We start from the raw sequence: 53,877 nt of genomic DNA on the forward strand, positions 1-53,877 counted from the left end.
GAGACGGGGGAGCGCACGCCGGCGTACCCGTACGGTGTCCTTCCGCGGCAGGCGATGAACTGGATGGCCACGGAAGCCGTGCTGACGCAGAGCAAGCAGCTCGAGCTCGGCCGTTCCATGAAGGCGTTCATGGCGAAGATCGGGCTCGCGCATGGGGGCCGCGACGCGAAGCGAGTTGCGGATGGGCTGCGTCGACTGTTCGGTGCAAACCTCAGCGTTGAGGGCCTGGAAATCCGCCCAGACGGTCACGGCGAGGCAATCGAGTACTTCCGCATCGCGGACAGCGTTCGTCTCTGGTTTGGTAAGGACGACGTCGAGGACAACGAAGGCCTGTGGCAGTCCACGGTCACGCTCTCCGAGCGGTTCTACGACTCCATCGTCTCCTCGCCCGTCCCCATCGACCTCAACGCGATGAAGGCGCTGGGCAAGTCGGCCATGCGCATGGACATCTACCTGTGGCTGACGTACCGCATGTTCTACCTGCGCAAGCCCACCCGCATCAAGTGGAACGACCTGAACCTGCAGTTCGGTGCTCAGTACACGCAGCCGCACAAGTTCAAGGCGGCTTTCGAGGGCCACCTTCGCGCCATCAAGATCATCTACCCGGAAGCCCGCGTCGAGCCGACTCCGGAGTACCTCATCCTGCGGCCGTCCCCGCCTCATGTGGAGCCGACGAAGCCTCGACGTGAGGTCGAAGCCTAAGCCGCTTCTAAAACAGCGGGAGAGGGGCGCCTACGGGCGCCTCTTTCTTGTGGGTACTGAGGACCAGATACCCACACGGTGAACTTCCCGCCCCGGGGGAGCGAGCCGGCGTGGGTATCTGGTCCTTCCTGTGGCTGGCCATTCGTCGCGCCTTCTAGGCCCCGGGGCAACGCGCCGTGGGTATCTGGTCCTTCAGTGCCCGAGACGAGCAGCCAGGTGTGGGTATCCGGTCCCCTCTCGAGCGTGGGTATCTGGTCCGCACAGGCCGCAGCGTGCGCCGCCAGCGCTGTGGGTATCTGGTCCCCTCGGGCTACCGATTTCCCGACCACGCGCGTGGGTAATTGGTCCTTGAACGTGGGTATCTGGTCCCAAAACAAACCCGCAGCCCCGGTTACACCGCGCTGCGAGCGGCCAGTCGATGGGAGGGCGTGGGTATCTGGTCCTCCGCGTGTGGCCGCCTGCATGATCCCGGGCCCATCGCCGACGGGTGAGCTCCCCGGCCCATCGGCGTGGGTATCTAGTCCCTGACCGTGGGTATCTAGTCCCTGCGTCCCGAACGACCGAGCGCAGGCTTGGTGGGTATCTGGTCCGCTCCACGCTCTGTCCCCCGAGGCTATGGGTATCTGGTCCGCACGCAAACTGCCCCCGCGGATCGGCTTCACCCTGAGCGGCTCCGCTCCCCGCTGGAACGTGGGTATCTGGTCCCCTCAGAGCTCGCAGCTGGTCCGCGACCGGGGACCCGGAGGCCCGCACTAGGCAAACCCAGTGTTCATCGCGTGGGTATCCAGTCCTCAGCTGCACCAAAACCTCGAACAGCGAGGGGGCTCGTGCGTGGGTATCTGGTCCTCTGGCGCTCGGCGATGACCCAGTCTCACCTCAATGGAGCGGTTTTGAAACCGGCCACCTGTGGAAAACTCAGCGTTCCTCTCTGGTTGCGTTTGCCCAGTTCGTAGATCAGCTACAGGAGAGAGCTACAGGAAGCACTACAGGGGGCGGCGCCAGACGGGTCGCGGATCCGCGTACCTGCGCCGATCGGCGGGGGAGTGGGCTAGTTGGCTCCGGACCGCATACCCACGCTGTCCGGACCGGATACCCACGCGGTGCGGACCAGAGACCCACGGATCTGGACCAGACACCCACGAAAACAGCGTGGGTATCCAGTCCGGGGTTGATCCTGCCTGTGGAGAACTCTTCGGAGGGTACGACGGACCTCGGCGGATCGCTACTTGCGGGCCGTCTTCCGCTTCGCGCGCGGGGGAGTGGGTCGGCTCTGCTGAGGTCGAGCGGGCAGGTCGGTGATGACGGGCACGTCGAATCGCACGGTGTACCTGCGGTCGAGGCGCCCGAGGCCGGCCTCGTCCACGGAGACGAACCGCTGGCGACTGAGCTCCCGAGTGATGGAGACGTCGGCGGGCGTAGCCGCTCGAAGGTCCCGGTCGGTGTAGGTGAACGGCGCCGAGCCGACAACGCCACGCAGCGGGAGATGCCGGCTGCGCCCTGGTTCGCTCAGGACGATGGTCTCCACGGTTGCCTCTGCCATGCCGGTCCTATGCGCGGCGGTGACGTGACGACGGGGATCAGCTGACGACCGACCTGCGCGCACCATCGAACGCGCCGTCAGGGGGTGGGGGAGGGAGCAGAAGGGGATGTCTGTGAGACAAAGGCAGTCCAGGACCGCTCAGGGCGCCTCTCACGCGCCCTGAGCGCTCAGACGCGCGTCGCCGGTGTCGCGCTGCGGAGCGCGTCGCGCTGACGGCGACACGGGCGTGCGGGTCAGATCTCGCCGCGGACTTCCCGCCAGCGCTTCGCCTGCTCTTCGGTCATGCCGAAGTACACCTGGGGGTCCTGGTGGAGGTTACGACCCGAGGCTGTTGCGAGAGGCCAGATGTCATCGCCGAGGTAGGGCTCACGGTTCCACTTCGGGAGCCCGTTGTAGTTGGCGCGCAGGTGCGCGGTGAGCTTCCTGCACGCGTCGCGCCACTCGTTGAGCGCAAGGTCGGTCTTCTCGACGATGTCCGAGGTGGCGAAGCGTTCACCCGGGTACTTGGCACAGAAGTCCATCGCGACGGTCCAGCGCTGCGCGGTGAGGGAGCGGCCATCTGCGAGCTGCGCGAGCGCGGCTGCAGGCCACGGCAGCGTCTCCTCGAGGACGCCCTGCCAGACGATGTCTCCGATGACGTTCCCGGTGGTGATCTCTCCCGGTGCCGGCCAGCTCCGTTCACCGCGGGCCTTCTGGTTCTTTGACACCATCTCGACCACTGCTTCACGGTCGTCCGTCGGCACGGGGACCAACACCCACTCAGTCATCTTGTAACCCTTCAGATCCGTTCCACACAGCGCGGAATCCGTGTTGCCCACTATGGCACAAACGGAACAGTGGGTAGCTGCGAGATGCAAGCAGTGATCCCGGTCGGCTGCGCGCCCGTGGTGGGTGCTGGTGGACATGAGGATCGGCACTAGACATACTGGGGGAGTGCAGCGGGTACCCCCTGCTGTCCAGGATGGTCTTTGGGTCCGCGTTCGTGAGAGCGTGGACCTTCTTTTGTTTGTCGTGGAGCGGTCGCTTCAGTGGCAATACAAACCTTTGGTCACACTGGCCTTTTTCAACACAGGTCGCGATGTTGCCTTGGACAACGTGCCGTCCGATCCGCAGCAGCATGCGGAAGTGGGACCTGCACCCGTCGTACGCCACACCGGAAGTTCTGCCAGGGATGTCGGTGGACTGTGGCACGATGCCTGCATGAGCAGCAACGTGGTGGCGTTCGAACCCGAGGACGGCGCCGACGACGTCTCGGAAGGGTTCGAACTCGCTCCGGCAGCGGTCCTGCCGGCAGGACTGACACCGACACAGCTCGCCCGCATCCGCCAGGTGCAGTCCCAGGCCATCTCCGACGGCACCCGGAAGATGTACAAGCGCGAATGGGCCCGGTTCGTCAAGTTCTGCAAGGACGCCGGCGCGGACTTCCTCCCCGCCCACCCGCTGACGGTCGCTGCGTACTTCGAAGCCGCAGCCTCGGACGGGAAGGACGAACACGGCACCCCGTACGCATCGAACACGTTCGCCGGCTGGCTTTCGGCCATCGACAAGATGCACCAGCTCGCAGGCTTCCAGCGGCCATCGGAGAGCGCCGAGGTTGAAGCGACGATGGCTGGGCTCCGACGCACCAACGGTGGTGAGCTACGGAGGATGCCGGCGCTGCTGTTGGAAGAGATGCGCCACCTCGTTGAAGCGATCGACGTGAAGAGCTACCCACGCGGCGTGCACGGCGTCCGCGACTACGCGCTCATCGTCATGGGGTTCGCCGGTGCCTTTCGCCGCAGCGAGCTCGCATCGCTGAACATCGGAGACGTCACGCTCAGCGAGACCGAGGGCATCCGCGTTCGCATCCGCAAGTCAAAGACCGACCAGGAAGCCCGCGGTCGAACCAAGGTGCTCCCGTACGGTGAGAACCCGTCTACGTGCCCGGTGTGCGCGTTCACCCGATGGATACTGCTCACCGAAGCCATCTCCTCTGCCCGCCCCCGGATGGCGGCGATGAAGCTGATGGCGACCTTCGATGTGCACTCCCACATCTGCGCACGCGGCCGTGCCGACGACGACCCGGTGGACTGGTCGGATCCGCTGCCTGCATGGCGTCGCCTCCCCAAACGTATGCCGCTGTTCCGCCCCATCTCCACGGGCGGACGCATCACCAGAGACACGCACATCAGCGGGCAGGTCGTCCTCGCCGCAGTAGTCCGGCACTCTCTTGCGGCGGGACTGGACGCGAAGCACTACGGCGGCCACTCCCTGCGCGCTGGGTTCGTCACATCCGCCCTGAAGAAGGGCCTGAACCCGCACCAGATCATGCGCCAGTCCTGGCACACCAGCGAGCGCATGATCGAGGTGTACAGCCGCGAGGACACCCCGTTGGACAACAACGCCGTCACCGAGATCGGCCTCTGATGGTAGCCGCGTCCCTCGAGCGGTACTGGTCCCTGTTCGAGGATTGGTGCGACGCGTTCAATGAGCCGAAGACGCCCACCACACCAGACGCACTCGTCCGATTCCTGCGGGCATTCCCGGCCGGTGTGCCGACGAACACGCTGCGCGTCCGCGCAGTCAGGCTGCATCACCAGGAGGCCGGCGCGCCTCTTGACCTTGACGCGCTCCGCGCCGCGGTCGGCGGCTTCGAGGTACTTGTCCCTGAGACTAGAACTCTCGTTCGTGGCGGAAAACAGTACGTCACGCCGGCGGAAGCGATCGCGCAGCAGCCGAAGGTGCACCGCGGGAAGAACGTCGCCTCAGTCGTCCGCGGCCGCCGGAACGCGTTCCTCATCGTCCTGTTCGCACACCTCGGCCTGAACCGGACGCAGATCCGGGAGGTAGTCAGTTCGGACATCGCCCCGGCGCCGCTGAGCATTCAGGGCGTCGGCATCCCCCGCGGTGAGGACCCTGCGTCCTGCTACGCGTGCGCGGTCACTCGGTGGCTCCGTATCGTCTGGGCGACAGAACGCGCTGACCATGCCAGCATCCGGCAAACCTGCAGCGTGCAGACGTACTACGACGACGTCCACGACTGTGACGAAGGGCTCGAGCGGGACTGGCGATACGCAACGACACTGCTGCCGGCGGTTGACCAGCACGGATGGGTGGACTCGCACCGGTCAATCTCCACCAGGACACTGTCGGCCGTCGTGGGCAACGTGCTGCTGCCGACCGGATACCGGGAGCAGGAGTGGAAGCCGGCGGAGCCTAAACCCACCCGCTTCGACGACATGCGCAAGGACGAGTTCGACCTCGCGATGGAGGACTTCGACCGGCGGATGGCACAAGCGCTCGCCCGGTCGGCAGAGGTCCTCGCCGATGCGCAGGACACCGCAGACGAGTTGTACGGGCTGATCAACCCGAAGGCCGGTTAAGCACGAGACCCGCCATCGAAGAAGACATGCCGGAGTTTCGCCGACAGTACCTGTCGGGCTCTGTCAGGCGCGACTGCTTCTGCTACTCGGCTTGGTCTTGACCTGAACGGTCTTCGCGCGCCTTCGCCCGCTCCTGGACATAGGTTTCGGCGAGGGCGGTCGCCAGAGGCAGCCCGATCTTCAGCCCGACCTCGAGGGCGATGAAGCCGACCGCCGCCGTCGCCTTGCGGGAGCGGACCGACGCGATGCGGTCAAGTCCGCCAGCAATGCCGCTGCCGCCGGTGGAGAGCGACCCTCGGCCGATGTTCGACAAGAGCGCACGGTCGAATGCCGCACCGCTGATGGCGCTCATCGGGGTGCCGGTGCTGGCTGCGCCCACGCTGTGCTGAGCGCGGAGACCGGCTTCGGCGATGTTCGCCGCAGTTGACGGCAGCCGGGACAACCACCCTTGCGACCAAGCGGCTTGCGTCACCGCGGTCGTGAGCGGGTGCTGCGAGAGAGGCTGAGGCTCCTGCTGGTCCATCGGTTCGCCTTCGGGTCGGCTGCGGACAGCCGCGGGTCGAGGCTGTGCTCGAACTGTACTGCGGGGACAAGCCCGTCGGCGAGATCCGCTCGGGCCCGCTCCGCGGAGCCACCGCGGGAGAGTGGTTGTGTGACTGGGGTGGCGTCACTCGCCGTACAGGCGCTCCCACTGTTCGTCGTCGGCGGTCTTCAGCCGTTGGTCGGTGACATCGAAGCGCGCGACTGGTCGGATGCGGTGCGAACCCTCGTTGCGTCCGTCGACAGGGTAAAAGTTGCCGCAGTTCCGACAGATGAGGCCGGTGCACGTCATCTGGTCGTCGTGCGTCTGCCCGCGCTGGTCGGTGGTGATGAAGCCATCGCCGCTGGAGCTGTTGCCGCACGGGCACTGCGTCCAGCTGCCGTAGTCGATGGTCGCTGGTGTGGTGTCGGAGAGTTCGACGACGTTCCACTCGTACCGGTCATCGCGGCCGCCGGCGAGTGCTGCGCCAGAGGTGAGGCTGACGGCGGGGTCGTCGGAGGGTGTGCGGCCTGCGAACTGGCCGCCGTTGTCGGGCTGGCCTTCGACGTCCTTGCGGCGGACTGACATGGGGTCTCCTTCGTGTCGCTGTCACCAGGGGTGTGCGCGGCGGTTCCCTCCGATCAGAGCAGATGGAGGTTCTGCGCGCCGGCAGCCGCCCAGCCGGCGAGGACGGCACCGCCGGTGAGGAACAGGAACCCGATGAACCCGCCGGCGACGTTCGTGCGCCGCTCACGCGTGGAGCGCGGCAGACGCGCGGCCTGTCGGAACGGGTCGAAGTTCGGTTCCCAGGAGCGGTAGTACGACGCGAGGGCTCGCTTGTCGTCGAGAAGGTCACGGACCTGCAGCGCCGTGAGGGGGATGCCGAGTGACGCGCGGTCCTCGGTGTAGAACAGCGCGTCGTGGAACTGCTGGAAGGATGGCTTGCTCACAGCGGGTGCCTCTCCGGGGTGGTGTCAGTGGTGGCGGTACCCCTACACAGATGCGTCGAAGCAGCCCTGCGGGGTGTTACTTCCGACGCTTGGGACGGGTCTTGGTGGCCTTCCGGACCACGTTCTTCGTCGTCGCGGCGGGCTTGCGGGGCAGCTTCTTCGCCGCGGCGCCGGTGGCCGCCGTCGGCGTCCGTTTCGGCAGGACCGTTCCCCACGCGGGGTCTGCCTTCCCAGCCTTGAACTCGAGCGGTTCCGACAGCGCGGCGATGCGAGCGAACTCGTCGAGGTACGCCTGGGCGATGACCTTGTCGTGGATCTCGACGACGTTCTCGACGTTCGACGCCGCGTTGACGGTGAAGTTGAACGACCCGGTCCAGACGGCGACTGGCTTCCCGCGTTGCAGGCGGACGATGAACTTCGAGTGCATCAGCGGGGTGTTGCCCGCGGTTCCGCGGGTGATGTGACCGACGCAGCGGACCGGTTCGATGCTGTCCGGGCCGGTGGGGATGTCGCGCAGCGGTGCGGGGAAGTCTTGTCTGCGGAGACCGCCGCGCAGCTCGCTGAGGTTCTGCCGCTGCCGTTGCGAGTGCACCTTCCGGTCCGTGGAGCGGAGCGCGTACTCCTTGTTGACGATGAGGGCGACTGGTCGTTCCGCGAGCGCTCCGATGACGTCTCTGTTCGTCACCCATGCGACGCATCCGACGATGGCGTCGGAGCCGCGGATGAAGTCGAGGAGCTTGTCGGTGATGCCGGTGAAGTGCACCGTGACGGGACCGGAGGTGGTGGAGCGTTCGGAAGCCGCCCAGTCGTAACCGGTGCGCGCGGTCTTCGATGCCCACTTCGGCCGGACGCTGTTCAGGTCGTTCGTCCGCTGGGGGCGGCGCGATGGTGCGGGCGTCAGAGTGCAGCCGAGACGACGATGAGCGCCAGACCGGATAGCAGTGCCGCTCGTTCCGGCGTTGTGAGCCCGGTGTGGTCGATGTGGCGGCGTCGGCGGTGTTGCCGGACACCGCTCTCGACGGCGAGGTATGTCAGGGCGGCGAGGCCGAGGGTGGTGAGGACGTGTCCGAACCCGGGGTACCCGTTGCCGGTGAAGTCGATGCCCACGGCGATGCTGAACAGGCTGACGATGACGTAGCCGGTCAGCCACATCTGCTGGCCGAGTTCGTCGCGGCTGATGCCTGGGTGCGGCTTCGCGGCGGCGAGGAGTTCATCCATCGGCGCGAACCCCCTGAAAGATGAGCTCGCGGAGGCGGTCGTCACCGAGAGCCTCCGCCGGCTGGTGGTCTTCAAGCTGCTCGGCGATGCGCCGGAACGCGCCCGCGAGGTCGCTGAGGTCCGGGTGGTGCTTCTCGTCGGCGATGATCGCGGCGAGGCGGAGCTGCTGGGAGGTGGCCTTCCGCAGTGGGACGACCTCGCGGCCTCCGACGTTCAACGGCCAGTCGAGGGTGCTCGCGGGTTCGGTCATGAGCGGTGGTTCTTTCGGTCGGGCGGAACGCAGACGACGCGTCTGCTCGTCGAGGGACATGCGGCGGATCCCGCAGCGTCAGCAGGCGTCGGCGGTGAGCGCGGTGCTTCCAGTGCGGAACCGGAAGTCGTCGAGGTCGAGCGTGTCTCCGAGCGCCCAGTTGCCGTCGTTCGTGTACGCGAGGACGGTCGCCGTGGCGGCACCGGGCGGTGCTTGCAGCGTGACCTGTGATGTGCACCACCGGCCGTTCTCGGTGACAGTGGTGCCGGACCGGGTGTAGCCGACAACGCCGGTGTGATCGGCGTTCCAGAACTCGATACCCACCGATGCAGTGCCGCTACCCGTCCCGGTACCGCGGAACGCTCCGCTGGCGACGTACGTCGCCCCGGGTGTGACAGGGGTGCCGGACTGGAACAACCCGTTGCCGTTGCCACGGCCGGCACCCATGGTGATGCGGAGTGCTGCTGCGCCGGTGCGGGCGTCACCAGTGATGGTGGTGGTGAACCTGGTGCTGTCACCATTCGGACCCCAGGGGCTTCTGTCGCCGGTCTCGAAGCTGGCGTTGCTGAGGAGGTTCCGACCCGGTGACGTGCGGAGCTGGGCGACCATGTCGGTCACGTCGCCGGCGCTGGCGCAGGAGGGCAGGGGTGGAGTTGCGGGAGCCTTGGTTGTGGTCGATGAGGCGCTGCTGCGGAGGAAGACGGCACCGGTCTGCGACCGGGATCCCGCCACCCAGCCAGGTCCGGAGGTGTCTCTGCACGGCAGGGCGACGGCGTAGCCACCGTCGGACAGTTGCGCCTTGATGCTGCTGTTGCCAAGTGGTTCATCGTCGGACACTGCGTCGACGGGGAAGTATGCCGGCGCTGCCTGCTCAGCGGACGCGATGCGGTCGAGGTCCTGCCGTGCGTTGGTGTCCTTCGCTGACGACACTGCCGCTGCGACAGCGAAGGATCCGCCGACGAGGAGCACCAGCGACACCGCGATTGCCGCGATGACGAGGATGGGGTCCGTCGCACCAGCGTCGGACCGCGCGGGGCGCCTGCGGGACCGCATCACAACCCGCGCGCATTCGTCAGCGCCTGGTTCAGGTCGGCTGCGGTCATCCCCGAGGGCAGGCGAACGCCAGCGGGCAGGGTCCGAGCGCCGGCCGCGCCTGCGAGCTCACCCACAGCGGACCCGGCGGACGTCCTGATGAACAGCCGGCCGGTGGCGGACTTCGCGACCGCAGCCCATCCACTGCCGTCCAGAGTCGTCGTCACGACCGTCCGTACGCCGTCGGCGGGTGTGAACCCAGTGGTTCCTCGCTCCAGTGCGGTGGCGGCGTCGGTGCCGTCCGCGGTGCTGAGTGCGCGGCTGACAAGTGACGACCCGCCCGCCGAGTCGTAGGGCTTCGCGCCAGGTGTCGTCGGCGGAGTCCACCCGTCGAAAATACTGCCGACCTGCGGCGCACGTTCCGCCATGAGAGCTGTGCCGTCGAGGGTGGCGCCGGCTGGCCACCCCTCGTCCCCGTCCACGTCGGCGTACAGGGCGATGCTGGTGGCGCCGGTGGGAATGGTGACGGTGACTGATTCGCGGACCCACGCTCCTGCGGGAAGGACGGTGATGTCGCCACGGTCGAGTGATTCGCCGGACGCTGCAGGGATGTTCGCGCCGGAGCCGTCGAAGTACTGCACCTTTATCTGCCCGCGCGCGTGCGTGGTGCTGGCTCGGAGGGACGCAGCGAACGACCACGTCTGCCCGGCGGTCACAGGGAAGCCGTTCAGTCCGCCACTGGAAAGACTGAGGCCGGTGTTCCCGGTCTGGTTCGATGCGGCGGCGCTCGTCCAGGTCTTCCTGATGTACGTGGTGATGTCGGTGCCGGGCGGGCCGTCGAGGGCTCCGCTGACGTTGCTGTAGGTGCCGGTGGGGACTGTGGAGCCGAACCAGCGGGAGTTCATCCACACAAGCTGGTTCATCCCGTTCTGACGAAGCGCACGTGGGTCGGCTGCATAGTTCGTGCGGACGCCTGCACTGTCGGACCAGGTGGATGCCGAAGCTCCGGCGGCGCCCTTCCAAGCTGCTGACCCGGTGGAGTCGGCAATCGCTGCGGCTTCCGCGACGGCGACGTGCTCGAGCTCGTTCTTCGCGTTGAGGTCCCGAGCGTTGTTGAGGACGCCGGCGACTGCGAATGATCCGCCGACGAGAAGCACCAGCGACACGGCGATGGCCGCGATGACCAGGAGCGGGTCTGTGGCGGCGCGGTCGTGTCGGAGGAAGCGGGGCACAGCGTCTGCAGATGCGGCGGGCTCAGGGCGCTCCGACGACACGGATGCTGTTGTTGGCGGAGTCGGTGGCCCAAAGGTTGCCGGCGGGGTCAAGGGCGAGCCCGCGGAGCTGCCGGAACCGCGCGGTGCTCGCGGGTCCGTCGGTGGTGCCGCTGATGTTCGGGGTGCCAGCGATAGTCGTGACGTCTCCGCTTGGAGTGATTCGTCGGATGGTGCAGCCGTACGTGTCGGAGACGTAGATGGTGCCGTCGGAGGCGACGGCGAGTCCGGTAGGGGTGTTGAACGATGCCGCTGTGCCTCTGCCGTCCGTTTCATTGGGCTGTCCGTCTCCGGCAACCGTGCTGAGGGCACCGTCGGGTGTGAGGCGCCGGATTCGGTTCGACTTGTCGACGATGATGAGGTTGCCTTGCGGGTCGAAGGCGAGTTCACGGGGTGCGGAGAGTGTGCCGGTGCCGACCGGGCCGTCGGTGCTGCCGGAGAAGCCGGGCTTCCCGGCGATGGTGGTGACGGTTCCATCGGTGGTGATCTTGCGGATGACGCGGTTATCGCCGTCGGCCACGTAGAGGTTGCCGTTGAGGTCGGTTGTGAGGCCGTAGGCGCCGGCGAACTGTGCCTGCGCTGCGGGGCCGTCTCGGTAGCCGGCCGTGCCCGGAACGCCGGCGTAGGTGCTGACAAGTCCTGCTGGCGTGATCTTCCGGATGGTGTAGCTGCCGTAGTCGGTGACGTAGATGTTCCCGAGGCCGTCGACGGCGACGTCGGACGGGTCGTTGAACTGGGCGGTGGCGGCTGGGCCGTCCGCGGTGCCCCGGCTGCCGGTACCGGCGATGGTGGTGACGGCGCCGTTCTGTGCGACGCGGCGGATGGTCTGCCCGGCTTGGTCGGCGACGATCATCGATCCGTCAGCGGCGGGGGTGAGGCTGAAAGGGAGGTTGAACCGTGCTGCGCTGCCGACGCCGTCTGCTGCTCCGGCGGTGGTGCTCCCAGCGATGGTGCTGACTTGGTTCGCTGCACGCTTCTGGACCTTCGCTGCCGCGAGCACATCTTGCACCGCGGTTGATGGCATGCAGCTCGGGATGGCCGCTGCTGCCGGGTCAGTCGTTGTCCGTGCAGTCGCACTCGAGCGGAGGAACACGTTGCCGGTGGTGGATGTCGCCGCGCCGACCCAGCCGCAGGGGGCGCCGGTGACGGTAAGCCGACCTGACGGTGTGAATCCGACAGGTGTGGAGCTCAGGGTTGCGTCTGAGGCGGACGAGTAGGACGCGTAGGTCTGGTTGGCGTTGGCGTAGGCGGATTCGGTAACTGCGACGCGGTTGAGGTCCTGTTTCGCGTTCGCGTCCGCTGCCGATGCGATGACGCCGGCGACGGTGAACCCACCTCCGATGAGGAGGGTGAGTGACACGGCGATGGCTGCGATGACGAGGATGGGGTCGGTCGCTGCTCTGTCGGTTCGGAGGTAGCGGCGCACTCCCTGTCAGATGCGGCGGCTACTGGGAGGTGCGGCGGATGACGTAGTTGAGTTTGTCCGCGGTGTAGACGTTGCCGAGCCAGTCGGATGCGATGCCGACGGGGCTGTTGAGTTTGGCGGAGCTGTTCGGGCCGTCTGCGTAGCCTGCGCCGGTGCCTCCTGCGACCAGGCTCATCGTGCCGGTGGGTGTGATCTTGGTGATGTAGCCGGCGTTCTGGCTGAGCACGTAGACGTTCCCTGCGCCGTCAGCTGCGACGCCGACCGGTTGGGCGAGGCCGGAGGACAGTGCTGGTCCGGCGACGAACGCTCCGGTGCCGTTGCCTGCGATGGTGGTGACGTCTCCGGCTGGTGTGATTTTGCGGATGCGGGCGTTGTCCTGGTCGACGACGTAGAGGTTCCCGTCGCGGTCTGAGGTGATGTCTCGGAGGTGGTTGAACAGTGCTGTGCGCGCTGGTCCGTCCTGGTAGCCGACGACTCCGGGCTGTCCGGCGAAGGTGCTGACGGTGCCGTCGGGGCTGATCTTCCGGATGTCGGAGTTGTTGAACTCAGCGACGTAGATGCTGCCGTCGGGTGTGATGGTGAGTCCTCGAGCGCCGTTGAGGAGTGCTGTCGTTCCGGGGCCGTCCTCGTAGCCGGCGGTTGCGCCTCCGGCGAGGGTGGTGACGGTGCCGTCGGGAGTGACTTTCCGTACCGCTTGCGCGCGGCCGAAGCAGTCCTCTGAGACGTAGACGTTGCCGTACGGGTCGGTGGTCAGCGCGTACGGGCATTCGAAGGTGGCGACGGTCTTCGCGCCGTCGGTGAGGCCGACGGAACCGCGGATGCCTGCGAGGGTGGTGACGGAGCCGTCTGGTGCGACTTCGCGGATGAGCTTGTTGGACTGGTCAGCGAGGAATGCGTGACCTGCTTGGTCGGCTGCGACTCCGTAGATGGTGCCCAGCGTCGCGGTGTTCTTGTCGCCGTCGAGGGAGCCGGTGACTTGTGGTTGGCCGGCGAAGGTCGTGGTGGTGCCGGCTGGTTGTACGAGGCCGGCGCTGGCCTGCTGGATGAGTTTGCTGACTGCGGCGGGGTCCGCCATGCAGGTTGGGGTCTTCGCCGACGCGGCGGGTGCTTCGAGTGTGGTGTTGCGTTCGCTGGTGCGCACGTAGGTGCGTCCGGAGGCGGAGCGGGCCGCTGCCGCCCATCCGTTGGAGCAGGTCGCGACGACGACGCGGGTGTCGCCGCTGGGGGTGAACGTCAGGGAGCCTGCGTCGAGGCGGGGTGAGGCTGCGCTGTCGTACGCGGCGTACGTGCCCTGCTGTGCTTGGAGGGTGGTCTGCATGGTGGCGACCTTGTCGAGGTCGCCGCGGGCGTTCGTGTCACGGCCGTTGTTGATGATGCTCGTCGCCGTAAAGGAGCCGCCGACGAGGAGCACCAGCGAGACAGCGATGGCGGCGATGACAAGGATGGGGTCGGTCGCCGCTCTGTCGGATCGGAGGAGGCTGCGCACTCCCCCGTAGATGCGGCGGGTCAGTGCCTGGTGATGCGTTGCCCGTGCACCCAGAACTCCTCCGTGCCGTCTGCGTGAATGCGGGCAGGTCCGGAGGAAGGGTCGCGGTGGCGGGTTCCGTTGACCCAGTACTCGGTACGTCCCGTTGGCGATACGACTGCCGGCTGCCCGCCGTCGCGGTGGAGTTGCCCGTCGTGCATGTAGAACATGCTGCCGTCGGCGAGGATCTTCGCCGGCTGGTCGCCGTCGCGGTGTGGGACACCGTCGCGGCGCCACTCCCGCTCGCCAGTTGAGGACACCACGGCGGGCTGGTCGTCGTAGGAGTGGAGGAGGCCGCTCCGGTAGTGCTCCTCGGTGCCGTCTACGAGGATCCGTGCCGGCCCGTCCTCGCGGTGGAGGGCGCCGCGGCGGAGGTACGACATGTTGCCGATGAGGTCGGCGTCCACGGTGTCGTAGCCACCTGGGTGAGTCAGCGGAGATTCGTCGGCTGTGTGGCTGGCGTGAGCGAAGTGGCCGGGGTTCCGGGTGGGCTCACCGGTGTGCATCTTCCGGAGGGCGGTCATGACACTGATGTGTGCGGGCGCCGCTATCTCGCTTCGGCGAACGTGACAGTGTCTCCGTCCTCAGGTGTCGGCGGACACGGTCCGGCGAGATGCGGCGAGCGCCCCACCCTCAGTCGAAGGTGGGGCGCTCGTGTGCTGCGGTGCCTACTTGGTGAGGCTCGGCTTCGCGGCGTCGGCGACGAGGTTGCCCTGGGCGACGGCCTCGCTGATGCTGGCCGGGCTGTTCGGGACGAACAGCGTCGTGGCGCCGTGCTTGCTGGCCGCGGTGACCATGTCCGTGTACAGCGTGAAGGACAGGATGTCTGCCGCCTGGCGTGCGTCCTCGATGCCGCCGGCCTGCACTGCGCTGATCGACTCTGCGAGACCGTCGGCGATGGCCTTGCGCTGCTGCGCAACACCGACGCCGGACAGTCGCTTCGCTTCGGCGTCAGCCTCAGCGGCCTTGACGATCTTGATCTTGTCGGCGTCACCCTGTGCGGAGGCTGCTTCGGCGTTGCGGCGGGCGGCGTTGATGGCGTTCATCGACTCCTTGACCTTCTCGTCCGGCTCGACGTCGGTGACGAGGGTCTTGACGATGCGGTAGCCGTACTCGCTCATCGTGTGCTCGAGGCTCTCGTTGACGGAGAGGGCGATCTCGTCCTTGCTGGCGAAGACGTCGTCGAGCTGCTGCGACGGGACCTTGCCGCGGACGGCGTCGAAGACGTATGACTCGATCTGGCCGACGGCGTTGTTCAGGGAGTACACGGCGTCGCGGACCGCGTTGGGCAGGACCTTGTACTGCACCGAGAGCCGCAGCTTCGCGAAGACGTTGTCCTCGGTCTTGGTCTCGACGATGACGTTCAGCTGCTGGACGCGGAGGTCGACGCGGTGGGCGACGCGGTCGATGAGGGGCACCTTGATGTGCAGGCCGGCGCCGACTTCGCGGTGGAACTTGCCGAACCGCTCGATGATGACGGAGTTCTGCTGCTGCACGGTGAAGAGGGTGCCGAAGAGCACGATCAGCAGGACGATGGCACCGATGGCGATGCCGAGGACGGGGAGCACGTAGCCCATGGGGTTTTCCTCCTGCCCCGGATTGCGGGGGCGGTAAGGGTGGTGCCGCTTCCGCGGCCTGACACTCCCCCTATGCCGGAGGTCGGAGGTGAGCCGAGTCGCCGCATCAAGCGGGATCATGCTTGTGTCGCATCATCGTGGTTCCTCTGACCGTGCTGCGACAGATCCTTTGCTGGTGATCGCGGCGATTGCGGTGTCGTTGGTGCTCCTCGTCGGAGGGTCTTTCGCAGTTGCCGGTGTCCTTGATCGTGGCCACGACTTGAACGCAAAGGACATGCTGTCCAAAGTCGCCGCGGCGGAGGCAGCCGTGGCCGGTGGAGGCGGGCCGCAGGCGTCATGGGAGGCGGCTCCGCACAGCAGTGCTTCGACGCTCGGTGGCCGGCGCAACGAAATGCCAAACCCGGACCTCGCGGCGGGGCTCGACGGATGGGCGACGTCGACGAGCTGGGAGGGCAAGCTCGAGTACGACGGGGTCAAACATCGCGGCCGCTACACCTGGATGAACTCCTCGCAAGCGACGTCCGGGACGCAGTTTCTCGGTTTCGGCTTCCAGTCCCAGTTCCGGATTCCCGTTGATTCTGCGAAGCGGTCCGCACAGATGACGGTTTGGAACCGAGCCGCGTCTGTGCGGACGTTCCGGGTGCAGCTGTCCTTTTACGACGCTGCAGGTACTTTCATCGACAGGAACCCTGCAACGACTGGGATCAGCATCGCTGGCGGGTCATCTGCTGCGGTCTGGCGCAATGGCATCATTCCGCCAGCCGGCGCGGTGTCCTACAGTTTCGGACTGGTGTCGACCGTGGACACGTTGCAACCGGGCGATGTCGTCGAGTTCACGGACACCATTGTCGAGAAAGCGGACCAGGTTGGCTCCTACTTCGATGGGGGTTCCGGCGGCGCATCGGGCTTCCTGCCGTACCTCACAGAGAGCGCATCAGGGCATCTCGGGTACGGGCTCACGGACTTCGGTGGGGTATCGCCGGCAGATGCGCTCGCGCAGGGCCCGCTCGGGTTCACTCCTGCGGACGGGGTTCGTGTCGGAGTACTCACCGACAGTGGCGGCAGCGGTTGGGTCGCAGCGGCGAAGTCGGCGACGGGCAAGCTGTTCCTCCGGAGCTCAGCGTCGTCTGCGGTCGCGGAGGCCACCAGAAGCGGAGGCTCCTGGGTGGTCCCGGCCGGTTTGCGGCTGCCGACGGCGATCAGCGCAGCAGATGTGACTACTGCGCTGACCGCCGCGGGTGGATTCTGACCTACCGGTACTCGGCAAACGGGTCCGGCGCGACGGTCACGCCGTAGTCGTCGGCGTGCTTGCGGACCCAGTCGCGTGCGCCGTTGCCGTTGTTGAACGCGCCGTCGTCCTGCGCTTCGAGTGCGTCGCCGAGGATCCGCTTGAACAGCGGTGATGGGGTGAGGCCCAGGTCGATGAGGTCCCGTCCGGTGAGCAGCGGCTTGTACATCGACGCGGCCGGCTGGCCGACCATCTTCCCTGCCCAGAGGTACGCAGTGGTCGCCTTCGATGCGGGGCCGCGGCCCTGACTGTCCGCTTCGCAGACCCGCAGCCAGGCGTCCACCATCTCCATCGTGCCGCCGAGCCGACGGTAGAGCCGGCGAGCGGCGGGCAGTGTCGGTGCTTCTTCCCCGCTGGTGTGGACGACCATGTGCTCGCGGATGATTGCGGCGATGCTGTCGATGATGTGACGGGGTGCGCCGATGTGATGCAGGAGCGAGCGGGCTGCGTCGGCGCCGAGGTTGTCGTGTCCGAGGCTGCGAATGCGGGTGGAGCCGTCGGCCTCGACGATGTGCTGCGTGCCGTCGCCGGCCTTCCCGAGGTCGTGGAACAGCGCGGCGAGGACGACGATGACACGCTGGTCGCCGGTCACCTTGTCTCGGGCGCATTCCTTCGCAGCGACGTCACCGGCGAGCCCCAGGTGCACGTGCACAGCACCTTCGGGGTGCCAGTGCGGGTCCTGGGGGACGTTGTAGACCGCTTCGAGCTCCGGGTAGTCCCGGTCGATGTTGAGCGTGTAGAACGCCTCGAGCGCCGCGGCGATGTGGGTGCCTTGTGCGAGCTTCTTCCACTCCGGCCACAGACGTTCCTGCGCGATGTCGCTCAGCTGCACTGTGCGGCCCCAGTTCCGCAGGCGCCGGCCGAGGGTGAAGCCGTACCGGCTGACGAACTGCACCGCTCGAAGCGCTCGCAGCGGGTCGTCTCGGAACCGGCCCGTGGTCGCCTCGAGGACGAGGTCGTGGACGTCGTTGATGCCGCCGTAGACGTCGATGAAGTCGCCGTTGAACGGGTCGTAGCCGATGGCGTTCGCGGTGAAGTCGCGGCGGCCGAACGCGTCGATGAGGACGTCGTCGTCGCTGAACGGTTCGTCGACGACGCTGATGTCGAACTGCTCACCGTCACGACTAGCTTTGTAGACCGGGAAACGGCTTCCTGCTTCGACGACGGTGAACCCGGCCTCTCGGAGCACCCGGATCATCTCCCGCGCGTCGGGGAGGTTGTGCACCTCGACGTCAACGTCCTGCGGCATGGGGCCGCCGGGTACGACGCCGCCTTCCGGGTGCTTCACGAGCGTGTCGATGAACTGCCGGTCGAGTGACTTCGGCACCGGCGGGGCGTCCTCGTGGAAGTAGGAGAAGAGGACGTCGCGAACGGTCCCACCGACGATGACGGGTGTTCCGCCGGCGCGTGCGATGAGTTCGGTGATGCTGCGTGCGTTGCGGCTCAGGGAGACGATGTCCCAGGTCCCGGTCCGCTCCTCACGGTCAGACCGCTCCTGCTCGGACAGCATGCAGCGGTGCACGGCGGGCACGTCGCGGTCGGCCCCACATAGGGCACAGGTGATGGTGGTCAACGTGCTGGGCTCCTCAAGCTCGGCGGCGGTGTTCGTACCGGGCGACTGCGTCAGCAACGGCCTTGGTCGGCAGCGGGCGGGGGTACCGGTTCGCATCCTGTTCGTAGCCGGTGCGCGGACGGAACTGGCTCCATCCTTCCCCGCTGTCGTGCTCGGGCCCGTACTGGGAGCGGAAGGAGTACCAGGCCCACGGCAACGGGTCGAGTGCCAACGGGGCGCTCTGCGCGGTGATTGCTTCCTCTTCGAGGATCTGCCTCGTCTGACACGGCCAGGCGCCCTGGTCGTACGAGCATTGCGTCCACGTTCGGCCGTCCCGGTGAACGTCGACCGGCTTGTGCAGCAGCTCGATGCGTCGAAGCGCCTGTTCAGGCCGCGGTGCCGCGGCGACAGTCGGAAGTGGCACGTCAGGAACCGCCGCGTCCCACTCGGTTGAAGCTGCGTAGACGCATGCCCGGGCGATGACGGCCAGGTAGCCGTCTCTGAAAGACGGGCCGGCTGCACGGGACGCCGCGACGACGTCTCCGCCATCGATGACCGCATCAACGAGGTGCTCGAGGGCTGACCGTGCATGCACGCTGAGCAGCGGGAACTCGTGGGTGAGCAGGGCTTTCGCGTACGCGCGTTGCTCCGGTGTCATGTCGGGCATGTGTCCTCCTTCGTCGTCTGCTGGCTCTATGCGCGGACCATGTCTGCAGACGACGAACGCCCGCTCTCCGACTGGAGAGCGGGCGATTGACGTCAGTCGTCGTCGGTTGGTGCGGGCGGGTCCTGTCGGATGCCGTGCAGCCACTTCTCGGTGGTGCCGTCCGGGTGGATGACGGCTGGGCCGTCCGCGCGGTGTTTCTTGCCTTCGAAGTACCACCTCTGCTTCCCCGAGGGGTGTTCGACGGCGGGGCCGTCGTCGCGGTGCATCTTCCCGTGGATGTACCAGACGGCGGTTCCGTCCAGCCAGTGGACGGCGGGTTCGGTTTCGTGGTGGAGGTTGCCGCGGTCGTCGCGGTGCATGGTGTTGGTGCGTTCGGTGCTGCGGCGTGCAGGCATGGTTCTTCCTCGAAGGGGTGGTGCCGCTCCGCCTGCCGGGTCGGGTGCGGAGCGGCACCGAGCAGGGGGTCAGTCCTTCTGGCAGGAGGCGAGGACGCCGGAGAAGAGGTCAGAGACCTCACGCTCGGACTTCCCGAGGGGCTGTCCGTCCATGGCGACGGCGGCGGCGACGAGCTCGGGCCAGGCGAGAGCTGCGGTAAGACGCTTGGCAATGTCTTCGTTCGACGGCGCCTTCGAGGAGAACTCACTGACGGCCTCGACCTCGATGGCCACCCAGGACTCGAAGAGGCGCTTGGTGAACGCCATCCAGCCCTTCGCGTCGTGACGGTGCCGGACGACCCAGAGCGCGGTGGCGAGGTGGTCGCGGGACGGGCGGGGCTTGAGGGCGACGGCGGCGAGGACGAGAGCCTGTGCTGCGTCGGGGAGCATCAACGAAAGGCGGTGGAGTTCGTCCACGGAGTAGTCGTCCCAGAGGGCGAGCATGCGCGGGTCGATGTTGCGCTGTTCCTCGGTCTGGACACTGGTGATGAGGGCGTGCATGGCGAGGACGGACTCGACGGCTGCGTTCTCGTCCTCGGAGACGGTGTTGCGGACGAACTCACGGTCGAACGGGTCGAGCGGGCGGATGGGCGCAGACAGCTTGAACGCCTTCCGCATCGTCTCTGCGGCGAGCATGAGGCGGGCGCCGGAGCGCTTCCCGGCGGCGGCGGAGAGGAACTCCTCCTGGAGGTCGTCCATCTCGTCGTTGGCCTCGGCCTGGCCGGTGATGGCGCCGTCGAAGTCCGGGGTGACGCTGTCGGTGTGGAACGCCATGTCGGCGTAGGAGACGCCGCCTTCGGAGCCGGAGAGGTCGAGGGTCGGGTCGATGGTGGCGTTGCGGTTGGTGATGCGGCGCATGTCGCGCAGCTCGGACTGCATGCCGCCGTTGCGGAGCAGGTTGCGGGCCCAGCCGCAGGCGCTGGTGCCCTTGGCGATGCGGACGAGGTCCATGCCGCCTTCGGTCTCCTGGAGGGCCTTGCGCTGGACGAGCTCGTTGAACTCGGGGATGAGGTCCTCGCGCTCCTGCGCGGTGGCCTCGAAGCGGCGCCAGCGGGCGACGGTGAAGACGACGTCGGTGGAGAGGATGTCGGTGACGATCATCCAACGGCCGTCACGTTCGGAGATGGCGCCGGTGAGGACCTGGTTGGCGATGGCGGTCGCGCGGGTGTCGACGACGTCGGTGCTGGCAAGGGCAGAGGTGGTGTTGATGCTCATGCCGCGTACGTCCGCGGGATGAGCACCGATTTCAGGGGTGCGGGGTGAAGTTGCCCCCGAAGTGGGGACTGAAGGGGTCAGAGAGCGAGTGAGGGTCCGGTTCCGCAAGCGAGTCACGGAGGGCCCTATGCGGCGACCTCTGGATCGGCTGTTGAGTTAGGACTGCTCCCCCGGAACTGCAGGGATGTACCGGCGTGTCGACCGGGTTCGACCGCCGGTACTGCTGGCGGTGGCGCGGGCGGTGGTTCGCCGACGCAGGGTGGCTATACCCGGACTGCCACCGGTTCCCGCCCGGGCGCCGTTACAAGCCCCTCGAAGTGGGGAGGAGGCGTAGCTGCTCTTCCGTGGCGGCATCGCTGGACGCGGCGACCACGTTCGCGTCTTCGACGGCTCGGAGGACCTCGTCTCGGAGGATGCGGATCCCCTTCGGCGCTTCGATGCCGATGCGGACTCCGTCGCCACGGTTGTCGAGGACGGTGATGACGATGTCGTCGCCGATGAGGATCTTCTCGCCGGCCTTACGCTTCAGGACGAGCACGTCACACCGCCTCGGGGGTTGTGGAAGCGTCCGCCCAGCCGACCGGGATGCCGATGTAGTCGGTGGTCTCCGGGGTGATGGTCTCGGCGACTCCGACCGCTGCGAGCGCGTCGATGCCGTCGGCTGCGGTGGCGACAGCGTGCGCCCACGCAGAGGTGTCTTCCGGCTTCCGGGTGACATCGACGGCGAGCCACACCTGGTCGGGACTGAACTCGTTCAGCGCTGCCAGGTGGTGCTGCGGCACGGCTGGGCTGACACCGAGGCCGACAGCGACGATGAACGACCGGCTGGTGCGGACGCCGTCGGCTCGGGCGGCGTACGACTCCCGGCGGTCCTCGATGTGCCGGCCGACGCCCTTACGGTACGTTCCGGCGAGGACGACCTCGATGCTGCCGTAGGCGACCTGGAGCGCTTCGGCTGCGGTGCGTGCGTCGTCGCGGAGGCCGTAGACGAAGACGATGTCACCGGGCTTGCGTGCCAGTTCCGGTGCGCGCCGCTTCAGCTGCGTGACCGGGGCGAGCGGGCGGACTGCGACGGGCGCTGGTTCCGCTTCGATCGGGGCGACGGGGACGGTCACGACGGCGGCGGGTGCCTGCTCGGCGGCACCGACGAGGTGTTCCATCGCCTGGTCGAACTGCTCTGCCTTCGTCGGCGTCGCCTCGTGGGTGTCACCACGGTCGGCGTCTTTGAGCAGGGGAAGGATGTCGGATCCGGTGACGTCGTGAACGTTGGACCGACCCCTCAAGCTAAGCGGCCACACTGGCACGGATGACTCCAATCGATTCGATGGGTGACACGCCGGTCACCTCGGTGTAGGACAGCACCGGCGTGCGGGGCGCCTGGGTGGCGACCAACTTCCGCACTGCTGGGCGGAGCTGGGGGAAGCACGCGATGACTGCGTTCTCGTTCTGTGCCGTGACATCTCGAACGGCTGTGAGCACCCGCTCGAACAGGGCCGGGTCGAGGATGATGACGCTGCCGGAGTCGGTCATCTTCAAGCTCTCGAGCATCGTCTGTTCGAGCAGCGGGTCGAAGGTGAGCGTGCGCAGCACCCCGTCGTCCATGTGGGGTGTGGACAGGGCGTTGCCGAGCGCAGCGCGGGCAGCTTCGATGAGCCCTTCGACGTCGGTGGAGACCTTCGCGCGGATGGCGAGCGCCTCGTAGATGCGTCCGAGGTCGTTGATGGGGACCCGCTCCGCGAGCAGGCCCTGCAGGACGCGTTGCACCTCGGCGAGGCTCAGCAGCGTCGGGGTGAGCTCCTCGACCGCGGACGGGTTCGTCTGCTTCAGGTGGTCGGTGAGGGTGCGGACGTCTTCCCGAGACAGGAGACGGTCCGCGTTGTCGGTGATGAGGGCGCTGAGGTGGGTGACGATGACGCTGGTGCGGTCCACGACGGTGCCGCCGAGCAGCTCCGCCTGCTGGCCCATCTCGAATGGGATCCACTTCGCGGCGAGGCCGAACACCGGTTCGACGGTGTCGATGCCGGTGATGGTGTCGAGGTGTTCTCCGAGCGCGAGGACTTTGCCGCGGGGTGCGGTGCCACGGCCGGCTTCTGCTCCGGCGACGTGTACGGCGTAGGTCCCGGGTGGGAGGTCTGAGTTGTCGCGGGTGCGGACGGGTGGGAGGACGATGCCGACCTCCATGGCGATTTTCCGCCGGAGACCCTTCACACGGGCGAGGAGGTCTCCTCCTGCTTCGACGTTGACGATGTCCACCAGGTCTGGTGCGAGTTGGATCTCCAGCGGGTGGACCTTCATTTGGTCCATCAGGTCCGCAGTGGTGTCGGTGGTGCCGGTGCTCTTCTCGGCTACGGCTCGCGCGCGTTCCGCTTCGACGTCTCGGGCTGCCTTGCGTTTGATGCTCTGCGCTCCGACGAGCAGCAGCACTCCGAGGAGGACGAACGTCAGCTTCGGCATGCCGGGGATGAGGGCGAGGACGAACGAGGCGCAGCCGGCGATGATGAGGGAGGTGCGGGACTGTATGACCTGCTTACCGGCGGTGGTGCCGATGTCGGTGTTGTCGCCGGAGCGGGTGACGATCATGCCGGTGGAGATCGCCATCAGCAGCGCTGGGATCTGGGCGGTGAGGCCGTCGCCGATGCTGAGCAGGGCGTACTTGTTCAGCGCGTCCATGATCTCCATGCCGCCCTGCAGCATGCCGATGATGATGCCGCCGATGACGTTGATGACGATGATGAGGATGCCGGCGATCGCGTCGCCCTTGACGAACTTCGACGCACCGTCCATCGCGCCGTAGAAGTCGGCTTCGGAGGACACTTCCTGCCGGCGTTGCTTCGCCTGCGCATCGGTGATGAGGCCGGCGTTCAGGTCGGCGTCGATCGCCATCTGCTTGCCGGGCATCGCGTCGAGGGTGAACCTGGCGCCGACCTCGGCGACACGTTCGGCGCCCTTGGTGACGACGATGAACTGGATGACGACGAGGATGAGGAAGACGATGGCGCCGATGATGAGGTTGCCGCCGACGGTGACTTCACCGAACGTCTCGATGACGTGACCGGCGTACCCGCCGCCGAGGACGAGTCGCAGCGACGACACGTTCAACCCGAGGCGGAACAGCGTCGCGATGAGCAGCAGGCTCGGGAAGACGGAGAAGTCGAGCGGCTTCTTCACGAACATCGTCGTCAGCAGCACCATGAGCGCGAACACGATGTTCACGCTGATGAGCACGTCGAGCACCCACGCTGGTACGGGGACGACCAGCAGGAGGACGATAGCGACGACGCCGATGGGCACCGCGAGCTGCGGCAGGTTCTTCAGGCGCATGCCCCGTCTATGCCGGCTAGGTGCCGACTGCCGGAGCCTTACTGCGGCGGCACCTGGTGGACGTCGTTCAGAGACGCGCCGCGGCGCTTCAGCGCTCCGACAAACGCGAGGATGCGGGCGACGTGGGGGAAGAACTCGAGCGGGATCTCCTCGTTGAGCCGGCACCGTTTATGCAGGGTGCGGGCCAACGTCACGTCTTGGACGAGAGGGACGCCCTTGGCGCGTGCTTCCTCTCGAATGCGGGCTGCGATGTTGTCGGCACCCTTCGCGACGACGCGAGGCGCCGACTTCCCGGGCTCGTAACGGAGGGCGACGGCGACGTGGGTGGGGTTCACGACGACGACGTCTGCGTCCGCGATGGCTTGGATCATGCGGTTGCGGCTCATCGACTGCTGGTGGGACCGACGGTGAGCGCGCACCATCGGGTCCCCATCGGTGCTCTTGTTCTCGTCCTTCACCTCCTGCTTCGTCATCCGGGTGTGCTTCCGGTTGCGACGCATGACGACGAAGACGTCGATGCCGCCGAAGATGAGGCCGGCGGCGATGGTGAGCCGCACTAGTTGCCACACGCCGTCCTCAGCGGTCGAGAGGATGGAGGACACCGGCATCCCACCGAGGGACGCGACGATGGGCAACAACCCGTTGATGACCGCCCACAGCGCCAGTCCGACAACGGCGGACTTCAGCAAGGTCTTCGTCGCTTCCCAGAGCGTCTTCGCGCTGAACATGTGCACGACACCCTTGAAGATGTTGAGCTGCGCGAACTTCGGCGCCAACGACTTCGGGTGCACCGCTCCCTGCATGACGTAGCCGGCGACGACCGCGACGGTTACCGCAGCGAACATCGGCCAGAGCGTCGCCGCGAGAGAGCCGAACGCCTCGTTCATGTAGGAGACGGCGTGCGACGAGCTGGGGCTCCGGATGATGTCGCCGAGACCGAGAACCTGGTGCAGTGCTGCGCTCTTCGCGCGCAGGACCGTCATCGGCAGCATCACTGCCGCGGCCGCCATACCCACCCAGGCAGGCAGGTCGCGGCTCTTGGAGATGGAGCCCTTCTTCCGGGCGTCCTTCAGCCGCTTCTCCGTGGCTTGTTCTGTCCGTTCCCCGCTGTCCGCCATCAGAGACCACCTCCGAGCATGACGGTGACCTGTGCGGTGAGGCTGGTGACGATCATCGGAAGGGCGGTGAAGCCGACGGCGACCATGACGATGGTCATGAGCGCCAGCGCCGGCGGGCCGAGGGAGAACGCCTGCAACGCGGGGGCGATGCGGGTCAGGAGGCCGAGCCCGACGTTGACGAGGAACAGGACGATGCTGATTGGTCCAGCGATCTGAATGGCGGAGACGAGCAGGTTCGTCACCATCTCGAGCAGATGCGGTTCAGCTCCGGACCCAAACGTCCCACCGAGGGGAACAGCGGAGAACGACCGGGCGATGCCGGCGATGACGACCTGGTACGCGTCCGTGGTGAACAGCAGCATCAGAGCCGCCATCTGGAACATCCGCGCGAACTGGGCACCCATCACCTGCGACGTCGGGTCGTACTGCTGCGCCATCTGGAACCCACCGAACGCGTCGAGGAGGCTACCTGCGGCTTCCACGGCGACGTACACGCCGTAGACGAGGAACCCGAGGACAGCGCCGGTCGCGGCCTGGAGGAACACAGAGAGGATGAACTCCCCCGTCGTCCCGGCGACGTACCCGGCGCCGACGTGCGGGGCGATGACCACGGCGAGGAGGACCGACAGGATGGTCTTCACCGGCATCGGGATCGCCTTGTGCGCGAACGGCGGAGCGACGATGAGGAAGCACAGCACCCGAATCGCCGCCAACGCCACCGCTTCGACGAAGTTGTGGTCAATGACGAACTGCATGCGTGACTACCCGCCCAGGAGGCTGGGGATCTGCTTGAACAGCTCCTCGGTGAACGAGACGATCTCGCTGATCATCCACGACCCGCAGACCAGCAGCGCGATGGAGACGCCGATGGCTTTCGGGATGAACGACAGCGTCACCTCCTGAATCTGAGTCACCGACTGCACCAGTGACACAGCGAAGCCGATGACGAGGGCGGTGAGCACCATCGGGGCGGCGAGTTTCGCGGTGATGAGCATGGCCTGCACGGCGATGTGGATGAGCGCGGTCTGGTCCATCGGATGCTCCTACTTGTACGTCGTGACCAGGGTTTGAATGACCAAACCCCACCCGTCGACGAGGACGAACAGCAGCACCTTGAACGGCAGCGATATCATCGCTGGCGGCAGCATCATCATGCCCATCGACATCAGCCCGGCGGAGACGACAAGGTCGATGACGAGGAACGGGATGAAGATGACGAACCCGATGATGAACGCGCTGCGGAGCTCGGAGATGATGAACGCCGGCACGAGCGTTGGGAACGGTGTCGCAGCGAGGTTCGCCGGGTTGTGCTGCCCGGCGGCGCGGGTGATGAGGGCGATGTCTTCCTGACGGGTGTGTGCACCCATGAACGTCCGGAGGGGTCCCTCGGCGGCGGTGAGCGCGTGCCCGAAGTCCATGTGACCACTGAGGTACGGCTGGATGGCGTCGTCGTTGATGTGGCCGATGACCGGCTGCATGATGAACAGGCTGAGGAACAGAGCGAGTCCGGCGATGACCTGGTTCGGCGGGATGGTCGTCAGGCCGGTGGCGTTGCGGACCATCGCGAGGACGACGAAGACCTTCGTGAACGACGACATCATCAGCAGCAACGCTGGCGCAATGGAGAGCACCGTGATGCCGAGCATGGTGACGATGGCGTTCGACGGCTCACCGTTCGGACCGTTGATCTCGATCGTGGAAGAGCCACCGCTGGTTGGACCGGTGGGCCCGGCGGGTGCGGCGTGTGCACCACCGGCGGTCAGGAGGACGATGGCGACAGCGATCGCTGCGACGAGCACGCCGATAAGCGCCCAGCGGACGAGGCGAAGACGCTTCGACGGCTGGGTGAGAGTGGCGGTCACCGCTTGATCCCGAACTGCTGCTTCCCGGCGATGCCGAGTGCGGCGAGGAACGTCGGCTTCTCACCGGGCATTCCTGCAGCGGGCGGTGGCGGGTTCTTCTCAGTGCGTGTCTGCTCCTGCTCAGCGGTGTCGAGCAGCGCAGCGAACTCCGCCTCCGGGATGGCGTCCGCGTCGATGACGGAGACGCCGGCTTCCCCGGAGCCGAGGATGTAGCGGCGACCGCCGATGTCGACGACGGACACGGTGGCCTTCGCGCCGAGGGACTGCCGGGCGCGGACGTTGATGCTGACCGTGCCGGTTTTCCGGCGGGTGAACTTCCCGGCCTTCGCCCGCAGCCACAGCATCAGTGCGAGGACGACGCCGAACGCGACGATGACCCTGAGCAGGGTCCACAGCATGTCCATGCTTACTGCTGCTCGCCGGACGGGTCGAGGATCTTGGTGATGCGGACTGCGTAGTCCTGGTCGACGACGACGATCTCGCCGAGGGCGACCTTCCGTCCGTTGAGGAGGACGTCAGCGGGCGCGCCAGCGGAACGGTCCAGTTCGACGACGTTCCCGGGCTCGAGGCCGAGAACTTCGCGCACGGACATGCGGGTGCGGCCGATCTCGACGGTGAGGCTCATCTCGACGTTCGAGATGCGCTTGAGGTTGCCGGCGAGCTCGTCGGCGTCGAGGGCGTCGCTGGACGCGGCGGGGCGGGTCCGGATGACGAACCAGGCGACGGGTGCTCCGGCTGCGTCGTTGAGCGCGTACAGGTCGGCGTCGTCGATGAGCGCAGCGGCGGAGCCGACGGTGCTGGGGCTGAGGACGCCGTTGCCGAGCACACCGGCTGCTGCGGCGAGCGCCGGGGTGAGCACGTCCTCTGAGCGCAAGCCCGCGGTGTCCGCACCGAGCAACGCTGTCGCCTCGGCGAGGATGACGGCGAGGTCCACGGACGGTGCGCCGACGTAGGAGGCGGTGACGGTGGTCCCTGCGACGGGGACGGAGGTGTGGTCGGTGACCGCGGTGACGGTGAGGGTGCTGCTGGCCGGGAACGACGCGGCGAGGGCTTCGGCGGCTGCGGTGTGGCGGTTGGTGGTCACTTCTGGGGCTCCTCGGAGTTGAGAACGTTGATGGCGAGGCGGGAGCCGTTGTGGCCCATCGCTGCGATGCCGACGAGGTGGTCGCCGACGGTGATGTCGAGGGGCCTATGCTCCGGGTGCGGCAGCGGCAGGACGTCGCCGACGCTGAGGCGGAGGATGGTGCCTGGCTTCACCGGTGCGGCTGCGAATCGAGCGGCGACGTCGATGGGGGTCTCCCCGACCTGACTGGTGAGCAGGCCCGCCGCTTCGTCGGCGCCCATGGTCGGGTTCGCGTCCCCGAGCTGCGGGAGGATGATCTGCGCAGGCAGGGCGAGCGTGGCGTCAGCTTCGAGCTCGCCGATGCGGATGGTGAACGCGGCGACGACCATGAGTTCGCTGGTCGCTGCCGCTTGGGCGAACTGCGAGTTGTACTGGATGGCGTCGACGGTCACCGGGTCGCTGAGGAGATTGCCGAGGGAGTAACGGAGGTCCTCGATGGCGTCCTCCATGATCTTCCCGACGAGGGCGGCTTCCATCGGGGTGAACGTGCGGTCGTCCGCTTCGACAGGCCGGGTGCCGCCGAGCATCGCGTTCACCCAGTGGAGGGCGGCGATGGTGGGGAACTGGATGACGGCCTTCGGGATGGCCTCCCCGACCTGGCAGAGCACCATCGCGGTCGTCGGCGGGAGGGACGCTGCGTACTCGTCGTAGGTCAGCAGCGACAACCGGTCGCAGGTCACCTGCGACAGAGCGCGGACGTTCGCAGTCAGCTGGGTGCCCCACTGACGGGCGAACGTCTCGAACGCCAGCTCGAGGACGCGGGAGTGCTCCCGCGCCAGCGCCGTCGGCCGGCGGAAGTCGTAGAGGTAGGCGGTGTCGTCCCGCGGGGGTGTGTTCTCGCTCACCCTCTCCCTATGCATCTCGGTCACCCTGAGCGGTGATACCGCTGGCGGCGAGGGAAGGCGCTGATCTACGCTGCCGACAACGAGTGGAGGCTGCAGTGAGTGTCAGAGACCAGTTCGACACGGAAGCGGCTCGGTTGCGGGACGCCGCCCGAACACCTCCGAAGCCGCCGTACGACGCACGGTGGGCGGCAGCCATACCCGTAGCGCGGCACGCGTGGGTGGAGACCGCGGCGCTGCTCGGTGAACAGGGGGTGCCGACCGTGGTCGTTGACGGCCGTGACCTGTGGGCGGTGCCGTACCGGTACGCCCGAGTGTTCCTGACTCGCGACGGGCATGCGTGGATGCCGGTCGCTGCGCACGAGCAGGGTGGGCCGCCGCAGCCGGTGGTGCTGACACCCCTGGCGTTGCTGCCTGAGCCGAACTTCGGCTTGCAGACGGTCCCTGGCCAGTGGGAGCTCACCGGTGACGGAACGCTCTTGGCGTTCATCGGCGACAACGCGCGGGACGTGCCGCAGTACGAGCCGCTTGATACGGCGCTCGCCGCGTTCGTGGGCGTTGAGGTCCGACGCGTCAGTGCTCGCTCCCGGTGACCTTCGGGATGAGGTCGCGGACCTTCTCGGACTGTCCGGAGAGGACGACGATGTCTACGCGGCGGTCACCGGAGAGCGCAGCGGCGTCACCGCCGGCGGCAGTTGCTTGCGCGGACCCGTAGCTGGTGGCGCCGACGCGGGTGTCAGCGACGTGGTCTTGTTCGACGAGGCGGCGTAGGACGGAGACGGAGCGTTCGGCGGCGAGGTCCCAGTTGGTGGTGAATGGTGCTGCTGGTGGGCGCCGGTCGGCGTGACCTTCGATGCTGATCTTGTAGGCGGTGGGTTGCAGGACCGGGCCGATGGTGTCGATGATCTGCGCCGCGGTGCCGGTCAGGGTCGCCTGGTTGGTGTCGAAGAACGTCTGGTCGCCGATGAGGCCGATGGTGAGGCCTCGGCTGTCGATGGTGAACTTGACGTCCTTCTCGAGACCCTTCGCCGCGAGACGAGTGTTGATGTCGTGCTGGATCTTCTGCAGGTTCTGCACCTCTTGCTGAGCGAGGGCGAGCGGCGTCGGGGTGTCCTTCTCGGTCGTCTTCGTGTCCTTCGGGACGATGACACCCTTCGCAAGGTCGACCTTCTCGCTCTTCTCCACTCCGAACCCGGTCTGCAGGCTGTTCTTGAGCTCGTCGAACTTCTTCGCGTCGATGCTCGACATGGAGAACAGGACGATGAAGGTGCACATCAGCACGGTGACCATGTCCATGTAGGACGCCATCCACCGTTCGTCGGGGTGCTCCTCCGCTTCGTGCTCGTGCTTCTTCCCCCGTCGGCGGCTGCTCACTTGCTGTCCGCCTTGGCGTCCTTCTTGCTCTTCTTCGACTGCGGCACCATCGGACGAAGGCGGTCCGCGAGGGCACGTGCCGAGGAGCCGGCGTGGATTTCGAGGACGCCCTCGAGGATGATGTTCTTCCGCTCCGTCTCCAGGTCGCTCAGCCGCTTGAGGCGGGCGGCGAGGGGCAGCCAGATGAAGTTGGCGCTGAGCAGACCCCAGAGAGTGGCGACGAACGCGGAGGCGATCATCGGGCCGAGCTTGTCGGGGGTCGAGAGGTTCTCCAGCACGTGGGTGAGGGACACCACGGTGCCGACGATGCCGATGGTGGGCGCGTACCCGCCGAGGGTGTTGAAGAACTTCGACGACGCGCGGGCTGCCTTGTCCGTGGTCGCGATCTCGTCTTCGAGCTGCCCGCGGAGCGATTCCGAGTCGGCGCCGTCAGCGAGGCCCTGGAGTGCGGTCTTCGTGAACGGGTCGTCGATGCTCCCCGCGGCTTCCTCAAGCGCGAGGAGGCTGCTGTGGCGGGCCTTGTCGGCGAGGCCGACGAGCTCGTCGATGGTGGCGTCGAAGTTCGGCTTCTTCCCGCGGAACGCTTTCGGCAGGTCCTTCACTGCCGAGATGGCGTCGGAGATGGTGCCGCCAGCGACGCCGACGAAGATGGTCGCACCGAAGACGAGGATCATCGGAGCGGGCAGCAGCAGCGACGCGAACGACGCGTGCTCCATCGACACCATCGCGCCGACTGAGCCGAACGCGAGGAGGATGCCGACGATGAAGGCGAAGTCCATCGGTCACTCCCCCTTGGCGGCGGCGAGCAGCGCCGGGTTCTGCGCGTAGGCGGCGGCGAGGACGCGGGCCCGGTAGTCGGTGATGAGGTCGATGACCTCTTCGAGTGGCTCCCGGACGATGAAGCGCACCCCGTCCACCATCGCGAGGGTCGTGTCCGGGTCGGAGGTGATCCGTTCGATGAGGTCGGGGTTCACCGCGAACTGGCTGTTGTTCAACTTCGTGACGAGGATCATCGGGGGCTCCGCAGTGCGTGGGTGGCGACGGGGTGACGCCCGTCGGGAGCGCCGTCGTCGGAACCGAATCGGCCGCTCGCGCGGATCCGTAGCCGGGTTCGTTCGCGGGAGCAGGGAAGGCCCCGATCGGACGGACTCGGGGCCTTCGTTGTGCTAACTTCTTAGGTAGAAGCCGACATGTGAAACATGTGTTTCATTGCTTGAGGTTCGTCAGCTCCTGCAGCACCTGGTCGCTGGCGGTGATGACGCGGGCGTTCGCCTGGAACGCGCGCTGGGCGATGATGAGGTTGGTGAACTCCTGCGACAGGTCGACGTTGCTCATCTCGAGCGCGCCGGAGGTGATGGAGCCGTAGCCAGCCTCACCTGCGGTGCCGTACTGGGCGACGCCAGAGTTGGTAGAGACGACGAAGTTCGAGTTCCCGGTCGCCTCGAGGCCGTTCGGGTTGGCGAACGTGGCGACGGCGACCTGGCCGATGGGTTCCTGCCGGCCGTTGGAGAACGTTCCGACGAGGGTGCCGTCTGCGTTGACCGTGAACGACTGCAGCGACCCGGCTGCGGAGCCGTTCTGGGTCTTGATGCCGACGGTGGTGGACCCGGCGTAGCTGGTGACCTGGCTGAGGTCCGCGACGACCCCGGATGAGGAGGTCAGCGTGGTCGGCGCAGTGATCTTGCCGTTGGTGAAGGTGAGCGGGACCGCGGCGGTGGCGCCGCTGCCGTCGGTCGTCGCGGCGTTCCATCCGGCGGCGGTCTTCGTGAACGTCAGCGTCAGACGGCTCGTGGCGCCGGCTGCGTCGTAGACGGTGATGTCCCGCTCGAGGGTGGTGCCGGTGGGGGCGTCGGATGGGAGGTTGCCGGTGGTGGTCGCGCCGGTGGTGCGCTGCGGCTCGGACATCTGCGACAGCGGGATGCGGAGGTTCTCCGGGGCGGTGCCGGTGTTCACCTGCCCGTTCTGCGCCGCCCAGCCTTGGACGATGTTGCCGTCTGCGGTGGTGAGGTTGCCGGCGGAGTCGAGGTGGAACGACCCGGCGCGGGTGTACTGGGTGGTGCCGGAGTTGTTGACGACGAAGTACCCGTCACCGTTGATCATCATGTCGTACTGGCTGCCGGTGGTCTGCGCTGCTCCCTCGGTGAGGTTCTTCGCGACGCCGGCGACGCGGACGCCGAGTCCGACCTGCGCGCCGTCGGTACCGCCGCGGTTCGCGGTCGGGCCGGTTGCGCCGCGGAGCTGCTGGGAGAGGGCGTCCTGGAACTGGACGGAGGAGGACTTGAAGCCCGTGGTGTTGACGTTCGCGATGTTGTTCGCGGTGACGTCGAGCATCGTCTGCTGGGACTGGAGGCCGGAGATGCCGGAGTAGAGGGAGCGGAGCATGTGGGGTGCCTTTCGGTGTCAGGATGCGGTGGTCGCGACGCCGAGGACGGACGCCAGTTCGATGGAGGTGTCTCCGAGGGAGACGGTGGGGTTGCCGGTGCCGGAGTACTTCACGCCGGTGACGAGGCCGGTCTTTGTCACGCCGGCGCCGTCGTCGTAGGTGACGGTCTTGCCGACGAGGTTCGCGGCGTGGTCACGCATCTGTAGCGCGAGGGCGGCGTTGGAGTTGCTGCTGAGGTCCACGAGTTGCTGCATGGCGGAGAGCTGCGTGGTCTGCGAGATCATCGCGTTGGTGTCCATCGGTGACGATGGGTCCTGGTTCTTCAGCTGGGTGACGAGCAGCTGCATCATGGCGTCGCTGTCGAGGGTCTGCTTCGGGGCGCGGGTCGGCGCGGTCGTGTACAGACCGGTTGCGGGTGCGCCGCCGACGGCGGAGACGGAGTCAGTCACGGATGCTTTCCGGGTCAGGCGAGGACGTCGAGGAGCCGATTGCTGCCTCGCGGTTGGTGCTGCTGGGCGTCCTGCCCTGTGGTGTCACCGGTGGGGTGACGGTCGCCGGTTCGTGGCTCAGCCGAGGATCCGTCCCGCGGCTTCCCATCCCTATCGGCAGACGGTGCGGTTTGGGAGGAGACATTGAGGGACGTGTTTCCGGTGTGCGCCTGCTGCAGGTCGGCGCGGAGGTCTGCGGAGACCTGCGTGAGTGCGTCGCGGCCGGCGTCGGACGGTGCGAACAGTTCGACGTGCACGGTGTTGTCCCGGACATGCGCGTGCACGGTGACCGGTCCGAGGTTCTCTGGGCGGACCTGCACGACGAGGATCTGTTCACCGTCACCCTGGGTGACCTTGACCAGCGGACCGGTGAGCTGCTGTCGGACGGCGGCCGCGACATCAGCAGGCACCGATCGCGTAGGTGGCGCCAACGGCACAGGTGCGGATGGTGCGGCGATTGGTGTCGTCGGAGCGTTCTGGTGTGGGGCGGGCGTGAGCGACGTCGGCTGAGCGTCCGTGGGTCGTGCGGGTGCGGCTTCGGCTGCGACCACCGCCTTCGCTGATGACGGTGCCTCCTGTTCATCGGGGGCCTCGTGGGTCACGGCTGGGACGACGGTTGGCGGCGGTGTGAGCGTCGGCTGCGGCACCACGGGCGCTGGCAGGGTGGGCTGCTCAGTGGTGGTGTGGCGGGTCGCCGGATGGGTCGGTGCCGGCTGTTCCTCGTCGGTGGTGTCGGGCTCCCCCTCATCGGCGTCGGTGGATACGGCCGCGGCTTCGGTCGCCGCGGTGAATGGCATGTCCGGCTGCGCGCGCTGGACCGCAGCCGGCGCAGCCTCGCGCAGGGGCGCATTCCCTGCGGGTGCAGCGGTCGACGCTCGCGCCGGAGTGGTTGGCGAAGCGGGCGCCGCGGAGGCCGGGGTGGGTGGGGTAGACGTCGTGGTGGCAGGCGGATCCGCGGGATCGGCCGCTGGCGCCGTGTCGGTAGCTGGCGAGTCGACGGACGGGGCGTGCGCCGGGACGGTCGCCTGTGGTCGTGTTGGCGGCTGCGGCGGGACGGTTGCAGTGTCCGGCGTGGTCACGCTGCTGGGCGTGACGAGGTTCAGCAGGGTCCGGGACTGAGCGAGCTCGTCGGCGGTGGCCTGCTTCGTTGACGCACTGGTGCGGTCCACGGCGGTCGTGTCGATGCGGGGCGTCTGCGGAGCGACCTCGGAGGGTGTCTGCACGTCCGACTGCTGACCAGTCCGTTGCTCGTCGGTCGATTGCTCGTCGGTGAGCGCGGTGAGCACCGCGGCGAAGAGGTCAGGCCCCGCGGCGGTTGGCGCGTCTGCAGAGAAGGCACCAGAGGAGGCAGTCGGCGCTGCCGCCGCTGGCGGGAGGGTCAGCGTGGGCATGCTCACTCGGCACCGCCAAGGAGGGAGGTGAGGCCGGTCGACTGCGCGGACTGTCCGAGCTGCTGCGCGAACAGTTGCTGCAACGTCGTCGCTTCGACCGTCGGGTTCGGTGTCACCGGCGTGGTCGCTGTCTGGGTGGCGGGCACGATGCGGCGGATGGTGCCGATCTGGTCGGCGGAGAGCCATTCCTTCCGCTCGACGACGTTCGACCCGGGCTTGGGCGCTTCGAGGATCATGCCGTTGCCGGCGTAGATCTGGATGTGGCCGTTGCCCTTCTGAACGATGAGGTCACCGGGTTGCGCTTCTGCGAGGGACGGCACTTCCTGCCCCATCTGCGACTGCGGCCCGACGGTACGGGGCATGGTGATGCCGAGGTCCTTGAACACGGTCTGCACCAGCCCGGAGCAGTCCATGCCGGCGCGGGTCTCGCCACCGAACACGTATGGGACCCCGAGGTACTTGCGGGCGTCGGTGAGGACGTCAGCGCCGGTGGTGCCGTTCTGCACGAGCCCTGCGGAGGAGGAGGCGTCTGCCGTCGGCGCGGTCGGCTGCGCTGCGGTCAACGCGGACAGGAACTGCGTCGCCGATGCGGTCGGGAGCGTGTTCGCCGTCGTGGTCGTCGCAGTGGCGGTCGGCGCGACCGGCGCGGGGTCCGACACCTGCTTGATGTCGGTCTGGATCTCCTGGATGCGGGACAGGGCGTCGGTGAGACTCACGGGCGGGTTCCTCCGGGATGGGGCTTGTGGCGGGTGACGGCGATCTCGTCGAGCGCTGCTTGTTCCTGCGCCTCACGGGCTTGCGCCTGCTGACGGTCGTGGCGTTCCTGCAACTTCTCGAGCGCGAGTGTGCGTGCGCGCGAGAGGTTGTATGCGGCGGATGCACCGTCAGCGGTGACTTCCGCGCTGGCGTGCATGGCGGACAGGTCGGCGAGCATCGACTGCGCTGCAGCTCGAGTGGAGGACATCGCAGCGATCGCTCCGGCACCTGCTGCGTCCGTGGTGGTGCCGGCGAGCTGAGCGCGGATGTCAGCTCGGCGTTGCACGACGCGGGCGAGGCTGTGGTTCGCGTCGGCGAGGTCGCCGGCAGCTTGCTGCTGCTGGATGCCGCGGATGCGGAGAATGCCCGCCAGCCGGAACGCGCTCATCGGGCACCACCGAGGACTTCGGTCACCGCGGTGAGTGCTGCCCACGCGGAGGCCGCTGAGGTCTGCTCCGTCATCGTCTGCTGCAGGAACTGGTTCATCGTCTCCTCGTGGGCGACACCGGCGTCCACGGTCGGGTTCGCGCCGGGCTTGTACGCGCCGACGTCGAGGAGGTCCTGCGCGCCGCGACGGGCCGAGAACACCTGCCGGAACGTGCGGGCCGCTGCGGCCTGCTCCGGGGTGTGCAGCTTCGAAGCCAGGCGGGACACGGACGCAAGCACGTCGATGGACGGGAAGTGCCCGTTGATGGCGAGTTTCCGGTCGAGGACGACGTGCCCGTCAAGGATGCTGCGGGCGGCGTCGGCGACTGGTTCGTTATGGTCGTCGCCGTCGACGAGGACGGTGTACAGGCCGGTGATGCTGCCGGTGTGGTCGGTGCCGGCACGTTCCAGCAGGGACGCGAGGACGGAGAACGTCGACGGCGGGTAGCCCCGGGTGGCGGGAGGTTCCCCTGCCGACAGACCGATCTCTCGTTGCGCCATCGCGACGCGGGTGAGCGAGTCCATCATCAGGACGGCGTCCTGACCGGCATCACGGGCGGCTTCCGCGACACGGGTGGCAAGGAACGCTGCTCGAACACGCATCAGCGCCGGCTCGTCCGAGGTGGATACGACGACGACGGAGCGGGCGAGGCCCTCCGGGCCGAGGTCGTCCTCGAGGAACTCCCGGACCTCACGTCCGCGTTCGCCGATGAGGGCGATGACGGTGAGTTCCGCGTCGGTGCCGCGCGCGATCATCGACAGCAGCGACGACTTGCCGACACCGGAGCCGGCGAACAGGCCCATACGCTGGCCTCGTCCGACGGTGAGGAGGGTGTCCATTGCCTTCACGCCGAGGGTCAACGGAGTGTCGATGCGGGTCCGCGCCATCGGGTTCGGGGTGGCGTGCTCAAGCGGGACGTGCCCCTCGGCGCGAAGCGGACCCTTGCCGTCGATGGGTCGGCCGAGCCCGTCGATGACACGGCCACGCAGACCAACCCCAGTCGGCACAAGGGGTGGGTTCAACGCCGGACGCACCGGGGTGCCGACGGGGTGGCTACTCGTGGCGTGCAACGGCATGCACGTCAGGGTCTGCTCACCGGTTGCGACGACCTGTGCGATATCCGTGTGGTCGTCACCAATGTGGACGAGGTCGCCGGTCGCGCCGTCGATGCCGGAAACGGTGACACCGAGGCCGACCGCCGCGGTGACAACGCCGACACGTTCAGGGGCGGCTGCGATGAGGGCGCGGGCGAAGCGGGAGCCGCCGGGGCGGTAGCCGGTCACCAGGCCCGACCGCCTCGGATGGGACGGCCGTCACGGGTGCGGCCAGCGCCGCACCACGTGGGGTCGTACGAGTGCGCCGGACCGTCGCAAATGCAGGACGGCGCCGGTGGGCGCCGGTCCTCGACGGGGATGGCGGTACCGCGGTCAGTGCGGCCCTCACGGCACCACGACGGGTCGTACTGGTGAGGTGGGCCATCGCAGTGGCACATGGTCATCGTTCGGCTCCGGTGAGGACGATGCGGGCCCGGTTCAGGGACTCACGGATGCGGGCGTCGAACCAGCCGTGACGCAAGGACGCGGTCGCGTCTCCCGGGCCGAGGGACAGGTCGGGGGTGACGGTGATGCCGTCCGGGATGCTGGTGCCGTCGAGGGCTGCGATGTCCACCGGGTTCATTCGGACATCGGCAACCTGTTCCCGGCCGGCAGCGTCGAGCGCTCGCCGGAGCACCGCGGCGGCGGGGATGCGGCCGCCGGAGACTTCCGCGCCGAGAACGGCTTCCGCGAGGTCGAGGGCAGCGTCGATGAGAGTCTGGTCGGCTGCCTCCAACGCAGGGATGACCTGACCGTTCAGGGCTCCGCAGGCTGTCTGCAACGCGTTCAACGCTTGCTGCGTTCGGGCCCGCTCGCCCGCGATGGCTTCCGCGAGGCGGGCGTCCCGGACCGCTTCCGCAGCGCGGTGCTGCTCGGCTGCGAGTCGCAAGCCCTCTGCGTAGCCGGCTGCGCGGCCGCGGGATGCCGACTCTGAGCTGCCAGTGGTGAGATCCGGGAGGACGACCGGGGTGAACCCGGTCACTCGACGTACTCCTCAGCGTCGCCGCGGATGACGGTGATGACGCCGTCTGCTTCGAGGGTGCGGATGGCACGGACGACGTCGGCGCGGGCCTCTTCGACCTTGGAGACCTTCACCGGTCCGAGGACGTCGAGCTCCTCCTGCAGCGACAGGCGGTTCCGTTCGGAGAGGTTGTCGCGGATGACGTCCTGCACCGGCTCCGGGGAGCCCTTCATCGCCGTGGCGAGGACGGTCATCTCGATACCGCGAAGCACCTGCTGCACGTCCCGGGCTTCGAGCTTGACGATGTCGTTGAAGGTCAGCATGCGGGAGCGCACTTCCGCTGCGAGGTCCGGGTCGCGCTGTTCGAGGTCTTCCAGCAACGCCTTCTCCGTGGCGACGTCGGACCGGTTGATGATGTCGACCAGCGGCTGCACACCGCCGACAGCGTCGGTCTGCCCCTTCGTTGCGACGACGGTGCCGGCGCGGGCGCGGAGGGTGTCAGCGATGACCCGGATCGCTTCCGGGCTTGCCGGGTTCATCGTCGCCAGGCACTCGGCGACGCTGGTGCGCTGCTCCGGCGTGAGCTTGCCGAGAACCTGGGAGCCGACAGCGGGTCGCAGGTGGGCGAGGACGAGGGCGATGGTCTGCGGCAGCTCCCCGTCGAGGAGCAGCGCCACCTGCGCGGCGTCAGCGGACTCGAGGAACTCGAACGCCCGGCCGGCGAGAGACGATGCAACTCGGGAGAGCATCCCGGCGGCGCGTTCAGCCCCGTAGGTCGCTTCGAGGATGCCAGCGGCGACGTCGCGGCCGCCGCGGGTCTTCGCGGTACCGACCTGCACGAGTGCGGTGAACTCGTCGAGGGCTGCGGTTGCTTCGTCTGGGGAGATGCTCTTCAGCTTGTAGATCTCCGCGGTGATGGCTTCCGCTTCCTCGTCGGAGAACTGCTGCAGCACGTGAGCTGCGGTCTCCTGGTCCATGTTGAGGATGAGGAGGGCGGCTTTCTGGATGCCGGTGGTGTCAGCCATGGCTTACTTGTTCCCGTCGATGATGGCGCGGATGGCGTCGGCTGCCTGCTCTGGGTTCGCTTCCGCGAGGGCGTTCATCTCACGTCGGCGCTGCTCGGTGGCCGCTTCCGCGGTCGGGAGCACCTCGGTGGGGAACAGGTCTTCTGACGGTGCGATGGCAGGCTCGTCGGCGACGGCCGTCTCCGGACGTCGGCGGCGGATGATGCCGACGATGGCGATGATGATGCCGAGCAGGGCGATGCCTCCTGCTGCGCCGACGATGAGCCACAGCTGGTTGTCGGACTTCGCCTTCGACCCGCCGAGCGCGTCTCGAGCGGCCTGCTTGTTCGCGTCGGAGAACGCGACGAACTGCACTGCGACGGAGTCCCCACGGGTGGTGTCCACGCCTGCAGCGTTCGACACCAGCGTCTCCAGCTGGTTCTGCGTCATCCCGTTCGCTGCGTTGCGGTCTACTGCGACGGAGACGGTCTGCTTCAGCAGTTCCCCGGCCGGGACCTGGTCGTGCTGCTCGGTCTTGTTCAACGCGTTGTCCTTCGTGGAGGACTCCGACGTGTATGACCCGTCGCCACCGCCGGTGGTGTTCGTCGTGGCTTCGCTGGCACCGTTGGTGTCGGCGCCGAGCACACCTGTGGCGTTCTGCGCGCCGGTGCCGGTGTACGACTCCTTCTGGTTCGTCTCCGACTTCGCCGGGTCGCCCTTCGGTGCTTCGTACGTGGTGGTCGTCCGGTCGCTGGTGGCGTTCGAGACGGCGGCGTGGACGACGACGGTGGACTTCCCGGAGCCGACGAGCTTGTCGAGCATGGCCTGCACGTCGGACTTCGTCGCCGTGGAGTACTTCTGCGCCTGCGCGGAGCCGTCGCCTGCGAGGCCGCCGCCGACGGTGGAGAGGACGTTGCCGTCCGCGTCGATGACGGAGACGTCGGTGGTCTTCATTCCCGTCACAGCGGCGCTGGTGAGGTGGACGATCGACTGCACCTGGTCGTTGGTGAGGGTGACGCCGGCGGTGGTGTCCACGAACACTGACGCGGTCGGGTCTTCCTTGTCGTCGGTGAAGACGGTGGACTCCGGGATGGCGAGCTTCACGGATGCGTTCGTCACGCCCTTGAGGGCTTTGATGGTGGAAGCGAGTTCGCCTTCCATCGCACGCTTGTACGTGACGTTCTGCTGGAACTCGGAGGTGGTGACACCCATCTTGTCCAGCAGGGAGTAGCCGCCGGTGTCCGTCGACGGGAGGTTGTTCGAAGCGGCGGCGAGCCGTTCCTTGTAGACGCTGTCCTTCGGCACGAGGATGCTCGCCCCGCCGTCCTCCAACTGGTACGGGACCTTGTCGGTGTCGAGCTGAGCGGTGATGGCGGAGGCGTCAGCGGCGGACAGGCCGGTGAACAGCGGCGCGTACGACGGCTTCGACAGCCATGCGGACAGGCCGATGCCGCCAATGATGACGACAGCGATGCCGATGACGGCGAGGGTCTTCTGGGCGACGCTGAACCCGCCGATGGTGGTGCCGAAGCGGCGGAAGAAGTCGAGAAGTTTCGGTGGCATGCCCTGTTGGAAGTGCACCGCCGTCAGGCCGTCTGGCCGTCGGCGCTTCCGCTCCGTTCTGTGCTGGTGTGGTGACGTACGTGATGAGCGGTCCCCCGACGCTCACGAGTCACCTATGCCGGCCGGGTCCTGCCACCCGTTAAGCGCTCATGTTGAGGATCTGGTTGAACCCGGCGACTGCCTGCGACCGGACGGCGGCAGCGAGCTGCAGGGAGGTGGACACCTGCGCTGCGGCGATGGTCGCCTGCTGGATGTCGCCGAGGTTGCCGGAGACGGCTTGGATGTTGAGGGTGTCCGACTTCGACTGCATCTTCTGCAGCCCATCGACGGCGCCGGTCAGCTGAGACGCGAAGTCGGCTGCGCCGGCCGCTCCGGTGCTGCGCATCGGGCTGCTGTCGCCGCTGAGGGATGAAAGGCCGGAGATGCCGGCGAGCGCTTGGATGTCCACGGGGTCACTGTCCGATCTGTAGGGCGGCTTGGTAGATCGACTGGGCCCGTGACGCGACCTGCGCGTCCGCCTGGTACGCACGCTGCGCCATGATGAGGTTCCCCATCTGCGTGCTCATGTCGATGGTGGTCTTCTTCACGTAGCCGTCGTTGTCGGCGTTCGGGTCCTGCGGTGAGTAGACGAGCTGCCCGTCCGTGGAGCCCCGCGGTGTGCCGGCGAGGTGCACGCCGCCGGAGCCGCCGTTCGCCTGCGCTTCGACGAACCGTTCCTGGAACGCTGGAGCGTTCGGGCTGGTGGTGTTGTTGATGTTCGCGAGGTTGTCGGAGACGGCGTTCAACCAGGTCTGGTTGACCGACATCCCTGTCCCTGCGATACCGATGGCGTCGAGCGGCATCTCATGTCCCCTTCAGAACGTCGCGGATCTCGGAGAACTGCTGCTTCGCCGCCTGGGCCGCGAACTGGAACTTCAGCACGGTGCTCATGTTCGACAGCGTCTCCTCGTTGAGGTTGACGTTGTTGCCGTTGAGCTGTGTCGGTTGCAGCGACGTCTCCTGCTTCGCGACGACGCGGCCGTCGCCTCGGGCGACGCTGCGGGTGAGCTCGTCCTCGAAGTTGATGACTTTCGCGCGGTAGTCCGGTGTGTTGATGTTCGCGACGTTGTCGGCGATGGCGGTCTGCCGGGCAGACAACCCGTCGAGCGCGCTGGACAGCGCGTTGAGCGTCACGGTTTCGAGCACGAAGGAACCTGTTCAGTGTCAGGAGGTGTCGCCAGTCCGTGGCGGGAACAAGGTGAGCAGTCCGTGCTCGAGGAGACCTACTCGGCAGACGGCGGTGAACCGTAGGGAGGAACGGCCACTGCGCACACGGCGGTTGCGTCGTCAGCGCCTGTTGATGCACCGTTGAGGGCGGTGTCGGGAAGGCCGGCCCAGCTGCCGAGGTCTGTGATGCTCGCCGGAGCTCGGACACCGTCGGTGGTGAGCAGCACCGCGTCTACCCCACGGCTGACGCCGGCGAGGGCGTGCCGGGCAGCCCGAGGTTCGCAGGTGGCGACCCAGAAGCCTCCCCGGCGGTTCCGCCACTTCTGCTCCGCGCGCACGAGCCCGTATCGAAGCGCCTCCCGGTTCTCCGGCGCTGCGGCGGTGAACGCGGCCCGTTCGGTGACAGCGACGGACGCTAGCCGGTCGTCTGTCACGGAGCGCAGAGTCCCACCCGAAGACCAGGTGACGGTGCAGTCACCGAGGACGAGCCACCGGAGCAGGTCACCACGTAGGTCGGCGAGCGCGACGGTTGCGGACTGTCCCGCAAGGGAGCCGAGCCTCAGGTCGCCAAGTGCCTGCTCGAGCACCGTGGCCGGGCTCACCCACGGGCTCCGTCGGACAGTGGCGTCAAGGGCATCTGAGAGCGCCTGCGCGTACTGCGCGGCGGTGCCCGCGGCCGGCATCGGGTTCGTCGCACCGTCCACGACCCACGCCCAGGAGCCGCGGATGCCCCACCGGTCTTCGTTCTCATGGAACGGGCCCCGCCGTGTCGCGCCGTCCCACATCGGTTCAGCCGACCTGGTCGACGTACGCGGGGATGCTGCCGCCGTCGTACCCGGCGCCGCGGACGACCTTGTCGCGGGTTCGGAGCTCAGCCATCTCCTTCTGCAGTGCGACGATGGCGTGCGCCTGGTCGAGGAGGATGGACTGCGCCAACGGCAGCAGGTGCGGTGGGAGCGGGCCGGCGTTCTCCGGCGGTGTCCACGGCTCGCGCACGTCGCCGTCCCCTGCGGTGCGGGCCCGTTCGGCAAGGGTGTTCAACGTGTCGAGCCAGCCAACTTCCGGCGGCATGAGGTCCTCAGCGATGGCCTTGGCGAGGACGAGTCGGTCACGCAACCGCGAACACCGCCTGGTCGGCACCGGCTGTCGCTGGCACGTCCCACTCCGGCTGCCGGGCGAGGAACGCCGCCGCTTCGTGCCACGACTTCTGCAACGGTTCGAGGAGGGTGATGCACTCGGTGATGGTGTCCGGGTTGCGGGAAGCGGTGGCGGAGATGATGCCCTGTGTGACGTAGAGGTACAGGCCCAGCAGGTCGTTCGCGCCGTCCCACTTGGACACGTCGAGGCTGTCCGCGAGTGCTGCGACGATCTCGCCGGCGTGTCCGAGCCGGTACGTCGCTTCGGCGTCCTGACTTGTGGTGAGAGCGGTGTGTGCGGTGCGGAGGTCCAGCAGCAGCCGGTCGTAGAGCATGGTGACCAACTGGGCTGGGGTGGCGGACTGGATTGCGGTGTCCCGGTAGCGGGCGTACGGGCTGGCGGGCATGTGGATGCTCCTCGGTGAGGCGGGTGGGGGTCGGGGCGGGGTCTAGTTCGGCTTGTTCATCGCGTCGATCTGCTGAGTGAGGTAGTCCTGCTGCGCCTGCATCTGGGAGAGCGTCGTCGCGAGCGCGGTGTACCGGTTGACGAGCAGTTCACGTTGTGCGGCCAGACGGGTCGTCCACGCGATGTCTGCGGTCTGATCCGTCTCGATGCGTGCCTGCTGCGTCTTCACCGAGCCGGTGATGTAGCCCTTGGTCGGGTCGGACGCGGATGACACCGCATCGGAGACCCGCTGGTAGACGGTCTGCATCGCCTTCGTCGTCGCTTCCGGGTCGGCGGCGAGAGCGGTCTTGAACTTCGCGGAGTCGAACGCGACGGTGCCGTCTGCCGTGATGCTGATGCCGTACTGCGACAGGGACTTCCCGTCGACGGGGGCGGTGACTGCGGACTGCAGCTGCTTCGACAGGGTGCGGGTCATCGAATCGCCGGTGAAGTTCCCGGCGGTGTACGTCGTGGAGCCGTCGTCAGCAGTGGTGGTGGTCCCCGCCTGCTGCTTGGTGATGAACTGCTGGATCTGGGCGACGGCGGAGACGACGTTGTTGACGGTGTTGGAGATGGACGCGTCGTCGCGGGTGATGCTCAGCGTGGACGGTGCAGTGGTGACCGCGGAGACAGAGACCGTCACACCCGGGGTGAGGTCGGTGAACTGGTTCGTGGAGCTGGTCACCGACTGTGCGGCGGCGGTGCCAGGCCACAGGGTGACCTTCGCATCGGAAGCGGCGGACACCGTCGCCGCACCGGTCGCGGTGAGGAGGTTCGTGGCGGTCCCAGCAGTGACGGCCGCTGCGGATCCCTCGAACGCGGTGAATGACGCATCGGCGCCGGTCTTCGCGCTGGTGAGCTGCAGCCGGTACAGGGTGTTGCCGCTGCCGTCGGTGCCTGAGGCGACCGCGGAGGCGGTGACGCCGACGCCTGCTGCGTTGATGGCCTTGGCGACGTCGGATGGCTTCGTGGAGGCCGCGGTCACCTCGGTCTGTTCCCCGGCGGAGTCCACGATGGTGAACTTCGTCCCGGTGAACGCTGTCGTCGCGGCGGTGACGGACACCTGCTTCTTCGCGACGGAGTCCACCTGCATGCTCAGCTCCGTTGCTGTCGCGGAGGTGGTGGTCGTCGCGGTGACGCTGCTGTCGGTGGACTTCACGGTCAGCAGGTTCATCGCGTTCGCGGCGGTGTACCCGTCGGTGGTGGACTGCAGCGTCTGCAACCCGGTGTTCAGCGACTGGTACATGCTGACCCGGGTCTGCTCTGTCTTGATGCGACCCTCGAGCTGCACCTTCGGGATGCTCGCCGCGGTCATCAACGCATCGACGATCGCCTTCGTGTCGAGGTTGGCGACAAGGTTGCCGGCGGTGACCTTGCCGTCAGAGCCGACGCCGATGGTCGGGGTGCTGGTTGCTGATACGGACGCCATGCGGTTCTCCTCACCGAGCGTGGACATGAAGAAGCGGGCGGTGGCCTACCGGAAGAACCGGTGCCACCGCCCGCTTCACGGGGCTCAGCCCTGGAGCAGCTTCAGGACCTGCTGCGACTGCTGGTTCGCCTGCGAGAGCATCGCGGCGCCGGCCTGCACGAGCACGTTCTTGCTCGTGAAGTTCGCCATCTCGGACGCCATGTCGGTGTCGGAGATGGTGGACTTCGCCGCGGTCAGGTTCTGCGTGTTCACCGCGAGGGACTGCTGGGTGGACTGGAGACGGTTCTGCGTGGCACCGAGGGTCGCCTGAGCGGTGGACATGTTCTGGATCTGCGTGTCCAGCGCCGTGATCGCGGCCTGCGAGTTGACCGTCGAGTCGAAGGTCAGGGCCGACACCGCGGTGGCGACGTCGGTGACGTTCGCACCGGACAGGTCGACCTGGATGACGTCGTTCGTCGCCGAGGCGCCGGCGCCGACCTGCAGGTTCAGCTTGCCGTCCGCACCGGCACCGGCCGAGCCGTCGAGCAGGTTGATGCCGTTGAAGTTCGTCGAACCGGCGATGCGGGTGAGCTCCTTGGCGAGCTGGGTCACCTGCGTCTGGATGTCGGTCCGCGAGTCGGTGTTGTTCGTGTCGTTGGACGCCTGGACGGCGAGGTCGCGGACGGTCTGCAGGATGCTGGACACCTGCGTGAGCGCACCCGACGCCGTCTGGATGAGGTTGATGCCGTTCTGCGTGTTCCGCGAGGCGGTCGTGAGACCACCGATCTGGGACTGCAGACCCTGCGAGATGGCGAGGCCGGCCGCGTCGTCCGCCGCGGTGTTGATGCGCGAGCCCGTGGAGAGCTTCTGCATCGACGAGCGCAGCGCGTCCTGGTTCGAGTTCAGGTTCGACAGGACCTGGTTGGCGGACAGGTTCGTGTTGATGGTCATTGCCATGGGTGGGGATTCCTCCGTGAATGGTGGTGCTGGGAACCACCCATCCGTGGGCGGCACAGCACCTACTCGTCAGAAGGGGCCGGTTCGTAGTCAGGTTTCGCAGAATCTTTTCCGCGACCCCGAACCGCGGGCTAGAACGGACCCATGTAGCCGCTGGTCGGTCCGACGCGGGGGCCGGCGTACGCGTCGGCGACCGTCTGATTGCGTGCCCGCTCCGCCTCACGTTCGGCGTTGACCACCGCCATCTGTGAGGTGCGGGTCAGCAGCTCGTAGCGGGCACGACGACGACGGTCCTGCATGAACAGGACGGTGCCGAGGCCGCCGAAGATGACGACGAGGACGATGACGGTGGCGAGGAAGCCGGCCATGGGTGGACCTTTCCGAGGTGAGGTCGCCGGCCGACTTGTGGTCCTCCGGCGACGGTGGCTGTCACCCGCGGCAGATGCGGCGACCGCCGGTCAGATAGCGGCTGCGGCCAGGTTGGGGCCCGTGGAGGTGTACTCGCCGAGCTTGCTGAGGTAGCGACCTCGGATGGTCTTCGCCTTCACCGGGGTGACGTCGTGGCCGGACTCGTTGTCGAAGTGCAGCGTCCAGCCGTCGCGGAGCAGACGAACCGCTTCGTTTCGGGCCTGGCTGACGGAGACGTGGGTGATGCCGAGCTCGTCGGCGACGTCCTGGACGCGCTTGTCCTCGAAGTAGAGCCGTTCGACGATGAGGCGGAGCCGGTCCGGGAGGTTCGCCACGGCGGAGCGGAGAAACGCGTCCCGCTCCCCCGTTTCCGCTGACTCGTCCGGCGTCGCCATCGTGGACACCAGAAGGTACCCGGAGGAGTCGTCCGCGGTGAGGTTGATGGGGGCGCCGGTGTTCGCGGCGCGGATGGCCGCGACCTCGTCGGAGGAGACGCCGAGGACGGTCGCGGCTTCGTCGTTCGACGGAACACGGCCGAGGTCTGCCTGCAGCTGCTCCCACACCCTCTCGTACGCGGTGATCTTCTTCCGGGTGCCGCGGGTCGTCCAGTCCTGGCTGCGGAGTTCGTCGCTGAGGGCGCCGTTGATACGGATGCGGGCGTACGCGTCGAACGGGACACCGCGGTCCGGTTCGTAGGAGCGGGACGCCTTCACGAGTGCGTACTGGCCAGCGGAGGCGAGGTCCGACCGGTCGAGGTGGGTGGCCTTCCGGCAGAGGTCGCTGACGATGTAGCCGACGAGCGGGAGGTGGTCGATGACGAGCTGGTCGCGGTCGATCGTGTTCAAGGAGTCCTTCACAGGGAGCAAGGCGCGCAACGAATGCGCGGGGTCAACAGGCCCGAATCCGTCGGCTCCGCCTATCGGTTCGTCTGCCGGCCGTTCCCGCTGGTGTCCCCTGTCAGGGACTTCTCCTGTCCGTCGGAGAAGTCGCCTACTGACCAGCGGGCCGTGCCGATGAGGTCCTATGCGGCGAACACGACCGCACCCGACGAACTACCGCCGAGAGGGACCCGATGGGCGCCAACGAGCTTTCCGCCGCACTGTGGCGGCAGCGTGAGCTGCTGGACTTGCTCCACTACAAGTACGAGACGGAGCATCTGCTGCTCGCCGCCGGGAAGTCCCGTTGGATCCCGCGCGCGACGCTCGAGGTGGAAGCTGTCATCGAGCAGCTGCAGACCGCGTCGCTGCGCACGTCCGTGATGATGGTCGACGTCGCCGCGGAATGGGGCGTGCACGTAGACGCGAACCTCCGCGCCGTCATCGACGCAGCCCCCGCGTCCGTGTGGAAGGACATCTTCACCGCGCACCTGGACGCGCTGACCCTCGCGACGGGGAACATCAAGCAGCTCCGGTCACAGAACGACACGCTGATGCGTCAGGCGCTGCGGTCCACGCAGGAACTCCTGAACGCCATCGGCACGCCGGCTGAGGGCTACGACGCTGACGGCGCTGCCGGTCGCGGGTTCGTCTCCCCGGCGCTCGTAGACACGGAGGCGTGAGCGTGGGCAGCACCTTCGCCGGCATCCACGGCGCCTACTCCGGGCTGACCGCTGCTCAGATGCAGCTGAACGTCACCGGGCAGAACATCGAGAACGCTTCCTCCACCGGCTACGTCCGCCAGCGCGCGGAGCAGCAGGCCGTCGGCGCCCCGGCGAAGGTCGGCCTGTCAGGCATCGGCATGCAGGCCGGCCAGGGCACCGCGATCACCGGCATCTCGAACCTGTCCAACGTGTTCCTCGACACGCAGGTGCGGTCCGCGGCCGCGTCCAACGGGTACGCAACCAGCCGTGCCTCCGGGTACTCAACCGTCGAAGATGCACTCGGGGAGCCGAAGGACACCGCCATCTCCTCCCAGCTGCAGAAGTTCTGGGCTGCGTGGTCGGACGTGTCGAACCAGCCCGGCACGGACGCACCCGTCGGTTCCCTCCTCGCGCAGGCGCAGACCGTCGTCGCGCAGATCGCCGACAAGTACCAGGCGATGCAAGCCGGCTGGGCCGGAACCCGCACGTCGGCGACAACGCAGGCTGACCAGTTGAACGCGTTGACGAAGCAGGTCGGTGACCTGAACTCCCTCATCCGTTCCACCGTCGCAACCGGCAACAACGCCAACGAGATGGTGAACCAGCGCGCGGCCGTCGTGCAGCAGATCTCCGCCCTCACCGGCGGAACCGTGACACAGAACGCCGACTCCACCATCAGCATCGCCATCGGCGGATCGAACATCGTCGACGGCACCCTCGTCCGTCAGGTGACCGTCGTCGGCGCGAACACCCTCGAGGACGCCGGCAGCAACCCGGTTCAGCTGGTGTGGGCGGACAAGCCGTCCGTGCCGCTCAGCCTGCCCTCCGGCAGCATCGCCGGTGACCTCACCGTCCTGTCCGCCGCGAACCCGGCCGGCACCGGCGGCCCGTACGCGGAAGCAGCCGCGCAGCTCAACGCCCTCGCCACGAACCTCGCCACGCAGGTCAACGAAGTCGCGTCCGCCGGCATCACCCCAACCGGGCAGACCGGGCTGAACTTCTTCGCCCAATCCGGCACCGGGCCCGCGGCGCTCGGGCTGTCCGTCATCCCCACCAGCGGTGCGCAGGTACCCACCGGGGCTGTCGGCGCCGGCACCAACGACGGGTCCATCGCCGACAAGATCAGCCACCTCGGCGCGACGTCCACATCACCGGACGCGTCATGGGCGACGTTCGTAGTCACCCTCGGTGTGCAGTCACAGGTGTCCGGCCAGCAGCAGACACTGACGACAGCGTCGCTGGCAACAGCGGTCACCTCGCAGCAGTCGCAGGAAGGTGTGGACCTCGACGAAGAGTCAGTGAACCTCCTCCAGGCCCAGCACGCGTACCAGGGTGCCGCCCGCGTCCTCACCGCGATGGACCAACTCCTCGACCAACTCATCAACCACACCGGAACGGTAGGGATGGCCTGATGTCCATGCGCGTCACCAACACCATGCAGCTGATGCAGTCGCAGCGGAACCTGCAGTCATCGAAGGCATCCCTCGCGGACCTGACGAACCAGGCATCCACCGGCATCAAGCTCAACAAGCCCTCCGACGACCCGATGGGAACCGCGAACCTCCTCGCCATCAAGCGGCAGCAGGCGCAATCCACCCAGTACGTCCGAAACGCCAACGACGGCAACGCGTGGCTCGGCACCGCCGACAGCGCCCTGTCCGGCATCGGCAACGACATGACCCGGCTGCGGAACCTCGCCATCGAAGCGGCGTCCGGAACGAACAGCGACGCGTCACTGAAGAGCATCGCCGACGAGATGCAGGCCATCAAGAAGGACGTTCTCGCCCTCGCGAACACGCAGTACCAGGGCCGAACCGTCTTCGCCGGCACCTCCGACGCTGGCGCCGCCTACGACACCACCACGTACGCGTTCGCCGGGTCCCCCACCGCCTCCGTGCAGCGCCGCATCGGCCCGGAGCTCACCGTCCAGGTAGACGTCAACGGCGGAGCCGTGTTCGGAGAAGGCCAGAACAGTGTCTTCTCATTCATCGACGAGCTGTCCGCCGCAGTCACCGCCGGCGGCGACGTCACCACCCGCATCGCGACCCTCGACCAGTACGCGGACAAGATCACCGCCGCGCACGCCACCGTCGGCGCTTCCCAGAACCGCATCGCATCCGCGAAAGCGCTCCTCGACACCCAGTCGAACACCCTCAAGCAGTCCCGCTCCGACATCGAATCCATCGACGCCGCCGACGCGATCCTGCAACTCCAGTCGCAGTCGAACGCGTACCAGATGGCGCTCGCCGTCACCGCGCAGTCGAACACGAAGACCCTCATGGACTACCTGTCCTAACCAGCCCGGAAGGCACCCCGACATGACCAACCTGCTCTTCACCACCCCGCTCGCCGGCCTCGATCAGCTGCGGAACTACACCCTCACCCTCATCGAAGGCGCCGCCGGCGTGTACTCGCTGGAATCCACCGAACGGCCGGAGATCCGCTTCCACGTCCTCGACGCAGCCACCCACGCCCCCACCTACCGGCCGTCGTTCCCCGGCTACGACGAGTCGAAGCACACTGTGCTGCTCATCGTCACCCCGCGCGACGGCGGGCTCACCGTGAACCTGCTCGCCCCGGTCATCCTCGACGTGCAGCACTACACCGCGCAGCAGGTCATCCTCGACGACCCAGCCCGGTACCCGCTGCAGGCACCGGTCGCGGAACTCGTCGCTGCATGACGGTCACCGCGGTCATCGACCTGAACTCCATCAGCGGTGACGGCACCACCCGGGTCAAGCTCTCGAACCTCAACGGGCCCGTCGGCGTGGGCGACGACGTCCTCGTGAACGAACCGGAGGAAGACGTCTCCGGGACCGGTGCCGTCGCCCGCATCTCCGACAACGCAGCGCACATCACCGTCGACCGTCAGAGCCTCCGGTAGCGTCACAGCCGTGACGGAAACGAAGCAGCGCAGCGCCCTCGAACGGCTCGTCGGCAGACCCCTGCCGTGGCTCGCCTGGGCCTGGGGTGCCCTGGCCCTCGTATGGATCATCTCCGCCGTCGCCGACCCCTCCGGGTTCCACACGTTCATGGCTATCGCATGGGGCATACTCGCCGCCCTGCAGATCGCCGGCGTGGTCTACACCAAGCGGAAGGCGCGAGCCGCCGCAGCTCAGGACCCGTCAAGGGACTCCGCAACCCACTGAGCGAAGACCCGATCCGCTGGTTTTCCGAGCAGTACGCCGTTGTCTGAGTTGCTGCCGTAGCTGAGCGTCCCGCCGTGAAAGTAGAACTTGTTGGTGTAGCTATCCGGCGGCGTCATCGACCAGTCGATGTCCGCGCCAAAGATCATCAGTTCGGCCTCCGAATGCTGGTGCTGGAACGCTCGGAACCAGTCGTCGATGCCCTCCTGCCGTCGAACTTGCACCGCGCTGCGGATCTGGGGTATGCCCGGCCCCTTCGGCGACGGTAGAGGATGCCCAACAACGATGCGGCCGTCCTCAGTGATCACAAACCCGCTGTTGATGCCGAGAGTGAACGCAAGCTCCCCAAGCGACCACGAGAACCGGTCCTTCTTGCTGTTCCAGAACGACTGCCGCCACTCGACCCTGGCCTGCACCGCACGCCTACCACCTCGGTCACGAAGAATCCGATGAGCTTCCGCGACGAGCTCGAGCAGTCGAGCTCGTCCGGCGTCACGCTCGCGCTCCGCGCCGAAGTCCGCGCGTCGATGGTCGATTGCTGCTGCGCGCGCACGGGCTCGCTCGGCATTCACCTCGTCCTCGAGACTCATCGCAGCGCCCTGCCAACCATGAACGCGATGGCGTCCCGCGCCGGCGTGTACAGCCCGCCCGTGTCGCCTTCGCCAAGGACGAGCGCGCCGTCGTCGAGGACGTAGAACGCCTCCTCGCCGGGGCTGACCGGCGGTTCCATCTCCCACGACATCTCGCTGCCGAAGATGCGAAGCTCCGCCCCGCCATGCGCGGCACGGAGTGCATCCTCCTGCGCCGTTCGCTCTTCGTACGGCCGGCCTCGGCTCCCCCGAGCAGGGCTACTGTCGAACGGATTCGTGGTGAGGACCGTCCCGTCGTCGAGAAGAACCCAGCTGTCTCCGAAGACGAACCCGGACCGCTCCACAGTGAGCGTCGGTGGGAACGCCGGGTTCCCCGCCTTCTTCATCCGGACGTCGAGGGCACGGCAGCCGCCACGTTCCCGGAGCACCCGGAGCGCCTCCCCGAGCAGAGCCCGTAGCTGCTGCCGGCCGGCATCCTTCTGCCGCTCCCGCCGTTCCGCTGCCGCGGCAAAGCGTCCTTCCTCGTCGCGGCGGCCATCGCGAGCGGCGTCCACCAGGTCGTCGAAGCTCATGGTCGGCAACCTAGCGGAGCCGAGACGTTCTCAGAAGACCTGCCCGTCGAATCCAACCGGCCAACGCGAAGCCGGAGACGTCGTCACCGGGCGCTCCCCTCCCCGCGCACATGACTGCCGTGACCATCACACGAAAACGCGACATCGGCGGGCTACCGAACGACACCCGGTTCGGTGAACGTTCACGAACAGGTGACGAAGTGACCCTCGTCGCCGCCCCCGCGGCGCCTGCAGACCATGCCTTCGAGGAAGGCTTCGACCGTGTCCAGGACTACGTTGCCACGCATGGTACGGCGAGTGTTCCGCAGTTGCACGTCGAAACAGATGGCTACAGGACCGGAATGTTCGTCGCGAAGCTTCGGAAGCGCCACGCCAAGGGCAGCTACATCGACCCCACCCAGCGGCAGCGACTCGAAGCGCTGCCGGGATGGGTGTGGAACGCCAAGGAAGCGAAGTACCAAGCGGCGCTCAACCATCTCCGACGGTACGTCGCAAAGAACGGCTCAGTGCGGATGCCGAGTAAGTACACGACCGAAGACGGGTTCAGGCTCGGCAGGTGGGTCGAAGACCAGCGTGCGGCGCTGACGGCTCCGAAGAATCAGAAGCGCAAGCTGACGCCGGAGCGGAAAGCGGAGTTGGAAGTGCTTCCCGGGTGGATGTGGAACGCGAAGGAACAACCGCTGACAGCCGAGTTCGTCCCGCAGCGTGACCCGTTCGAGCGCGGACTTGAACTGATGAGGGAGTACATCGCCGAGCACGGCAACGCCGACGTTCCCACCGGCTACAACCGGCCCTCGGACGTGTTCAACCTCGGCATCTGGGCGAAGAACCAACGCGCCGCCACGAAGCCCGGGTCGCAGCGGACGATGACCGCCGAGCATCGAGCAGCCCTCGAAGCGCTCCCTGGATGGTCGGAGAGCCTGCGGTGGAAGAAGACCCGCGACCAGGCCTGAGTCAGAACGCCTGCTTGTCGAACCCTGCCGGCTTCGTGTTGAACGGGTCCTCCCACTCGAGTCCCGCGGCGATGGCACGGGTGAGCGACTCCAACCCGAGCCCGAAGTAGCAGAAGCCGTGCTCGACGACTGCTTGCTGGTTCGGAACCATGACGACGAGGCGCCAGTTGAACAGCGTCTTCCACACCTCGATGACGTAGTCGTCGGTGGCTTTCACCCGCCAGCCGTTGTCGATGCGTTCCAACTGGTGCGCATCCGCGTCGCTGCCGGCGGCGGCCGCGGCGACCACCTGGACGTTCACCTTCGACCGTGCCAGGAAAGCGGCCTGCAGCGTCTCCTCCGCAGCGTCAGCGGCATCCACGTTCCCTGACTCGCGGGCATCCCGATACGCGTGATGCGCGGCCTCAACAACAGCGTCTGCAGCGGCTACGGAGTGGCGCAGGCTCGGAGCAAGCATGACGGAACCCTAACTGTTCGGTGTCGATCGACGAGGGGTTGACCACTGGTGAGCCGCAGCACCGCATGATGGGAGGCATGAAGCAGTGGACTGGGGCGGAGACCACGCAACTCCTCGTGAAAAGCTGGCTGTGGATGACACTCGTCACAGCACCAGCGACCACGTTCGTCGTCGTCGGCTGGCGCAACCCCGGCGGACTCATCATCTTCGTCCCCGCGTCGCTCATCATCTGTGGCATCGGCGCCGCCATTGGAGCCCTCGTCTCCATCCCGTTCTCCCACGCCCTCAGCAGGCTCCTCGTCCGCGTTCGCAGCCGTATCGTCCGAACGCTCGCACACGCACTCCTCGCCGGAGTACTCGCCGTGGGTTGCGTCGAGGCGTACTTCCTCATCATCGGCGAGGGAAGCGTGTGGCCGTGGTCGCTCGTCATCGCCGCCCCCGCAGCTCTCGCCGCAGCCATCGCGCGGTGGCGGCTCGACATCGTGGAGCTGTCAACCATCCCCGGCACTGAGAACCCGGAACTGGCCGACGAACCCACGGAAGGCGCCGCCCATGCAGCCTGACACCGACAGCCGCCGCATACACGACGGCATGGACCAGTGGACGCTTGAGAAGACCTTCCGGCTCGTCGGCACCAGCTACCTCTGGTTGATTGCCGTGACAGCACCGTCCGCCGCGCTCATCGCATGGCTTCTGACGAGTATCCCCACCGGCGACTTCCTGATGAACCTCAGCAGCGGTCTCTGGTTCTTCATCCTCTTCACCGTCGTCCTCGCGATCATCG

The 53,877-nt window shown here is 67.3% G+C and carries 66 protein-coding genes (2 of these 66 only partly in view); 14 read left to right on the plus strand and 52 right to left on the minus strand.

The genetic code is table 11. The features are described 5' to 3' along the window. Nucleotides 1-702 carry the 3' portion of a replication protein RepA gene (locus tag DEJ19_RS20360; RefSeq protein WP_181441420.1) on the plus strand. It extends 264 nt beyond the left edge of the window, so the window shows 702 of its 966 coding nt (coding positions 265-966); the start codon falls outside the window, past its left edge; its stop codon occupies nt 700-702. Between the two features lie 1,222 nt (nt 703-1,924). Here DEJ19_RS20360 and DEJ19_RS20365 read toward each other — a convergent pair. Both DEJ19_RS20365 and DEJ19_RS20370 read right to left on the minus strand, forming a co-directional pair. Beyond that, nucleotides 1,925-2,242 carry a hypothetical protein gene (locus tag DEJ19_RS20365; protein ID WP_111231954.1) on the minus strand — a complete coding sequence of 106 codons (318 nt, stop codon included), beginning with the start codon at nt 2,240-2,242 and terminating at the stop codon, nt 1,925-1,927. 233 nt (nt 2,243-2,475) lie between these two features. Then, nucleotides 2,476-3,009 (minus strand): hypothetical protein, encoded by a 534-nt coding sequence (locus DEJ19_RS20370; protein ID WP_111231953.1) that lies wholly within the window; start codon nt 3,007-3,009, stop codon nt 2,476-2,478. Nucleotides 3,010-3,232: 223 nt separating this feature from the next. On the opposite strand from DEJ19_RS20370, the gene DEJ19_RS20375 reads away from it, so the two are divergent. Both DEJ19_RS20375 and DEJ19_RS20380 read left to right on the plus strand, forming a co-directional pair. Beyond that, complete coding sequence (locus DEJ19_RS20375; RefSeq protein WP_181441419.1) at nt 3,233-4,648, plus strand: site-specific integrase; 1,416 nt, start codon at nt 3,233-3,235, stop codon at nt 4,646-4,648. A 125-nt stretch (nt 4,649-4,773) separates the two neighbouring features. Continuing rightward, on the plus strand, nt 4,774-5,604 hold the full coding sequence (locus DEJ19_RS20380) for a hypothetical protein (RefSeq protein WP_146250455.1): 831 nt from the start codon (nt 4,774-4,776) through the stop codon (nt 5,602-5,604). Nucleotides 5,605-5,686: 82 nt separating this feature from the next. On the opposite strand, the gene DEJ19_RS20385 is transcribed toward DEJ19_RS20380, so the two are convergent. The 12 genes from DEJ19_RS20385 to DEJ19_RS20440 all read right to left on the minus strand — a co-directional run bounded on the left by DEJ19_RS20385 (nt 5,687) and on the right by DEJ19_RS20440 (nt 15,373). Next, nucleotides 5,687-6,127, minus strand: coding sequence for a hypothetical protein (locus DEJ19_RS20385; protein ID WP_111231950.1), 441 nt, complete (start codon nt 6,125-6,127; stop codon nt 5,687-5,689). Nucleotides 6,128-6,271: 144 nt separating this feature from the next. Beyond that, complete coding sequence (locus DEJ19_RS20390) at nt 6,272-6,712, minus strand: hypothetical protein (protein WP_111231949.1); 441 nt, start codon at nt 6,710-6,712, stop codon at nt 6,272-6,274. 53 nt (nt 6,713-6,765) lie between these two features. Further along, a complete protein-coding gene (locus DEJ19_RS20395; protein ID WP_111231948.1) occupies nt 6,766-7,074 on the minus strand; it encodes a hypothetical protein in 309 nt (102 codons plus the stop codon). Nucleotides 7,075-7,150: 76 nt separating this feature from the next. Then, nucleotides 7,151-7,837, minus strand: coding sequence for a phospholipase D-like domain-containing protein (locus tag DEJ19_RS20400; protein WP_146250453.1), 687 nt, complete (start codon nt 7,835-7,837; stop codon nt 7,151-7,153). Nucleotides 7,838-7,971: 134 nt separating this feature from the next. After that, nucleotides 7,972-8,292, minus strand: coding sequence for a hypothetical protein (locus DEJ19_RS20405; RefSeq protein WP_111231947.1), 321 nt, complete (start codon nt 8,290-8,292; stop codon nt 7,972-7,974). Next, the gene (locus DEJ19_RS20410) at nt 8,285-8,542 is read right to left on the minus strand and encodes a hypothetical protein (protein ID WP_111231946.1); all 258 of its coding nucleotides are present in this window, start codon (nt 8,540-8,542) and stop codon (nt 8,285-8,287) included. The genes DEJ19_RS20405 and DEJ19_RS20410 overlap by 8 nt, the downstream gene beginning before the upstream one ends. A gap of 78 nt (nt 8,543-8,620) precedes the next feature. After that, nucleotides 8,621-9,595, minus strand: coding sequence for a carbohydrate binding domain-containing protein (locus tag DEJ19_RS20415; RefSeq protein ID WP_111231945.1), 975 nt, complete (start codon nt 9,593-9,595; stop codon nt 8,621-8,623). Beyond that, on the minus strand, nt 9,595-10,806 hold the full coding sequence (locus DEJ19_RS20420; protein ID WP_111231944.1) for a hypothetical protein: 1,212 nt from the start codon (nt 10,804-10,806) through the stop codon (nt 9,595-9,597). Before DEJ19_RS20420 ends, DEJ19_RS20415 begins: the two co-directional genes overlap by 1 nt. A 22-nt stretch (nt 10,807-10,828) precedes the next feature. Next, complete coding sequence (locus tag DEJ19_RS20425) at nt 10,829-12,205, minus strand: NHL repeat-containing protein (protein ID WP_146250451.1); 1,377 nt, start codon at nt 12,203-12,205, stop codon at nt 10,829-10,831. An 85-nt stretch (nt 12,206-12,290) separates the two neighbouring features. Beyond that, nucleotides 12,291-13,757 (minus strand): NHL repeat-containing protein, encoded by a 1,467-nt coding sequence (locus DEJ19_RS20430; RefSeq protein ID WP_111231942.1) that lies wholly within the window; start codon nt 13,755-13,757, stop codon nt 12,291-12,293. 20 nt (nt 13,758-13,777) lie between these two features. Then, nucleotides 13,778-14,320 (minus strand): hypothetical protein, encoded by a 543-nt coding sequence (locus tag DEJ19_RS20435; RefSeq protein WP_111231941.1) that lies wholly within the window; start codon nt 14,318-14,320, stop codon nt 13,778-13,780. 144 nt (nt 14,321-14,464) lie between these two features. Then, a complete protein-coding gene (locus DEJ19_RS20440; RefSeq protein WP_181441418.1) occupies nt 14,465-15,373 on the minus strand; it encodes an SPFH domain-containing protein in 909 nt (302 codons plus the stop codon). Between the two features lie 175 nt (nt 15,374-15,548). Between DEJ19_RS20440 and DEJ19_RS20445 the strand changes: the two genes are divergently transcribed. After that, nucleotides 15,549-16,622, plus strand: coding sequence for a hypothetical protein (locus DEJ19_RS20445; protein ID WP_146250449.1), 1,074 nt, complete (start codon nt 15,549-15,551; stop codon nt 16,620-16,622). 1 nt (nt 16,623) lies between these two features. Here the strand turns inward: DEJ19_RS20445 and DEJ19_RS20450 are convergent, their stop codons facing one another. The 14 genes from DEJ19_RS20450 to DEJ19_RS20515 form a co-directional block, all read right to left on the minus strand. Continuing rightward, the gene (locus tag DEJ19_RS20450) at nt 16,624-18,234 is read right to left on the minus strand and encodes an HD domain-containing protein (protein ID WP_181441417.1); all 1,611 of its coding nucleotides are present in this window, start codon (nt 18,232-18,234) and stop codon (nt 16,624-16,626) included. A 13-nt stretch (nt 18,235-18,247) separates the two neighbouring features. After that, nucleotides 18,248-18,880 (minus strand): hypothetical protein, encoded by a 633-nt coding sequence (locus DEJ19_RS20455; RefSeq protein ID WP_181441416.1) that lies wholly within the window; start codon nt 18,878-18,880, stop codon nt 18,248-18,250. A gap of 92 nt (nt 18,881-18,972) precedes the next feature. Then, the gene (locus tag DEJ19_RS20460) at nt 18,973-19,239 is read right to left on the minus strand and encodes a hypothetical protein (RefSeq protein WP_146250446.1); all 267 of its coding nucleotides are present in this window, start codon (nt 19,237-19,239) and stop codon (nt 18,973-18,975) included. Between the two features lie 105 nt (nt 19,240-19,344). Further along, entirely contained in the window at nt 19,345-20,529 is a 1,185-nt protein-coding gene (locus DEJ19_RS20465) for a hypothetical protein (RefSeq protein WP_111231936.1), read from the minus strand. A 301-nt stretch (nt 20,530-20,830) separates the two neighbouring features. Beyond that, nucleotides 20,831-21,067 carry a carbon storage regulator gene (locus DEJ19_RS20470; protein WP_111231935.1) on the minus strand — a complete coding sequence of 79 codons (237 nt, stop codon included), beginning with the start codon at nt 21,065-21,067 and terminating at the stop codon, nt 20,831-20,833. A gap of 1 nt (nt 21,068) precedes the next feature. Further along, nucleotides 21,069-21,812, minus strand: a complete 744-nt coding sequence (locus tag DEJ19_RS20475) for a hypothetical protein (RefSeq protein ID WP_111231934.1) — start codon at nt 21,810-21,812, stop codon at nt 21,069-21,071. Between the two features lies 1 nt (nt 21,813). Then, nucleotides 21,814-23,850: a flagellar biosynthesis protein FlhA gene (locus DEJ19_RS20480; protein WP_111231933.1), complete on the minus strand. Its 2,037-nt coding sequence runs from the start codon at nt 23,848-23,850 to the stop codon at nt 21,814-21,816. A gap of 38 nt (nt 23,851-23,888) precedes the next feature. Then, nucleotides 23,889-24,968, minus strand: coding sequence for an EscU/YscU/HrcU family type III secretion system export apparatus switch protein (locus tag DEJ19_RS20485; protein ID WP_111231932.1), 1,080 nt, complete (start codon nt 24,966-24,968; stop codon nt 23,889-23,891). Then, complete coding sequence (locus DEJ19_RS20490) at nt 24,968-25,723, minus strand: flagellar biosynthetic protein FliR (RefSeq protein ID WP_111231931.1); 756 nt, start codon at nt 25,721-25,723, stop codon at nt 24,968-24,970. The genes DEJ19_RS20485 and DEJ19_RS20490 overlap by 1 nt, the downstream gene beginning before the upstream one ends. Nucleotides 25,724-25,729: 6 nt before the next feature. Further along, nucleotides 25,730-26,002, minus strand: coding sequence for a flagellar biosynthetic protein FliQ (locus DEJ19_RS20495; RefSeq protein ID WP_111231930.1), 273 nt, complete (start codon nt 26,000-26,002; stop codon nt 25,730-25,732). 9 nt (nt 26,003-26,011) lie between these two features. Next, entirely contained in the window at nt 26,012-26,830 is an 819-nt protein-coding gene (fliP, locus tag DEJ19_RS20500) for a flagellar type III secretion system pore protein FliP (RefSeq protein WP_111231929.1), read from the minus strand. Next, nucleotides 26,827-27,234 (minus strand): FliO/MopB family protein, encoded by a 408-nt coding sequence (locus DEJ19_RS20505; RefSeq protein ID WP_111231928.1) that lies wholly within the window; start codon nt 27,232-27,234, stop codon nt 26,827-26,829. The genes fliP and DEJ19_RS20505 overlap by 4 nt, the downstream gene beginning before the upstream one ends. 2 nt (nt 27,235-27,236) lie before the next feature. Next, nucleotides 27,237-27,914 (minus strand): flagellar motor switch protein FliN, encoded by a 678-nt coding sequence (gene fliN, locus DEJ19_RS20510; protein ID WP_111231927.1) that lies wholly within the window; start codon nt 27,912-27,914, stop codon nt 27,237-27,239. After that, the gene (locus DEJ19_RS20515; protein WP_258377319.1) at nt 27,911-28,798 is read right to left on the minus strand and encodes a flagellar motor switch protein FliM; all 888 of its coding nucleotides are present in this window, start codon (nt 28,796-28,798) and stop codon (nt 27,911-27,913) included. Before DEJ19_RS20515 ends, fliN begins: the two co-directional genes overlap by 4 nt. 95 nt (nt 28,799-28,893) lie before the next feature. Here DEJ19_RS20515 and DEJ19_RS20520 point away from each other — a divergent pair, with 95 nt between their 5' ends. Further along, the gene (locus tag DEJ19_RS20520) at nt 28,894-29,388 is read left to right on the plus strand and encodes a hypothetical protein (RefSeq protein ID WP_146250444.1); all 495 of its coding nucleotides are present in this window, start codon (nt 28,894-28,896) and stop codon (nt 29,386-29,388) included. Here DEJ19_RS20520 and DEJ19_RS20525 read toward each other — a convergent pair. From DEJ19_RS20525 to DEJ19_RS20625, 21 genes are all read right to left on the minus strand, one after another. After that, entirely contained in the window at nt 29,369-30,169 is an 801-nt protein-coding gene (locus DEJ19_RS20525) for an OmpA/MotB family protein (RefSeq protein WP_258377318.1), read from the minus strand. The genes DEJ19_RS20520 and DEJ19_RS20525 overlap by 20 nt on opposite strands. Then, nucleotides 30,166-30,948, minus strand: a complete 783-nt coding sequence (locus DEJ19_RS20530; RefSeq protein WP_111231925.1) for a motility protein A — start codon at nt 30,946-30,948, stop codon at nt 30,166-30,168. Before DEJ19_RS20530 ends, DEJ19_RS20525 begins: the two co-directional genes overlap by 4 nt. Before the next feature lie 3 nt (nt 30,949-30,951). Continuing rightward, nucleotides 30,952-31,182, minus strand: a complete 231-nt coding sequence (locus tag DEJ19_RS20535; RefSeq protein ID WP_111231924.1) for a flagellar FlbD family protein — start codon at nt 31,180-31,182, stop codon at nt 30,952-30,954. A gap of 193 nt (nt 31,183-31,375) precedes the next feature. Continuing rightward, nucleotides 31,376-32,551 carry a flagellar hook protein FlgE gene (locus DEJ19_RS20540; RefSeq protein ID WP_111231923.1) on the minus strand — a complete coding sequence of 392 codons (1,176 nt, stop codon included), beginning with the start codon at nt 32,549-32,551 and terminating at the stop codon, nt 31,376-31,378. An 18-nt stretch (nt 32,552-32,569) separates the two neighbouring features. Beyond that, the gene (locus DEJ19_RS20545) at nt 32,570-33,001 is read right to left on the minus strand and encodes a flagellar hook capping FlgD N-terminal domain-containing protein (protein WP_258377317.1); all 432 of its coding nucleotides are present in this window, start codon (nt 32,999-33,001) and stop codon (nt 32,570-32,572) included. 14 nt (nt 33,002-33,015) lie between these two features. After that, nucleotides 33,016-33,837: a flagellar hook-length control protein FliK gene (locus DEJ19_RS20550; RefSeq protein ID WP_146250442.1), complete on the minus strand. Its 822-nt coding sequence runs from the start codon at nt 33,835-33,837 to the stop codon at nt 33,016-33,018. A gap of 596 nt (nt 33,838-34,433) precedes the next feature. Further along, complete coding sequence (locus DEJ19_RS20555) at nt 34,434-35,147, minus strand: C40 family peptidase (protein WP_111231921.1); 714 nt, start codon at nt 35,145-35,147, stop codon at nt 34,434-34,436. Next, entirely contained in the window at nt 35,144-35,575 is a 432-nt protein-coding gene (locus DEJ19_RS20560) for a flagellar FliJ family protein (RefSeq protein ID WP_111231920.1), read from the minus strand. Before DEJ19_RS20560 ends, DEJ19_RS20555 begins: the two co-directional genes overlap by 4 nt. Then, nucleotides 35,572-36,900 (minus strand): FliI/YscN family ATPase, encoded by a 1,329-nt coding sequence (locus tag DEJ19_RS20565; protein ID WP_111231919.1) that lies wholly within the window; start codon nt 36,898-36,900, stop codon nt 35,572-35,574. The genes DEJ19_RS20560 and DEJ19_RS20565 overlap by 4 nt, the downstream gene beginning before the upstream one ends. Nucleotides 36,901-37,108: 208 nt before the next feature. Then, nucleotides 37,109-37,597 (minus strand): FliH/SctL family protein, encoded by a 489-nt coding sequence (locus DEJ19_RS20570; protein ID WP_181441415.1) that lies wholly within the window; start codon nt 37,595-37,597, stop codon nt 37,109-37,111. Between the two features lie 89 nt (nt 37,598-37,686). Beyond that, entirely contained in the window at nt 37,687-38,694 is a 1,008-nt protein-coding gene (fliG, locus tag DEJ19_RS20575; protein WP_111231917.1) for a flagellar motor switch protein FliG, read from the minus strand. 3 nt (nt 38,695-38,697) lie between these two features. Next, entirely contained in the window at nt 38,698-40,236 is a 1,539-nt protein-coding gene (gene fliF, locus DEJ19_RS20580; protein ID WP_111232456.1) for a flagellar basal-body MS-ring/collar protein FliF, read from the minus strand. A gap of 139 nt (nt 40,237-40,375) precedes the next feature. Continuing rightward, nucleotides 40,376-40,684 carry a flagellar hook-basal body complex protein FliE gene (gene fliE, locus DEJ19_RS20585; RefSeq protein ID WP_111231916.1) on the minus strand — a complete coding sequence of 103 codons (309 nt, stop codon included), beginning with the start codon at nt 40,682-40,684 and terminating at the stop codon, nt 40,376-40,378. Nucleotides 40,685-40,688: 4 nt separating this feature from the next. Then, nucleotides 40,689-41,078: a flagellar basal body rod protein FlgC gene (locus DEJ19_RS20590; RefSeq protein ID WP_111231915.1), complete on the minus strand. Its 390-nt coding sequence runs from the start codon at nt 41,076-41,078 to the stop codon at nt 40,689-40,691. Nucleotide 41,079: 1 nt separating this feature from the next. Then, nucleotides 41,080-41,421, minus strand: a complete 342-nt coding sequence (gene flgB / locus DEJ19_RS20595; protein WP_111231914.1) for a flagellar basal body rod protein FlgB — start codon at nt 41,419-41,421, stop codon at nt 41,080-41,082. 810 nt (nt 41,422-42,231) lie between these two features. Next, entirely contained in the window at nt 42,232-42,558 is a 327-nt protein-coding gene (locus tag DEJ19_RS20600) for a hypothetical protein (protein WP_111231912.1), read from the minus strand. Then, a complete protein-coding gene (locus DEJ19_RS20605) occupies nt 42,551-42,985 on the minus strand; it encodes a flagellar export chaperone FliS (protein WP_111231911.1) in 435 nt (144 codons plus the stop codon). The genes DEJ19_RS20600 and DEJ19_RS20605 overlap by 8 nt, the downstream gene beginning before the upstream one ends. Before the next feature lie 42 nt (nt 42,986-43,027). After that, nucleotides 43,028-44,452, minus strand: a complete 1,425-nt coding sequence (fliD, locus tag DEJ19_RS20610; RefSeq protein ID WP_181441414.1) for a flagellar filament capping protein FliD — start codon at nt 44,450-44,452, stop codon at nt 43,028-43,030. 84 nt (nt 44,453-44,536) lie between these two features. Continuing rightward, entirely contained in the window at nt 44,537-45,388 is an 852-nt protein-coding gene (locus tag DEJ19_RS20615; RefSeq protein WP_111231909.1) for a flagellin N-terminal helical domain-containing protein, read from the minus strand. A gap of 131 nt (nt 45,389-45,519) precedes the next feature. Beyond that, nucleotides 45,520-45,756 (minus strand): hypothetical protein, encoded by a 237-nt coding sequence (locus DEJ19_RS20620; RefSeq protein ID WP_111231908.1) that lies wholly within the window; start codon nt 45,754-45,756, stop codon nt 45,520-45,522. Between the two features lie 90 nt (nt 45,757-45,846). Continuing rightward, nucleotides 45,847-46,641 (minus strand): sigma-70 family RNA polymerase sigma factor, encoded by a 795-nt coding sequence (locus DEJ19_RS20625; RefSeq protein ID WP_111231907.1) that lies wholly within the window; start codon nt 46,639-46,641, stop codon nt 45,847-45,849. A gap of 227 nt (nt 46,642-46,868) precedes the next feature. Between DEJ19_RS20625 and flgN the strand changes: the two genes are divergently transcribed. The 6 genes from flgN to DEJ19_RS20655 are packed head-to-tail and all read left to right on the plus strand — an operon-like array spanning nt 46,869 to nt 50,524. Continuing rightward, the gene (flgN, locus tag DEJ19_RS20630; protein ID WP_111231906.1) at nt 46,869-47,354 is read left to right on the plus strand and encodes a flagellar export chaperone FlgN; all 486 of its coding nucleotides are present in this window, start codon (nt 46,869-46,871) and stop codon (nt 47,352-47,354) included. Then, nucleotides 47,351-48,787, plus strand: coding sequence for a flagellar hook-associated protein FlgK (flgK, locus tag DEJ19_RS20635; protein ID WP_146250440.1), 1,437 nt, complete (start codon nt 47,351-47,353; stop codon nt 48,785-48,787). Before flgN ends, flgK begins: the two co-directional genes overlap by 4 nt. Further along, on the plus strand, nt 48,787-49,671 hold the full coding sequence (flgL, locus tag DEJ19_RS20640) for a flagellar hook-associated protein FlgL (RefSeq protein WP_111231904.1): 885 nt from the start codon (nt 48,787-48,789) through the stop codon (nt 49,669-49,671). The genes flgK and flgL overlap by 1 nt, the downstream gene beginning before the upstream one ends. 22 nt (nt 49,672-49,693) lie before the next feature. Then, entirely contained in the window at nt 49,694-50,056 is a 363-nt protein-coding gene (gene fliW / locus DEJ19_RS20645) for a flagellar assembly protein FliW (RefSeq protein ID WP_111231903.1), read from the plus strand. Continuing rightward, nucleotides 50,053-50,259: a hypothetical protein gene (locus DEJ19_RS20650; RefSeq protein WP_111231902.1), complete on the plus strand. Its 207-nt coding sequence runs from the start codon at nt 50,053-50,055 to the stop codon at nt 50,257-50,259. Before fliW ends, DEJ19_RS20650 begins: the two co-directional genes overlap by 4 nt. A gap of 10 nt (nt 50,260-50,269) precedes the next feature. Further along, nucleotides 50,270-50,524, plus strand: coding sequence for a hypothetical protein (locus DEJ19_RS20655; protein ID WP_111231901.1), 255 nt, complete (start codon nt 50,270-50,272; stop codon nt 50,522-50,524). On the opposite strand, the gene DEJ19_RS20660 is transcribed toward DEJ19_RS20655, so the two are convergent. Both DEJ19_RS20660 and DEJ19_RS20665 read right to left on the minus strand, forming a co-directional pair. After that, entirely contained in the window at nt 50,491-51,111 is a 621-nt protein-coding gene (locus DEJ19_RS20660) for a hypothetical protein (RefSeq protein ID WP_146250438.1), read from the minus strand. The genes DEJ19_RS20655 and DEJ19_RS20660 overlap by 34 nt on opposite strands. Next, nucleotides 51,108-51,683, minus strand: a complete 576-nt coding sequence (locus tag DEJ19_RS20665) for a hypothetical protein (RefSeq protein WP_111231899.1) — start codon at nt 51,681-51,683, stop codon at nt 51,108-51,110. The genes DEJ19_RS20660 and DEJ19_RS20665 overlap by 4 nt, the downstream gene beginning before the upstream one ends. Nucleotides 51,684-51,802: 119 nt before the next feature. On the opposite strand from DEJ19_RS20665, the gene DEJ19_RS20670 reads away from it, so the two are divergent. Next, nucleotides 51,803-52,636 (plus strand): helicase associated domain-containing protein, encoded by an 834-nt coding sequence (locus DEJ19_RS20670; protein ID WP_181441413.1) that lies wholly within the window; start codon nt 51,803-51,805, stop codon nt 52,634-52,636. Nucleotide 52,637: 1 nt separating this feature from the next. Here DEJ19_RS20670 and DEJ19_RS20675 read toward each other — a convergent pair whose 3' ends face one another. Then, the gene (locus tag DEJ19_RS20675) at nt 52,638-52,997 is read right to left on the minus strand and encodes a hypothetical protein (RefSeq protein WP_111231897.1); all 360 of its coding nucleotides are present in this window, start codon (nt 52,995-52,997) and stop codon (nt 52,638-52,640) included. A 173-nt stretch (nt 52,998-53,170) separates the two neighbouring features. On the opposite strand from DEJ19_RS20675, the gene DEJ19_RS20680 reads away from it, so the two are divergent. Together DEJ19_RS20680 and DEJ19_RS20685 are read left to right on the plus strand one after the other, a co-directional pair. Then, nucleotides 53,171-53,656, plus strand: a complete 486-nt coding sequence (locus tag DEJ19_RS20680) for a hypothetical protein (RefSeq protein WP_146250436.1) — start codon at nt 53,171-53,173, stop codon at nt 53,654-53,656. Next, nucleotides 53,646-53,877 carry the 5' portion of a hypothetical protein gene (locus tag DEJ19_RS20685; RefSeq protein WP_146250434.1) on the plus strand. 305 nt of this gene lie beyond the right edge of the window, so 232 of the gene's 537 nt are visible here — the first part of the coding sequence; its start codon is at nt 53,646-53,648; its stop codon lies beyond the right edge, outside the window. Before DEJ19_RS20680 ends, DEJ19_RS20685 begins: the two co-directional genes overlap by 11 nt.

Source organism: Curtobacterium sp. MCSS17_016 (genome assembly GCF_003234255.2).
GTDB classification, from domain to species: Bacteria; Actinomycetota; Actinomycetes; order Actinomycetales; family Microbacteriaceae; genus Curtobacterium; species Curtobacterium flaccumfaciens.

Coding starts and splice junctions, on each gene's coding strand:
- DEJ19_RS20460 (WP_146250446.1), bottom strand. CDS start 19,239: ATGCACCGCGACGACCGCGGCAACCTCCACCACGAAACCGAACCCGCC.
- fliF (WP_111232456.1), bottom strand. CDS start 40,236: ATGCCACCGAAACTTCTCGACTTCTTCCGCCGCTTCGGCACCACCATC.
- flgL (WP_111231904.1), top strand. CDS start 48,787: ATGTCCATGCGCGTCACCAACACCATGCAGCTGATGCAGTCGCAGCGG.
- DEJ19_RS20465 (WP_111231936.1), bottom strand. CDS start 20,529: ATGAGCATCAACACCACCTCTGCCCTTGCCAGCACCGACGTCGTCGAC.
- DEJ19_RS20405 (WP_111231947.1), bottom strand. CDS start 8,292: ATGGATGAACTCCTCGCCGCCGCGAAGCCGCACCCAGGCATCAGCCGC.
- DEJ19_RS20410 (WP_111231946.1), bottom strand. CDS start 8,542: ATGACCGAACCCGCGAGCACCCTCGACTGGCCGTTGAACGTCGGAGGC.
- DEJ19_RS20480 (WP_111231933.1), bottom strand. CDS start 23,850: ATGCGCCTGAAGAACCTGCCGCAGCTCGCGGTGCCCATCGGCGTCGTC.
- DEJ19_RS20490 (WP_111231931.1), bottom strand. CDS start 25,723: ATGCAGTTCGTCATTGACCACAACTTCGTCGAAGCGGTGGCGTTGGCG.
- DEJ19_RS20495 (WP_111231930.1), bottom strand. CDS start 26,002: ATGGACCAGACCGCGCTCATCCACATCGCCGTGCAGGCCATGCTCATC.
- DEJ19_RS20680 (WP_146250436.1), top strand. CDS start 53,171: ATGAAGCAGTGGACTGGGGCGGAGACCACGCAACTCCTCGTGAAAAGC.
- DEJ19_RS20615 (WP_111231909.1), bottom strand. CDS start 45,388: ATGGCAATGACCATCAACACGAACCTGTCCGCCAACCAGGTCCTGTCG.
- DEJ19_RS20385 (WP_111231950.1), bottom strand. CDS start 6,127: ATGGACCAGCAGGAGCCTCAGCCTCTCTCGCAGCACCCGCTCACGACC.
- DEJ19_RS20485 (WP_111231932.1), bottom strand. CDS start 24,968: ATGGCGGACAGCGGGGAACGGACAGAACAAGCCACGGAGAAGCGGCTG.
- DEJ19_RS20605 (WP_111231911.1), bottom strand. CDS start 42,985: ATGCCCGCCAGCCCGTACGCCCGCTACCGGGACACCGCAATCCAGTCC.
- DEJ19_RS20650 (WP_111231902.1), top strand. CDS start 50,053: ATGACGGTCACCGCGGTCATCGACCTGAACTCCATCAGCGGTGACGGC.
- DEJ19_RS20620 (WP_111231908.1), bottom strand. CDS start 45,756: ATGGCCGGCTTCCTCGCCACCGTCATCGTCCTCGTCGTCATCTTCGGC.
- DEJ19_RS20415 (WP_111231945.1), bottom strand. CDS start 9,595: ATGCGGTCCCGCAGGCGCCCCGCGCGGTCCGACGCTGGTGCGACGGAC.
- DEJ19_RS20560 (WP_111231920.1), bottom strand. CDS start 35,575: ATGAGCGCGTTCCGGCTGGCGGGCATTCTCCGCATCCGCGGCATCCAG.
- fliG (WP_111231917.1), bottom strand. CDS start 38,694: ATGGCTGACACCACCGGCATCCAGAAAGCCGCCCTCCTCATCCTCAAC.
- DEJ19_RS20540 (WP_111231923.1), bottom strand. CDS start 32,551: ATGCTCCGCTCCCTCTACTCCGGCATCTCCGGCCTCCAGTCCCAGCAG.
- DEJ19_RS20390 (WP_111231949.1), bottom strand. CDS start 6,712: ATGTCAGTCCGCCGCAAGGACGTCGAAGGCCAGCCCGACAACGGCGGC.
- DEJ19_RS20435 (WP_111231941.1), bottom strand. CDS start 14,320: ATGACCGCCCTCCGGAAGATGCACACCGGTGAGCCCACCCGGAACCCC.
- DEJ19_RS20365 (WP_111231954.1), bottom strand. CDS start 2,242: ATGGCAGAGGCAACCGTGGAGACCATCGTCCTGAGCGAACCAGGGCGC.
- DEJ19_RS20370 (WP_111231953.1), bottom strand. CDS start 3,009: ATGACTGAGTGGGTGTTGGTCCCCGTGCCGACGGACGACCGTGAAGCA.
- DEJ19_RS20665 (WP_111231899.1), bottom strand. CDS start 51,683: ATGAGCTTCGACGACCTGGTGGACGCCGCTCGCGATGGCCGCCGCGAC.
- DEJ19_RS20530 (WP_111231925.1), bottom strand. CDS start 30,948: ATGGACTTCGCCTTCATCGTCGGCATCCTCCTCGCGTTCGGCTCAGTC.
- fliW (WP_111231903.1), top strand. CDS start 49,694: ATGACCAACCTGCTCTTCACCACCCCGCTCGCCGGCCTCGATCAGCTG.
- DEJ19_RS20550 (WP_146250442.1), bottom strand. CDS start 33,837: ATGCCATTCACCGCGGCGACCGAAGCCGCGGCCGTATCCACCGACGCC.
- DEJ19_RS20590 (WP_111231915.1), bottom strand. CDS start 41,078: ATGCCGCTCGACGCCATCGGTATCGCAGGGACAGGGATGTCGGTCAAC.
- DEJ19_RS20535 (WP_111231924.1), bottom strand. CDS start 31,182: ATGATCCTCGTCACGAAGTTGAACAACAGCCAGTTCGCGGTGAACCCC.
- DEJ19_RS20660 (WP_146250438.1), bottom strand. CDS start 51,111: ATGAGTCTCGAGGACGAGGTGAATGCCGAGCGAGCCCGTGCGCGCGCA.
- DEJ19_RS20455 (WP_181441416.1), bottom strand. CDS start 18,880: ATGCCCGACATGACACCGGAGCAACGCGCGTACGCGAAAGCCCTGCTC.
- flgN (WP_111231906.1), top strand. CDS start 46,869: ATGGGCGCCAACGAGCTTTCCGCCGCACTGTGGCGGCAGCGTGAGCTG.
- DEJ19_RS20440 (WP_181441418.1), bottom strand. CDS start 15,373: ATGGGCTACGTGCTCCCCGTCCTCGGCATCGCCATCGGTGCCATCGTC.
- fliD (WP_181441414.1), bottom strand. CDS start 44,452: ATGGCGTCCGTATCAGCAACCAGCACCCCGACCATCGGCGTCGGCTCT.
- DEJ19_RS20505 (WP_111231928.1), bottom strand. CDS start 27,234: ATGGACATGCTGTGGACCCTGCTCAGGGTCATCGTCGCGTTCGGCGTC.